This window comes from Pseudomonas sp. Hz4 (genome assembly GCF_054898165.1).
The window spans coordinates 3834547-3890973 of sequence record NZ_CM142719.1; the positions used below are offsets into that span (position 1 = coordinate 3834547).

Genomic DNA, 56427 nt, shown 5'->3' on the forward strand with positions numbered 1-56427 from the left:
CGCTGTGAACATCGTCGACGCCACTCACAAGGCGCGCAATAGCAACTTTACCAAGGCGGAGTCACTGAGCCGGATCGAGCAGGCCCAGAGGGAAATCGACCAGACGTGGCAAGCCTATAAATCGACGCAACTGATTCCGGCAGAAACGCGTCTGATCGCGCAAATCAACCCGCTGATGGAAGCCTCCCGGGGGCCATTGCAAAATTTGCAGGGCATGCTGCGCCAGAACGACGACGCCGGCATCGCACGCTTTGCGACCGATCAGTTGTATCCGCTGATTGATCCTTTATCAGACAAATTTTCCGAGCTGATCGAGGTACAACTGATGGAGGCCAAAAACCAGTTCGACCACAACCAGATCGCCTACAACTCCAACTTGCAGATCAGCCTGCTGATTCTGGTGTTGGCGTTGATTGCGGGCGCAGCCTATACCTTCTTTTTCTCCAGGCTGTTGAGTCGCCAGCTCGGCGCTGAACCCGCGGAACTTGCCGCCATCAGTTCAAACATCGCCCAGGGGAAACTGGCCCGTACGCAGCATGATCAGCAGCAGCCGTCGACGGGTGTTCTGCACTCCGTCCAGGCGATGCGCCACAGTCTGAGCGATATGATTGGCAAGATCAGCCAGGCCTCCGAGCAGATCGAGGGTGCCACGCTGCAATTATCTGCGTCCTCCGAGCAGGGCTTGAGCAGCGCCGCACTGCAAAGCGAGACAGCCTCCTCCATGGCGGCCACGGTAGAAGAGCTTTCCGTGAGCATCACTCACATTGCCGACAATGCTCGACAGGCTCAGAGCACCGCGCAGAAAGCGGGCGAAATCACCGGCGAAGGCATGGCGGTGATGCAAGCCTCCATCCAGGAAATGGGCCAGATTGCCGATCTGGTTGCACAAAGCTCATCAGATATCGATCAACTGGCGATTCAGTCGAACGACATCAGTCTGATTGTCGGTGTGATTCGGGGCATCGCCGAACAGACCAATCTCCTTGCGCTCAATGCCGCCATCGAAGCGGCGCGCGCAGGCGAGCAAGGTCGCGGCTTCGCCGTGGTCGCCGATGAAGTGCGCACCCTGGCCGCCCGCACAGCCCAATCCACCACGGAAATCGTTGCCTTGGTCAATGCCATACAAAACGGCATGGCCAAAGCCAAAGACAGCATGGCCGCTGGCTGTGAGCGCGTGACCCATGGCCAGAAACTGGTCGAAAGCGCGGGCCTTTCCATGGGCAGGATCAAGGGTGCACTGGACGAATCCCTTGCGGCCGTCAGTTTCATTTCGTTGTCGCTGCAGGAACAGCGCGCCGCCAGCGAACAGGTCGCCTGCAACGTCGAAAGAGTGGCGCAAAGTGTGGAAGAAAACGCCACAGCCCAAAGCGGGATCGTGCGAACAACCCAGGAACTCAAGGCGATGTCCGACGGGTTGGGCGTTATTCTGCAGCGGTTCAGTTTGTAAATGACCCTGGGAAACAAAAAAACAGAGGACAACCTCAAGGCGTAATTGCAACCTTCATCACCCCGTCCCGCTGATGCGCAAACAACTCATAGGCGGCTTCGATGTCCTCGAGTTTGAAGCGATGCGTCACCAGCGGCGACAGATCGACGCCACCGCTTTGCACCACCGCCATCAACCGTCGCATGCGTTCTTTACCGCCGGGGCACAGGGTGCTGACGATGCTGAAATCCCCGAGCCCCGCGGCAAAGGCTTCGAGGGGAATGCGCAGATCACTGGAATAAACCCCCAGGCTGGACAAACGACCACCGGGGCGCAATACCCGCAGCGCGGACTCGAAAGTGCCTTGGGTGCCCAGCGCTTCGATGGCCACGTCGACGCCTCGACCGTCGGTCAGGGCCATGATCTGCGCGACCACGTCGCCGTCCTTGAAATTGACCACGTGGGTCGCTCCCAACTGCCGCGCGACGCTCATCCGTTCAGCGACGGTATCGATGCCGATAATGGTGGTGGCGCCCTTGAGGCGCGCGCCGGCCACGGCACACAGGCCGATCGGCCCGAGGGCGAACACCGCGACGGTATCGCCAATCTTGACCTCGCCCCGCTCCGCCCCGGAAAACCCCGTGGACATGATGTCCGGGCACATCAGCACCTGTTCGTCGCTGAGGCCATCGGGGATCGGGCACAGGTTGGCCAACGCATCCGGCACCAGCACGTACTCGGCCTGGCAGCCATCGATAGTGTTGCCGAACTTCCAGCCACCGGCAGCGCGAAAGCCATGGCGGGTGTCCGGGCCATCCTGTGAGCTGCAACCGCACAGGCAGGCGTAACTTTGCCCGCTGGGGGTGATGGCCCCGGCAATCACCCGTTGTCCTTCGACAAAACCACGCACCTGCGAGCCCAGCCGTTCGATGATGCCCACCGGTTCGTGACCGATGGTCAGCCCTTTGGCCACCGGGTATTCACCCCGCAGGATGTGCACGTCGGTGCCGCAGATCGTCGTGGTGGTAATGCGGACCAGCGCATCCAGCGGCCCGACCTCGGGGATCGGCTTGTCATCCAGCACGATGCGGTTTTTCTCAACGAATATCGCGGCTTTCATGGTTGCCATGGGGGCTCTCCTGAGCGTTATCGTGCGCTTGAGTTCAGCACGAACCTCAGCCTGCGCCCGGTTTACGGACGAGAGGTTGATCATGGTCAATACTTAGAGACTGGATGTACGTCGCACGGGCCGCACGTCGGGCGGCTAATCCCACGGGAGGTTCGTCATGTCTGGTCAATCCCGCTTCATGCTGGTTGCATCACCGCTGATGGAACACAGCCCCGCTTTCGACAGGGCCGCTGCGCTGGCCAAGGCCGAAGACGCGGCGCTGCACATCGTCGCCTTCGATTACCTTGAAGGTCTGGCAACCGCCAGTCTGGTCAACGAAAAGGCCCTGGAACAAATGCGCCTGGGCTACGTCGATCGCCATCGCCAATGGCTTGAAGAACAGGCCCGCCCCTTGCGCAAAATCGGTGTGCACGTCACCACCGAAGTGGCCTGGGTCGAACGCCCATTGGAGGAGATCCTGATTCACCTCAAAGAGCAGCCGATGGACGTGCTGATCAAGGCGCTGGAGCACAAATCGCTGCTGTCGCGGCTGATGCTTACCCCGCTCGATGTGCATTTGCTGCGCGAATGCCCGGTGCCGCTGCATTTCGTGAGCCACGCCGTGCACGCCTTGCCGCGAAAGATCGTCGCGGCGGTCGACCCCTTTCATCGCGATGACCAGTACAAAACCTTCAACGACCGAATTCTTCACGAAGCGGTGAAATTGGCGAGCGCCTGTAATGCCGAGCTCGATGTGGTCTACGCCTATGACCTTTCATCCATCAGCGCCGACGAGTTCGGCTTCGACAACGGTTCGGCGTTCTTCTCGTCGAGCAAGGCCAAGACCGTGTTCGATTACCAGGAAGATGCCTTCAACGAACTGGCCGAGCGCAACGGCATCGGGCCGGAGCAGCGGCACATGATCATGGGCAACCCGGCCAAGGTCCTCACCCGCTATGCCGATGCCTTTGATGTTGACGTGATTGTCATGGGCCGGATCGGCCATCGCGGCATGGGCCGACTGATCGGCAGCACGGTGGAGCATCTGCTGTACAAAATGCCGTGCAGTGTTTGGGTGGTGTACACCGAGCGGCTGGATGAGTGATCAACCTGTTCAAGCACATAACCACTGTGGGAGCGACGGTGCGGCGATCCGACCTGGTCGCGAAGGCGGTCTATTCAGTCGACATTGTTGCTGACTGACAGGCCGCCTTCGCGAGCAGGCTCGCTCCCACAGGGTTTTGGTTGGCAGGTCAACGCCGGGTGATGACGACCTCAAGGTATTCACTCGGCACCACCAGCGATTTTTCTCCCGCTCTGTTCAAACGGTTGATCAGTTCAGTCAGGTCGTTTTCCAGCGCCTGGGCGCCTTCAGGAGGCAGCGCCGCGAACGCCTTATGGACCGGGCCGTACCAGGTGCGGAACGTGTCGATGAAATGCGCGGCCGAGCGGTACCGGAAATTGAAGGCCTTGCGCGTCACCTGAACCAGAAAGTCACTGTCGTCAAAATGCGTGTGCAACCAGGCTTCGGTGCCCCACTGCGAAGGCGGTTGTGCCCCCGGCGGTGGCGGTAGGTGGCGTCCGAGGGTCTTGAACATCTGGCCGACGAAACCTTCGGGCGTCCAGTTCGCCAGGCCGATCCGCCCTCCAGGACGACAGACCCGCGCCAGTTCTGCAGCGGCTTTGGGCTGGTCCGGCGTAAACATCACGCCGAAGGTCGACAGCACGGCATCGAAGCTCCCATCCTCGAACGGCAAGGCTTCAGCGTCGGCCACTTGAAACATCACATCGAGGCGTTCTGCCCTGGCCCGGTCTTCGCCGCGTTCCAGCAGCGCGGCCACGTAGTCAGTGGAGGTGACGTGGCAACCACGGCGCGCGGCGGCGAGTGTCGCGTTACCGTTGCCGGCGGCCACGTCGAGCACGCGTTCATCGCAAAGCAGGTCGCAGGCTTCGGCGAGTTGCTCGCCGACGATCTGCAAGGTGGTGCCGATCACGGCATAGTCGCCACTGGCCCAAGAGACCATCTGACGGTTCTTCAAGGCAGTAAGATCAATGGATGTACTCATGAATTCCGCTCCGTTGCGGGTTGGAACGCAGCCCGGCTTATTCGGCCGTGGTCGGATCGATGATGGCCGTGACCTGGGAAATGCAGTTGGCTGGGAAACCGCTCTGCCTGGCATGCTCCCTGATCAACTCTTCGTTCGGCGCGATGTACACGCGATGACAGGGTCGGCAGACCCTGTTTGCCCACTATCGCGCCGGGCAACGCTGGCGTCCTGCCCGATCGTCGGCCAACCCTGTCCGATCGTCCGGAGATTTCACGCTCTGGCGCGCCAGGCTCACAATCAAGCTCACCACCCGCGGCGTGGCGGCGCAGTCAGGAGAAAAAACCAATGGCCCACGGCGCGGAGCCTGTGAGCCATTGATTTGATGCATTACGCAGCGGGCGCTTTAGCCTCTTCCAGCAACTGCTGAATCATCTTCTCCTGGGTTTCATATCGACCTTCACCAAAGTGGGTGAAACGCACCTGACCCTTGGCATCGATCAGGTAGTGAGCGGGCCAGTAATGGTTGTCGAAGTTGCGCCAGATTGCGTAGTTGTTGTCGATGGCCACCGGGTAGGTGATGCCGAGCTTTTTTACCTGATCCTTGACGTTGTCGATGATGCGTTCGTAACCGTATTCAGGGGTGTGCACACCGATCACGACCAGGCCGTCCTTCTCGTATTTCTTCGCCCAGTCCTTCACGTAAGGCAAGGTGTTCTGGCAGTTGATGCAGTCGTAGGTCCAGAAGTCCACCAGCACCACTTTGCCTTTCAGCGAATCGTTGCTCAGCGCCGGCGAGTTAAGCCATTCGACTGCACCGGACAGCGACGGCATGGCGCCTTGGGCGTTGTCCATGGACGAGTCTGCCTTGACCTTGCTGACGAAGTAGTCGACGACTTTCGGTACAGTTTCCAACACACGTTGTTCAATCGTGGTGACGCCTTCGGACGAGGTCCCGGCCAGCAGTGTTTTGTCGGCGCCGGTGGAGATCACCGCCGCAGCCGCCAGCACCGCAACACCGGTGCCGCGACGCAGCCAACCGGTAATCGGGATCGACGATTTCAAGCGATTGACGAGGCCGCGACCGGCGAAGATCAAGGTGCCCAGGGACAATGCGCTGCCCACGCCGTACGCCACCAGTAACAGGCTGGTTTGAGCGTTTGCACCTTGCAGCATGGCGCCCGTGAGGATGACCCCGAGGATCGGCCCGGCACACGGTGCCCAGAGCAGGCCGGTGGCGACACCGATCATGACCGAACTCAACGGGCCGGACATTTGGCGGGTGTCGGGGTCGATGCGATTGCCCAGCGCCACGAAAGGACGGGCCAGCCAGTCACCGACACGGGCGGAAATCAGCGACAGGGCGAACAGCACCATCACGATGAGGGCCACATGACGGCCGGTGTTGCTGGCGTGTGCCACCCACTCGCTGCTGACCACGGCCAGGCTGGAGATCAGGGCAAAGGTCAGCACCATACCGCCGAGGGTGAGCAGGATCGAGGAACGTGTACGTTTAACACCGGCGAACAGGAACGGCACGACCGGGAGGATGCAAGGGCTGAGGACGGTCAATATGCCGCCGAGGAAAGCGATGAGAAACATGGGATCACCTTGAAATTATGGAGGGCGACTCACCACACGTCCCCTGTGGGATCGGTGGTGTTCACAGATCAATGTTCTGGCCTCAAGCCGTCTGGTTATCCATCAACTGCCCCTGCGGCGTCCGGCTGGAACCATCCTGCGCCAGGAAGGCACTACCGCCCTTCTGCGCCACTGGCGTCAGTTGGAAGCAAGTAGCGCTGCCACAGCTTTTTTGTTCAACAGCAGCGTTGGCATGGGCGGCTACGGAGAAGGCAATGGCCGTCAAAAAGCGGCTTACGGTGTTCATGATGTTCTTCCTGTTTCAAATGGGGTTGGCGTTGCGCGGCCGAAGCACTCAGTTGTCTGAGTTGCAACTGTCAGCCACTTTGCGGTAGTCCAGAACCTGGGTTTTGTTATGGGAATCCAGGTAGGTCATCTGGGCATCCACAACCCCACAGGAAGGCGAGGCGTCCTGTTTCAGCGACAGCACTTTCTTGATGTCCAGGTGCGTGCCGTAGGTGTAGGTTTCAGGGGTGACATCGGCTTCAGCGCGGGCCGACAAGGTGCAGATGTTCAGGGCGGCAAACAGGCAAGCGGCGTAGACGGCTTTGGTGTTCATGGTGGTTTCCTCAAGGCTTCAATAGGTCAATCGTTTATTGGGCCGAGGCGGCTTGGCTTGCCTCGATGGAACCTATTAAATGCCCGCGAGGTATCCCGTATGTGTCGGGAACAGGCGCGTGTAAATCGGTACGTATCAAAGCTGCCCCCTGATACACAGCGATACAAACCCCCTGAACATTCGGGTTTTTGCGTCCGCGTGTATCCGTCGACACGCCAGATACACTGCAATACAAAGGGCTGCGGGCGAACGGGCCAAGGCTCGATAGACTGCGCGACATCCCCCATCTACAGAGGTCTGGCCAAATGGAACACGTCGATCACATTCTCATCGTGGACGATGACCGCGAGATCCGAGAGCTGGTAGGCAACTACCTCAAGAAAAACGGCCTGCGCACCACCGTCGTGGCGGATGGACGGCAAATGCGCGCCTTCCTGGAATCCACGCCGGTGGACCTGATCGTGCTCGATATCATGATGCCGGGCGACGATGGCCTGATGCTGTGCCGTGAGTTGCGCGCCGGCAAACACAAGGCCACGCCGGTGCTGATGCTCACCGCGCGCAACGATGAAACCGACCGCATCATCGGCCTGGAAATGGGCGCCGACGATTACCTGGTCAAGCCGTTCGCTGCTCGTGAATTGCTCGCCCGAATCAACGCCGTGCTGCGTCGCACGCGGATGCTGCCGCCCAACCTGGTGGTCACCGAAAGCGGTCGCCTGCTGGCCTTCGGGCGCTGGCGACTGGACACCTCGGCCCGGCACTTGCTCGATGACGACGGCACCCTGGTCGCGCTCAGCGGCGCCGAATATCGGCTGCTGCGGGTGTTCCTCGATCACCCTCAGCGGGTACTCAATCGCGATCAATTGCTGAACTTGACCCAGGGCCGCGACGCTGATTTGTTCGACCGCTCCATCGACTTGCTGGTCAGCCGTTTGCGTCAGCGCTTGTTGGACGATGCCCGCGAACCGGCCTACATCAAAACCGTGCGCAGTGAAGGCTATGTGTTTTCCCTGCCGGTGGAAGTGCTCGGGGCGCCCTCATGAAACGCTCGATTCGTTGGCCTCGCACCCTGGCCTCGCGACTGTCGCTGATCTTCCTGATCGGCTTGATTCTCGCGCAGGCACTGTCCTTCGGCGCGCAGTACTACGAGCGATACGAAAGCACAAAGAACACCATGCTGGGTAATCTGGAAACCGACGTCTCGACCTCCCTCGCCATCCTCGACCGCTTGCCGGCCGAAGAGCGCATGAGTTGGCTGCAACAACTGGATCGACGTAACTACCGCTATTTGTTGAACGAAGGCTCGCCCGGCCTACCCATGAGCGATTCGCCCATAGCGATGACTTCGATCAAAGAGGCCATCGGCAAGGATTACCCGATGACTGTGACCGACATCCCCGGGGCAAATAAACATTTTCAGGTCCACCTGAAACTGGCGGACGGCAGCCCGCTGACCATCGACGTGCGACCCTCGATGGTGCCGTTGTCGCCGTGGTTACCCATCGTATTGCTGGGGCAACTGGCATTGATGATCCTTTGCACCTGGCTGGCCGTAAGAATCGTCATTCGCCCCCTCACCCGCCTGGCTCAGGCCGTAGAAACCCTGGACCCCAACACCCATGCAGTGCACCTGGATGAAAAAGGCCCGACCGAAGTCGCGCATGCCGCCAAGGCGTTCAATTCGATGCAGGCGCGCATCGCCGCTTACCTGAAGGAGCGCATGCAGCTGCTGGCGGCGATTTCCCACGACCTGCAAACCCCGATCACCCGCATGAAACTGCGCGCCGAATTCATGGATGACTCCGCCGAGAAAGACAAACTCTGGAATGATCTTGGCGAGATAGAACACCTGGTGCGCGAAGGCGTGGCCTATGCCCGCAGCGTTCATGGCGCCACCGAGGAAAGTCGTCGCACCCATCTGGATTCGTTCCTCGACAGCCTGGTGTTCGATTATCAGGACATGGGCAAAGACGTGCAGCTCGGAGGCAAAAGCGACACGGTGATCGACACCCGACCGCACGCCCTGCGGCGGGTGCTGGTGAACCTGACGGACAACGCACTGAAATTTGCGGGTGCCGCCGAGGTGTGGGTGGAAGCGAAGGCTGACGGCAGTTTGTCGGTGAAGGTGATGGACCGCGGGCCAGGGATTGCCGAGGAGGAATTGGCTCAGGTGATGGAACCGTTTTATCGCGTGGAGAACTCGCGTAACCGCAGCACCGGCGGGACCGGGTTGGGGTTGGCAATTGCGCAGCAGTTGGCTATCGCGATGGGTGGGTCGTTGACGTTGAGTAATCGTGAGGGGGGTGGGTTGTGTGCGGAGCTTAGATTACCGGCTCAGTAACATGATCGTTCCCACCAGAGCGTGGGAGAGTGTCAGTTTTTTTGTGTGCGGGCCGATAACGGCCTGCCGTCAGGCAGACCTTCATTTCAATAGCTCGGCCTGCTGAATCGATCTCCGTACAAAATCGCAAATTGATTCATGGCGCTCTTCCAATCGTGGGCCGCAGTGCCCCAATTGGCGGTGATATTTTGCAGTGCAAGCCAAATCAATTTCGTCGCAGCTTCGTCAGTTGGAAAGTGGCCTCTTGTCTTGATGATCTTGCGCAACTGAGCATTGATACTCTCGATGGCGTTGGTGGTGTAGATCACTTTTCGTATGGCTGGCGGGAAAACGAAAAATGGGATGACTCGGTCCCAAGCGCGTCTCCAGGCCGCAGCTACCGTTGGATATTGCTTGCCCCAAGGTCCAGCCTCGAACGCCTCTAGAGCTTGCTCGGCAACTTCAGCGTTGAGCGCTTGATAGATCGGCTTCAGCGCTTTGGCCAGCTCACGCCGCTTGTCCCAAGCCGCGTAATCAAGGCTGTTGCGGATCAAGTGGACGATACAAGTCTGTAACGTCGTCTCAGGGAACACCGCACTCAAGGCTTCTGGCATCCCTTTCAAGCCATCAGTTACCGCGATCAAAACGTCTTCGACGCCTCGGGTCTTGAGGTCATTGAAAACCTTCATCCAGAACTTGGCGCCCTCGGTAGTTTCAATCCAGATGCCCAAAATATCTCGGGTACCGTCCGGTAATACGCCCAGGGCCAAGTAGATTGCCTTGTTGCGAACCACCCCCTCGTCACGGATTTTGACCCGCAGCGCATCGAAGAAAATGACCGGATACATGGGTTCAAGTGGGCGTTGCTGCCAAGTACTGACTTCTTCCAGAACAGCGTCGGTGACTGAGCTGATGAAGTCAGGGGAGACGTCTGTCCCGTATTGCTCCGAGAGGAATGCACGAATCTCGCGAACGGTCATGCCGCGGGCATACATGGCAATGATTTTGTCATCGAAGCCTGTAAAACGGCGTTCGTGCTTGGGGATCAGGATCGGAGCAAAGCTGCCATCCCGGTCTCTGGGGATGTCCAGGCGCAACGGGCCGTCATCGGTGAGCACGGTTTTGCCGCTTTTGCCGTTGCGCTGGTTACTCGAATCCTCAGGACGCTCCGCGCCCTGAGGGTAGCCCAGGTGGTGCCCCAACTCCGCACCAAGCACCCGCTCGATCAGCGCTTTTTTGAACGCCATCGAGGCGTCCTGAATGGCTTCTGCACTCATCGGGCCGTTTACGAACTGATCAATCAGCTCTTTTGGAATGGCTGGAAGGTCTCGCGTGGCCTCACGGGCCGGTTTTTTCTTAGTCGGCATACATGCACCTCTTCAACATGATATGCCCGAACACAAAATTTATGACACTCCCCCAGTAAGGGTAAAAGCCGCTCACACGAGGCTTCTATTTTCATATCCAGAATCTCATCCGCCCGAGTCTTCCCCAAATTGATCGCAATCAACGGCTTCCCCTGATCCGCCACCGCCCGGCACAACCGAAACGCCGAATACGCCATCAACGAAGACCCGACCACCAACAATCCCGCCGCCTTTTCGACCGCCGCCATTGCCTTGGCCGCCGTCGCCTGCGCCACGTTCTCGCCAAAAAACACCACGTCCGGCTTCATCCGTTCCCCGGCGCAGTGCGGACAATGCGGCACCTGAAAGCGCGCTTCAAAAGCCGCGTCGAGCAGGGTATCGCCATCCGGTGCCTGCACTGCGTCCACCCCGGCCAGATACGGGTTCTGCACTTCCATCAGTTGCTGGATCGAATCCCGTTCGCTGCGCTTCCCGCAGTCCAGGCACAAGACCCGGTGCAGGCTGCCGTGGAGTTCGATGACATCATGGCTGCCGGCCTGGTCGTGCAGGGTGTCGACGTTTTGAGTGATCAGCCCGCTGATCTGCTGCGAACTTTGCAAACTGGCCAAGGCCTCGTGGGCCGCATTCGGCTGAGCCTGGCGCACCCGTGGCCAACCGAGCATCGCTCGCGCCCAATAGCGCCGCCGGGATTCGGGTGCCGAGAGAAATTCCTGATACATCATCGGCTGCCGGCCACGCCGCACGCCTTGGTTGTCGCGGTAGTCCGGAATGCCCGACGGAGTACTGATGCCGGCACCGGTCAGGACCACAAACGGCCGGTCGGCCATTAACTGCTGGAGGCGGTCGAGTTGTTCGCGAATGGGGCTGCCTGGCATGTTCAACACTCCGGGGACCATCAGTGCTTGCAGGGTAGCATTTGCCGACCACCCTGTAGGAGCACGGCTTGCCGGCGATGGCGATCTTAAGGACGCCATCGCCGGCAAGCCGTGCTCCTACATTTGCGATGACTATTTACGCGCCTCCAGAATCAGGTTGAACGGTGTTTCCGTGGCCCGACGGAACGTCTTGAACCCCGCCTCGGTGAAGACTTTGCGCAGTCGCCCCTCGCCAGCCTGGGCACCGAGACCGAGGCCGACTTCCTGGGACAGCGAGTTCGGGGTGCAGATGAAGGTCGAGGCGGCGTAGAACAACCGACCAACGGGGGTGGTGTTGTCGTCGAGCGAGTCATTGGCGAACGGTTCCACCAGCAACACCGTGCCGTCCGGTTTCAGCGAGTCATAAGCGTGCCGCGCTGCACCCACCGGGTCGCCCATGTCGTGCAGGCAGTCGAAGTAGCAGACCAGGTCATAGTCGTTGCCGGGGTAGCTTTTTGCCGTGCCCTGGAAGAACCGCGCCCGCCCGGACACGCCACCTGCTTCGGCGCGTTGGGTGGCGACCGTGACAGAGGGCGCGTGGTAGTCGAAACCGACGAATCGCGAATCGGGGAACGCCTGGGCCATGATCACGGTTGATGCGCCATGCCCGCAGCCGATATCTGCCACCTTGGCGCCAGCCTTCAGTTTGGCGACCACGCCGTCGAGTGCTGGCAGCCATTCGGCGACCAAGTGCGCTTTGTAACCTGGCCGGAAGAACCGCTCCGTGCCGCTGAACATGCACGGATGGTGATCGCCCCAGGCGAGGGCACCATCGCCGCGCATGGCGTTGACCAGTTTGTCCTTGTCATGGAAAAACGATGCGACCACCCCGATACCCCCCGCCACATAGACCGGTGAGTCTTCGATCGCCAATGCCAGAGCCTGCTCTTCGGGCAGGCGGAACTGGCCGTCGCGGTGTTCCATGTAACCGGAAGCAGCGTGGGCGCTGAGCCATTCGCGCAGCAGGCGGGTGTTGCAGCCGGTTTTGTCGGCGAGGGCTTCAGGGGTGACTGGCTGACTGTCGGCCATGGCCCGGTACAGTCCGAGTTCTTCGCCGAGGATGACATTGGCGAGCATCGCCGCGCCGCCCATGTCGTTCACCAGTTTGCCCATGAAGTCATTGAGTCTGGCCTCGTCCATCACGTGTGCTCCTTCAGCAGGATCACGGTCCAGAAGCCTTGTTTTTCGAGGCGTTCACCTCTGGGCGGTGGTCGTGGGAATGATCAGGACGATAAGCACGTCCTGCGTGCAGTAAGTTTAGTCCGGGGTCCGTGTAACGCTGCTCGGAGCGACGAAAGTCCTGTGGACCACATTTCCCTGACTGCCACCGTGTATCCCACTGTATCCAACCCCCGTCCCGATACAGTTTCCCCAACACCAAGGCACTGCCGAACACAGACTCGATACACCGCTTCGATTAACTGTGATTCCGTTCTGACAATCATTGAGATCGCTTCATGCAAACTCCCACCCTCTCAGCGAAAGCGACCGTCGGGCTCGGCTTGCGTCGCGGTTTAATGAAAGACCTTCAAGCCGCCCGCACTGGCAATTTTGATTTTCTGGAAGTTGCCCCGGAAAACTGGATCGGCATCGGCGGCGCTCATGGCCATGCGTTGCGTGCCCTGGCCGAGCGTTATCCGTTGTCCTGTCATGGCTTGTCCTTGTCATTGGGCGGCCCGGCAGCGCTGGACGTCGGGTTTGTGCAGGAAGTACGGGTTTTCCTCGATCTATACAACGTGCCGCTGTACAGCGAGCATTTGAGCTACTGCAGCGATGACGGCCACCTGTACGACCTGTTGCCGTTGCCCTTTACCGAAGAAGCGGTGCATCACGTCGCCGCGCGAATCCGTCAGGCCCAGGACATTCTCGGCCGGCGCCTGGCGGTGGAAAACGTCTCCTACTACGCCGCGCCACAGCAGGACATGGACGAGCTGACCTTCACCAACGCGGTGCTGCGCGAAGCCGATTGCGACCTGCTACTGGACGTCAATAATGTCTACGTCAACTCGATCAATCACGGTTTCGATCCGCAGGCCTTTTTGGCCGGCATCGATTCGGGCCGGGTGGTTGCCATGCACGTGGCCGGGCATTTCGATGAGTCCGACACGTTGAAAATCGACACCCACGGCGCTTCAGTGAAACCGGTGGTCTGGTCGTTGCTGGCTGAGGCTTACGCTCGATTCGGCGCGCAACCGACATTGCTGGAGCGGGACTTCAACTTTCCGGCATTTTGCGAACTGGTGGCTGAGTTGCAGACCATTCGCCGCCTGCAAGCCGAGGGGGTGAACCGTGGATAAGCCGAACCTGTTTCAGCAGCAAAACACCTTGGGCCTTTACCTGCGCGATCCCGATCATTGTGCGCCACCGGCTGAAATGGACGTGGCACGGGCGCAGGTTTACCGCGACCTGGTGTTCTCCAACCTGTCATCGCTGCTCAGCGGCACCTTTGCAGTGCTGGTGAAGATTCTTGGCGATGATGGCTGGCGTTCGCTGGTGCGGATATTCCTGCGGGACTACCGTGCACACACGCCAAAATTCGGCGAGATCGCCCAGGAATTTGTCGAGTTTCTGGCCTCGGAACCGCAGGCGTTGAGCGATGGGCCGTGGCCGCCGTTCATGGTGGAGCTGGCGCATTACGAATGGGTCGAGATGGCGCTGCAACAATCCGAGGCCGAGCCGTTGCCGCTGAGCGACGCCGGGTCATTGCTGGACCGACCGTTGCAGGTGTCGCCGCTGGCCTGGCCGTTGGCGTATGCCTGGCCGGTGCAGTTGGTGGGGCCGGATTATCGACCGGAGTCGGCACCGGTTCAGCCGACGTTGTTGTTGGTTCGTCGAGCTGAGAACTGGAGCGTGAAGTTCTCCGAGTTGAGTCCGTTGGCGTGGCGGTTGTTGCAGCGGATTGAGGTGTTTCCTCAGCTGGACGGGCGTGCGCAGCTGGAAGGGTTGGCGGTGGAGGCGGGGATGGCTGGGTCGCCGGCGTTTATGGAAAGCGGCTTGGCATTACTGCAGCAGATGCATGAAGAAGGGGTGGTGGGCTTGGCATGCTCGTTCCCACGCTCGGGAGTGTCATAAATTTTGTGTTCGGGCATATCATGTTGAAGAGGTGCATGTATGCCGACTAAGAAAAAACCGGCCCGTGAGGCCACGCGAGACCTTCCAGCCATTCCAAAAGAGCTGATTGATCAGTTCGTAAACGGCCCGATGAGTGCAGAAGCCATTCAGGACGCCTCGATGGCGTTCAAAAAAGCGCTGATCGAGCGGGTGCTTGGTGCGGAGTTGGGGCACCACCTGGGCTACCCTCAGGGCGCGGAGCGTCCTGAGGATTCGAGTAACCAGCGCAACGGCAAAAGCGGCAAAACCGTGCTCACCGATGACGGCCCGTTGCGCCTGGACATCCCCAGAGACCGGGATGGCAGCTTTGCTCCGATCCTGATCCCCAAGCACGAACGCCGTTTTACAGGCTTCGATGACAAAATCATTGCCATGTATGCCCGCGGCATGACCGTTCGCGAGATTCGTGCATTCCTCTCGGAGCAATACGGGACAGACGTCTCCCCTGACTTCATCAGCTCAGTCACCGACGCTGTTCTGGAAGAAGTCAGTACTTGGCAGCAACGCCCACTTGAACCCATGTATCCGGTCATTTTCTTCGATGCGCTGCGGGTCAAAATCCGTGACGAGGGGGTGGTTCGCAACAAGGCAATCTACTTGGCCCTGGGCGTATTACCGGACGGTACCCGAGATATTTTGGGCATCTGGATTGAAACTACCGAGGGCGCCAAGTTCTGGATGAAGGTTTTCAATGACCTCAAGACCCGAGGCGTCGAAGACGTTTTGATCGCGGTAACTGATGGCTTGAAAGGGATGCCAGAAGCCTTGAGTGCGGTGTTCCCTGAGACGACGTTACAGACTTGTATCGTCCACTTGATCCGCAACAGCCTTGATTACGCGGCTTGGGACAAGCGGCGTGAGCTGGCCAAAGCGCTGAAGCCGATCTATCAAGCGCTCAACGCTGAAGTTGCCGAGCAAGCTCTAGAGGCGTTCGAGGCTGGACCTTGGGGCAAGCAATATCCAACGGTAGCTGCGGCCTGGAGACGCGCTTGGGACCGAGTCATCCCATTTTTCGTTTTCCCGCCAGCCATACGAAAAGTGATCTACACCACCAACGCCATCGAGAGTATCAATGCTCAGTTGCGCAAGATCATCAAGACAAGAGGCCACTTTCCAACTGACGAAGCTGCGACGAAATTGATTTGGCTTGCACTGCAAAATATCACCGCCAATTGGGGCACTGCGGCCCACGATTGGAAGAGCGCCATGAATCAATTTGCGATTTTGTACGGAGATCGATTCAGCAGGCCGAGCTATTGAAATGAAGGTCTGCCTGACGGCAGGCCGTTATCGGCCCGCACACAAAAAAACTGACACTCTCCGGCAGGCCGTTATCGGCCCGCACACAAAAAAACTGACACTCTCCTTACTGGCGCAACACCTCTCACTCTGATCGTTCCCACGCGCGTGGGAACGATCAGTGGAGGCGCTGGCCGAGGTTTTCTTCCTTGAGGATATCGAACAACGCCTGAGCCGCCGCCGACAATTCCACCCCAGGCTTCGTCAACACCCCAATCGCCCGCTCCACCACCGGGTCCCGCAAGGTAATACACCGCGCCCCCAGCTCCCGCATCTGCCCGGCGCACAGCGCCGGCACTGCACTCACCCCCAACCCGCTGGCCACCATCCGTCCCACCGTCGCCAATTGATGGCTTTCAAACTCCACTGGCAACTTCATCCCTCGAGCCTGCAAGTGTTCTTCCAGCATCACCCGAACCGTCGACGGACGCTGCAAGGTAATGAACGGTTCCTTGAGCAAGGTCTGCCAATCGATATCGCCCAGTTCGGCGAACGCAGAATCAAGAGGCACCACGGCAACAAAACGGTCCATGTACAACGGCGTGAATTCCAGCGATGAACTCTGAGTCGGCTCAAACGCCACCCCCAGCTCAACCTGTCGATCACGCACCATTTCCAGCACCTGCTCGTTGATCACGTCGTTCACCGTGACATTGACCTTGGGATACCGCGCGCGGAAGGTTTTCAGGATCGGCGGTAGCAGGTTGCCGGCAAACGACGGCATTGCCGCCAGCGTCACGCGACCGCGCTGAAGCGTGAAACGCTGCCGCAGTTCATCCTCGGCATTGTCCCAATCAGCAATCAGGCGCCGAGCCAGTGGCACCAGCGACTCACCTTCAGCCGTCAACGCCACATTGCGTGTAGTGCGGGTGAACAGACGTCCGCCCAGCCCCTCCTCCAGCGCCTTGATGGTCAGGCTCAACGCCGATTGCGACAGGTGCAACCGCTCGCAGGCCACGGCAAAACTCAAACTCTGGGCCACGGCCAGGAACGCGCGGATCTGCTTGACTGTCATGACCGGTGTCTCCAACGTAGTACGAGGAAAGTGATTGGTGAGTTTTATCTATCAATCAACCTTAAAAATCAACTTAACAAATTAATCCACTGAAGAGACACTCAAATTCATTCGGCTAGCCAGCCGCCCACAAAGAATAAAAGAGGTGCATATGGCAGGTTTCGACAAGCGCGTGAGTTCCTATGAGGAAGCTCTGGCAGGTCTTGAAGACGGCATGACCGTGATCGCCGGCGGCTTCGGTCTGTGCGGGATCCCGGAAAACCTCATCGCCGAGATCAAGCGCAAAGGCACCCGTGACCTCACCGTCGTTTCCAACAATTGCGGCGTCGACGGTTTCGGCCTGGGTGTGCTGCTGGAAGACCGGCAGATCCGCAAGGTGGTGGCCTCCTACGTTGGTGAAAACAAAATGTTCGAGGAGCAACTGCTCAGCGGCGCCATCGAAGTGGTCCTGACCCCTCAAGGCACCCTGGCCGAAAAAATGCGCGCTGGCGGTGCCGGCATCCCCGCTTTCTTCACCGCCACCGGCGTCGGCACGCCAGTTGCCGACGGCAAGGAAGTGCGCGAATTCCACGGTCGCAAGTACCTGATGGAAGAATCCATCACCGGTGACTTCGCCATCGTCAAAGGCTGGAAAGCCGACCATTTCGGCAACGTCATCTATCGCCATACCGCCCAGAACTTCAACCCGCTGGCCGCCACTGCCGGCAAGATCACCGTGGTCGAAGTCGAAGAAATCGTCGAACCCGGCGAGCTGGACCCGGCGCAGATCCACACCCCTGGCATCTACGTCGACCGGGTCATTTGCGGCACGTTCGAGAAGCGCATCGAACAGCGCACCGTGCGTAAGTGATCCCCTGCCCCCGGACCTGAAGGAATAACAACAATGGCACTTTCCCGCGAACAAATGGCTCAACGCGTCGCCCGCGAAATGCAGGACGGCTTTTACGTGAACCTGGGCATCGGCATTCCGACCCTGGTCGCCAACTACATCCCAGAAGGCATGGAAGTCATGCTGCAGTCGGAAAACGGCTTGCTCGGCATGGGCCCCTTTCCTACTGAAGAAACCATCGATGCCGACATGATCAACGCCGGCAAACAAACGGTGACCGCGCGTATCGGCGCTTCGATCTTTTCCTCGGCCGAGTCCTTCGCGATGATTCGCGGTGGTCATGTCGACCTGACCGTGCTGGGCGCCTTTGAAGTCGACGTGCAGGGCAACATCGCCTCCTGGATGATCCCCGGCAAGCTGGTCAAGGGCATGGGCGGCGCGATGGACCTGGTAGCCGGTGCAGACAACATCATCGTTATCATGACCCACGCGTCCAAGGACGGTGAGTCCAAGCTCCTGTCCAAATGCAGCCTGCCGCTGACCGGCGCCGGTTGCATCAAGCGCGTGCTGACCGACCTCGCCTACCTGGAAATCCAGGACGGTGCGTTCATTCTCAAGGAACGCGCACCGGGCGTCAGCGTCGAGGAGATTGTCGCCAAGACCGCCGGTAAACTGATCGTGCCGGATCACGTCCCGGAAATGCAGTTCGCTGCTCAGTGAGGAATTATTCCATGCAAGAAGTCGTCATTGTCGCCGCCACCCGTACCGCCATCGGCAGTTTCCAGGGTGCCCTGGCAAGCGTGTCCGCGGTTGATCTCGGTGCTGCGGTGATCCGCCAGCTGCTGGCACAAACCGGTCTGGATGTGGCTGAAGTCGATGAAGTGATCATGGGCCAGGTGTTGACCGCCGGCGCCGGGCAGAACCCTGCGCGCCAGTCCGCGATCAAGGCCGGCCTGCCGTTTACCGTGCCGGCGATGACCCTGAACAAGGTCTGCGGTTCGGGCCTCAAAGCGTTGCATCTGGCCACTCAGGCGATTCGTTGCGGCGACGCCGACGTGATCATTGCCGGCGGCCAGGAAAACATGAGCCTGTCCAATTACGTCATGCCCGGTGCGCGCACCGGTCTGCGCATGGGTCACGCGCAAATCGTCGACACCATGATCAGCGACGGCCTGTGGGATGCGTTCAACGATTACCACATGGGCATCACCGCCGAAAACCTGGCTGACCAGTACAACCTGACCCGCGAACAGCAAGACGCCTTCGCCGCGGCCTCGCAGCAGAAAGCCACGGCCGCCATCGAAGCCGGGCGTTTTGCCGACGAGATCACGCCGATCCTGATTCCTCAGCGTAAAGGCGACCCGGTGGCTTTCCAGGTTGACGAACAACCCCGAGCAGGTACCACCGCTGAAGCGCTGGGCAAACTGAAACCCGCCTTCAAAAAAGACGGCTCGGTGACCGCCGGTAACGCCTCGTCCCTGAATGACGGCGCCGCTGCGGTGATCCTGATGAGCGCCGAAAAAGCCAAGGCCCTCGGCCTGCCAGTGCTGGCGAAAATCGCTGCGTACGCCAATGCGGGCGTCGACCCGGCGATCATGGGCATCGGCCCGGTCAGCGCGACTCGTCGTTGCCTGGACAAGGCCGGTTGGTCCATCGACCAACTGGACCTGATCGAAGCCAACGAAGCTTTCGCTGCGCAATCCCTGGCGGTGGCCAAGGACCTGGAATGGGACCTGAACAAAGTCAACGTCAATGGCGGTGCCATCGCTCTGGGTCACCCGATCGGTGCTTCGGGTTGCCGGGTGCTGGTGACCTTGCTGCATGAAATGATCAAGCGTGACGCCAAGAAAGGCCTCGCCACCCTGTGCATCGGTGGTGGTCAGGGCGTGGCATTGGCGATCGAACGGGCGTAAAGCGTTCAACAGACTGCGCGGTGACCCACGAAGATCCGCGACAGTCTGGAAAAACACCCGGTGCGATTCACGTCGCACCGGGTTCTTTTTTGTCTGGCCGTCAGGCAAATCTCACCAGATTCAGCACCGGCAACGGACCGCCTGGAAACTGCATCAGCCGCGCCCCGACGCTCAATTCCCCCAGATCAATCCCGAAGAAGCCCAGTTGTTCGATCAGCGTTGCCACTTGAGCTTTCGCGTCGGCATCATCGCCAGAGAGAAACAGCACGCGCCGCCCACCCTCCGCCGCCGGGTCGCTCTCCAGAAAACGCGCCTGTAGGTGATTGAACGCCTTCACCACCCGCGCACCCCTTAAGTCTAAACATACAAGCGAGCCTGCTCGCGAAGAGGCTCGGCCAGGCAACACAGCTTCAGGCTCAGGCTACGAACTGTAAGATCAACCCGCTGTTCGCCCCGCTCCGCGTCCTGCTTACTGTGCAGGTCCTTGCCGATCATCCGGGTCTGCACGATGGAGGCATGCAGGTACACGTTATGCGGCATTACGGTGGCCCCGAGAATACCGATGGCCAGGTACAACGGCGCCAAATCACGCTCGGCAGCAGCAACTTTGTATACAAAACGCAGCAATCTATAGAGCAATCAACCGTCCCCAATGCTAACGTTGCCGCCTCACTTAGGTCGGAGGCGCGTGCGTGCTGATGCTCAAACTGCTGGTCATCCCAGGATTTCTCTTGTTGATTTCCCTGGCCGGTAAACGCTGGGGACCGAGTGTCGCCGGTTGGCTGTCGGGATTGCCGGTGGTGGTCGGGCCGATTCTGTTCTTTCTCGCCATCGAACAGGGCCAGGTGTTCGCCGCTCAATCAGCGACGGCAGCACTGTCTGCGATGTTCGCGATGATTGCCTTTTGCGTGACCTACGCTCAGGTTGCACAACGCTCGAGTTGGCCGTGGGCGCTAGTGATATCGCTGTTGGTCTGGGCCACGGCGGCCGTTGTGCTGTCGTTGATTCCGACGTCCCTGGTGTTCTCGGTGATCGCCGCCGCAACTGCCCTGCTGGCGGCGCCGTATCTGTTTCCCTCGGTAAAGCCAATCGTTTCAGGTCCGGTGCCGAAGTCCGACAAACTGCTGTTGCGCATGATTGCCGGCGCCCTGCTCACCCTCGCGGTCACGTTGTTGGCCAGCACCGTCGGCGAACGCTGGAGCGGCCTGCTTGCCGTGTTCCCGGTGCTGGGCAGCGTGATGGCGGTGTTCTCCCAGCAAACCCGCGGTCCGGCGTTTACCGCTGCTTTGCTGCGGGCGACGGCGACCGGGATGTATTCGTTCGCGGCGTTTTGCCTGGTGTTGGCGTTGGCCTTGCCGAGGTTTGGCTGGTGGGGATTCGGGATGGGGGTAGGGGTTTCGTTGGGGATGTTACTGGTGACTAAAAGACTGGTCATGGGTTCAAAAGGCGGCTCGACCGTATCGAAGAACATGCAGAAGGCAGACACATAACAACATTTCCCGAACACTCAAGAAACGCCCGAAGTAACCTTCGGGCGCTATTGCAACGTGCAGAAGTCACCTATGAGCTGTGTGCTTACAAATACACCGGAGGCGACGCCGACGCGTTAGGTGGAGCACCCAGTGTATCGTTGCAAACAACAATCTCGCGTACGTTCTTTGGAAGGCTCGATACCACAATCTTGTATGGATAAGGCCCGTGATTTTCATAGCTGTCGATATCCCCGCTTCCCAACTCCTCCCATTTGTCTCCGTTCTTATAGTAAGCCACCGCCTTACCGTAACTATTAGTTTGGCCCTCAATTATCAAGCTTAATGCTGCATTTATTACATTTTCATTCGCCATTGTTTAATCTCCGGTTTCTGTCGTAAGTGGACAAGTTACGAAGCCAGTATTCTCTGGGTTTTAAATCATGCCTACCTGTCACAAATTACAGTTCAGACGAATGGTGTCCCTGGCAAACACTGCTACGCTTGAGGCACGATGAAACACGTCCTTGCCCATGGAGAGGCGCACGTGACCGACGCAAACCAGATACCCCACACCAATTTAGCCCCCCGCTCTGCCACCGCCGTTGGTGTCATCGCGATATTGCTCTGGTCCTCCCTGGCCTTACTGACCACCCTCACCGAAGGCATTCCACCGTTTGAGCTGCTGACACTGGGTTTCGGCGCGGCGTTCGTGGCGAGCCTGGTGATTCTGGGTCGACGCGGGATCGCCGGGTTCGCCAGTTGGCGCCAGCCCTGGGCCGTATGGGCGACCGGGTTCGTCGGAATTTTCGTTTATCACGCGCTGTACTTTTTCGCACTCAAAGCCGCCCCTGCGGCCGAAGCCAGTCTGATCAACTACCTTTGGCCGCTGTTGCTGGTGCTGCTGTCGGCGTTCTCGGCCGGCGAAAAGCTGCACAAACGGCAATTGCTCGGCGCACTGCTGGGCCTGGCCGGCACGGCTTTCATCATGCAGCAGCGCGCCCCGAATGCTGATGCCGCGATGCCCATCGCCGGTTATCTCGCGGCGTTTGGCTGTGCGCTGATCTGGTCGGTTTACTCGGTAATCAACCGCCGGTTCAGCGAAGTGCCGAGCAGCATCATTGGCGGAATCTGTGGCCTGGTCGCCGTGGCCGGACTGGTCTGCCACCTGGCCTTCGAAACCACGGTACAGCCCGACTTCAGCCAATGGACAGCGATTGTCGTCCTCGGTCTGGGGCCGGTCGGACTGGCGTTTTTTGCCTGGGACCACGCCACCAAACACGGCAGTCTGGCAACGCTGGGTGCGCTTTCCTACCTCGCGCCGCTGATTTCCACGTTGTTGTTGATCACCGTCGGGCGCAGCCATGCCAGCCCGATTCTGATCGTTCCCGCGCTGCTGATTATCGCCGGTGCGGTCATCGCTACGTCGCGATCAACCGCCAAAGTGCCGACAACGCGTTCGATAATTTCGAACGAGTAAAGCAAAAAGCTCGTACGTCAATCTAATGGATTTCGCCCACCATCTGCCTCAGTTCAACACTCCGTGGCGAGCTCCCTCGCCACAGAAACTGTTTCGATATAACGCGCTGGAATGCGTCACAACCTCCGTGGGATGATCGCCCTCAAAGCGCGACCATCTCCTGGAGTTTCTGAATGTCATTGTTGAGTAAAAAAGCCGTTGTCCTGTTGTTGACGGCGGTTGCCAGTCTGGGAGCGCTGAATGCGCAGGCCGCCAAAGCCACCGCCAGCGATACCGCGCCAGCACAGAAAGTCTCGATGCTCGGCGGCAAGTTCAAGTTCACCCTGCCCAAAGGCTTCGTTGCCAACCCGTTGCCCGCCGGCGACGCGGCCACCGGTACCGCCGGGGCAACGGGCACCATGTACACCAATCAGGCCACCAAAACCGTCGTGATCGCGGCTGAAAACACCATCCCCGGCGGCCTCAACGTCAAAGACAACGACGGTCAGTTCCTCGATTCGACGGCGTCCGACTTCGCCATCGAACAAGCCAAGGCGCTGCCGGACTTCACCAAGCTCAGCGAAAAAAGCCTGACCCAGAAAGGCACCGGCCTGGGGCTGCGGCAGATTGACAGCTCCGCCACCCAGGGCGGCGGAAAAACCCTCGACACCACGCTGATGGCGGCGTCCAACACGCGCATGGCGATCGTTCAGGTGATTTCCCGCCTCAGCGACAATGCTGGCCACGAGACGCTGGTCAAACAGATCGTCACTGGCAAGTAACAATCAGGGATTGAGACGCTGCAACCACGTGCTCAAGTCCTGCATCTCGGTGGCACTGATGCTGTGACCGACGCCAGGGTAGGCATGAAACTCAGGCTTGAGTGACAGGCTCTGCAACAGGCTGTCGGCGTCCGTGCCGTCATTGTAGGGAAGACGTTTGTCTGCAGTGCCATGACCGATGAAAATCGCCAGCTTCTGGCGGTTTACATCCGGTTTCAGCTCGGACCTGAGCACCGGCAAAATCCGCCCGCTCAACGCCGCGATCCCACCCACCGCCTCGGGATAACGCAGCGCCACCTCGTAGGACATGATCGCGCCCTGGCTGAAACCCACCAGGAAAACCTTGTTCGGTTCGGTGTGATACTTCTTCGCCGCCTGTGCGACAAAATCCAGCAAGACCTCGCCGCTGGACTTCAGATCATCGGTCTCACCGTTGTAGCCAGCGTTGCCCTTCTCGCGAAACCACTTGTAACTACCCTCTTCCATCACTATCGGTGCGCGTACCGACAGGTAGTTGTATGGCGCGGGCATCTCATCCTTGATGTCGAACAAATCCTCCTCGTTACTGCCGTAACCGTGGAGGAAAATCACCAGGGGCTGATTGCGCGATTCGGGGTTGGCTTGTTCCAGGTACTTGAGCGGCAGATCGGTTTGCAGCGGGGCTTGAGCGTGGACGGCGGCGGACGCCAGGAGTGTCAGCAGAGCGAGAAACTTCAACATAAACCTTCCTTCACTGAGCGCAGGATTCGGGGCAGAGCCTAACATCTCTTTTGGCCTTTGATCGTTCCCACGCTCTGTCTGGGAATGCAGCCCGGGACGCTCCGCGTCCCAGAAGCCGAACGCGGAGCGTCCGTTGAGGCATTCCCACGCAGAGCGTGGGAACGATCAGGGAAGGCATAAAAAAAGTGGCAACCGCGTCAACGGTTGCCACTTGTTTGAACGGCGTGATTACTGGCCGTAAACGTCAAAGTCGAAGTACTTGTCTTGCACTTGCTTGTACTTGCCGTTGGCGCGGATTTCGGTGATGGCGGTGTTGAATTGGTCCGCCAGCTCTTTATCACCCTTGCGCACAGCAATACCGGCACCGCCGCCGAAGTACTTGGCGTCTTCGTAAGTCGGGCCCACGAAAGCGAAGCCTTTACCGGCGTCGGTTTTCAGGAAACCGTCATTCAGGTTGACCGAGTCGGCCAGCATCGCGTCCAGACGACCGGCGACCATGTCCAGGTTGGCTTCCTGCTGGGAGCCGTAGCGGACCAGATTGATACCGGCCGGCACTAGCACTTCAGTGGCGAAGCGGTCGTGGGTACTGGCGCGCAGCACACCGACTTTCTTGCCTTTGAGCTCAGTCAGCGGGTCTTTGACGTCGGTGCCTGCCTTCATCACGAAACGCGCCGGGGTGTGGTAGTACTTGATGGTGAAATCGACGTTCTTTTTGCGATCGTCAGTGATGGTCATGGACGACAGGATCGCGTCGATTTTCTTGACCTTCAGGGCCGGGATCAGGCCGTCGAACTCTTGCTCGACCCAGGTGCACTTCACTTTCATCTGCTCGCACAGCGCGTCGCCGATGTCCACGTCGAAACCGGTGAGTTTGCCGTCAGGGGTTTTCATCGAGAATGGCGGGTAACCGGCTTCGATACCGAGGCGGATCGGCTTGGCGTCTTCGGCCACAGCCGTCAGGGACAACATCGACAGTGCCAGGGCACCGAACATCACTAGCTTCTTCATTTATAACTCCTGTATGCGAAGGCTTTTATTGGCAGCTTTCGGTAGGCTGCGTCCGGTTGGAGAGCACCGAAGTGGCCGGCAGTCTAGAGCGGCTTCAGGAGGGCAAATTGTGTTTAAGCGACAAATTCTTATAGAAAAGTGGCTGGCGGATTCGAGTTCCTTGAAGCGTGCGCCAAGCCGGTGCAAAGACTGTAGGACAAGCCCTTTTTTCAGACAAAACCTACAAGCAAAAACTACAAGAGAGCCCTGATGCCCACGTTGAACCTGATCCAGCACCACCCTGCCGAAGGTCCTGGCGCCATTGCTGTCTGGGCCAAGTCCCGAGGACTAACGCTGAACGTCTTTCGCGCCGACCTCGACCAATTGCCGCCTGTAAGCGCAGCGCCAGTGATTCTGTTAGGTGGGCCTTATGAATCCAACGGCGGGCCGGCCTGGCTGGAAGCCGAACGTCAGTGGCTGGCGGGCAGTCTGGATCAAGGCGCGGCCGTGTTCGCGATTTGTCTGGGGGCGCAGCTGCTGGCGCTGAGCCTGGGCGGGAAGGTGCGGCGGATGGACCGCACCGAAACCGGATGGACGCCCGTGACCTTTGTCGATGGCCCGACGTTGCAGGTGCTGGAATGGCACGAAGATGCGATCGACTTGCCGCCAAACGCGCAGTTGCGGGCCAGCAGTGATCACTGCGCACAGCAGATGTATTGCGTCGGGCCGACGCGGGTGGGTCTGCAGTTTCATCCTGAGTGGAATGCTGAATCAGTGGCGACGCTCAATGCGCATTTTGCCGACGAATCACCGCTGCCCCGGGGTCAACAGGACAGCGCCGCCTACGCAACCGTGTTCGAGTGGTTGCAGGCGACACTGGATGGGTGGTGGGAGGCGCAGGCTACAGCCTGATCAGCACTCGCAGCCGATCACAGCATTCACCGGCCGTTGCACCGCAGTGCTCAACTCAAACCCTTCATCCAGCCACCCGGTCACCCCGCCGATCATTTCCTTGACCGGGTAACCCAGCGCGGCCAGTTTCACTGCGGCCTTGTTGGCGCCGTTACAGTGGGGCCCGGCGCAATAAACCACAAACAAGCTGGTTTCCCGGTAAGCCGCCAGACCTTCAGCGGTCAGCAGTCGCCCCGGAATATTGATCGCTCCCGGCACATGACCACGCTTGAATGCAAGCGGACCTCGCACGTCCACTAAGACAAAATCCACCTCGCCGGCCTGTTGGCTGCCGTGGACGTCGGAACAATCGGTTTCGAACGTCAGACGGTTGCTGAAATGCATCAGGGCGATGGCCGATGGGGCGGCGGGAATCTCGCGGACCAGGCTGGTCATGGGCTGTACTCCAAAGTCGCGGTGGGTGTGAGAAACTTTATCCGCCCGGCGCTTGCGACTACAGTGGCGCACAAGACACTCACCGGGAACTTTCCGCCAAATGCAGCCCACCCCTGGATTGGTCGCGATTCTGGCCTACGACGGCCTCTGTACCTTCGAATTCGGCATCGCCGTGGAGATCTTCGGCCTGGCACGTCCGGAGTTCGACTTCCCTTGGTACGCGCATCGGATCGTCGCCGTCGATCAGGGTCCGATGCGCGCCATGGGTGGCATTCAGGTGCTGGCCGATGGCGGCATGGAACTGCTCGAGGACGCCCGGACCATCATCATTCCCGGCTGGCGTGATCGCAGCGCCCCGGTGCCGGAGGCATTGATCGCGGCCCTGCGCCAGGCCCATGCACGGGGTGCGCGGCTGCTGTCGATCTGCTCGGGGGTATTCGTGCTGGCGGCCACCGGTTTGCTCGACGGTCGCGGCGCCACGACGCACTGGCGTTACACCGCTGAGTTGGCCGAGCGTTATCCGAACATTCTGGTGGACCCGGACGTTCTTTATGTCGATTCAGGCCAGGTGATCACCTCGGCCGGCAGCGCCGCCGGTATCGACGCCTGCCTGCACTTGGTGGCGCGGGACTTCGGTACGCAGGTGGCCAACTCGGTGGCGCGGCGGCTGGTGATGTCGCCGCAACGCACCGGCGGACAGGCGCAGTTCATACCGACACCGGTCAGTCCTACGCCGCGTAGCGATTTGTCCCGCGTCATGCAATGGGCGCGGGAGCGTTTGCATGAACCGCTGGAGGTACGCGAACTGGCGAGTGAAGCGGCCATGAGTGAACGGACATTTCTGCGCCGGTTCACTGAAGCCACTGGCATGCCGCCTAAAGCCTGGTTGCAGCATGAGCGCCTGGGCCGGGCCCGCGAGCTGCTAGAGAGCACGAATCAGAACACCGACCAGATTGCCCAACGCTGTGGGTATCGCTCGGTGGAGAGTTTTCGGGTGGCGTTTCGTAGCGTGGTCGGCGTGCCGCCGTCGGTGTATCGGGAGCGGTTTGGACGGGAGTCAAAGGCGATTTTTTGAGGTGTTCTTTAGGGCCTCATCGCGAGCAAGCTCGCTCCCACATAGACCGACGTCCGTCCAAACTACTCGGTCAACTGTGGGAGCGAGCTTGCTCGCGATGAGGGCAGCCCAGACACCAATTTTCTCAAGGCTTACGCAGTAAATAGGTATCCATAATCCACCCATTGGCCAACCGCGCCGCCTTGCGCACCCGTTCGATCTCATCCGCCACCTCCTTGAGCTTGCCGCTGATCAAAATCTCATCCGGCGTCCCGAGGTAGGCCCCCCAGTAAATTTCCGTCTCCTGATCCACCACTTGATGGTAGGAATCCTCCGCATCCAGCATCACCACCAGGCTGTCGGCATCGCTCACCTGTCCCGCCGCCAGACGCCGGCCGGTGGTGATTTCAATCGAGCGGCCGATGCGGTTCAGTGGCACCTTATGCTGCGCCGCCAGCGCCTGGACACTGGTGATGCCGGGGATCACCTCGAACTCAAAGACGCACCGGTCCGAGGCCAGTATCGCCTGCAAGATCCGAATCGTGCTGTCGTACAACGCCGGATCGCCCCACACCAGAAAACCGGCGCACTGGCCGTCAGTCATTTCCTCGCGGATCAACCGTTCGAAGGTCCGCTGCTTGGCCAGGTTCAAGTCTTCCACGCTGGCCTTGTAGTCCACATCGCCGCGTTCGCGCTCCGGGCAATGGGCTTCGACGAAGCGGTAGTCGTGATCGGTGATGTAGCGCTCGCAGATCTCGCGGCGCAGGTCGATCAGTTTGTCTTTGCTCTGGCCCTTGTCCATCAGGAAAAACACGTCGACGAGGTTCAGCGCTTTCACGGCTTGCATCGTGATGTAGTCGGGGTTGCCGGCACCGATGCCGATGACCAGAAGTTTTTTCATCAACGTGTTCCCTCGGGGTCAGTGCCCAGCAAGCGCAGGCGCCAGCGGCCGTTGAACCGCAACTCGAGGGTCGACAGCGGTTCGACGTCGATCAGGTTGAATGCTGCACCTTGCAGCACGTGCGTCAGGGCGGCGCGAATGACAAATGGATGGGTGATGGCAACGATGTGCCCCGGTGTTGCCTCCAGCGTTTTCAGCCACGCGGCCACTCGCTTACCGAGTTGCGCCACTGACTCGCCACCGTGGGGTGCCGAATTCGGGTCATCGAGCCAGATCTGCAGCGTATCGGCTGCGGATTTTTGCAGATCGTCGATCCGCGCGCCTTTCCAGTGCCCGAAATCGCAATCCATCAGTGCGCAGACAACCTCCACGTCGCTGCCGAACAGCTCGGCGGTTTGCCGGGTTCTCAGTTCAGGTCCACACACCAGTCGTGGCGTCCCTTTGAACTGAGCACAACGAGATCCCCTTGCCGATTGCCAATCCATTTCCAACGGCTCATTCGTAGGAAAACGCGCCAATTTCTGTGCGACAGTTCGAGCGTGGCACATCAGGGTCAAACGGGTTGCCTGCACGAAGGATCACTCGTCGATGGGAACGGAAAACGGCGTCACGCCGCGACAATTGATCAATTGTGCCGCAAGAAGCGCGATCCAGGGCGTTTCGTTTGATCCAGTCATACACGTTCGAAAACTTATTTCACCTGAAAAACCGGCGATATCCGACAACGCTAGGGGCAATGACCTACAAGCTCTGTCGACATCCATGTAGCTCAAGGCCCACGGGCTTTTTGCCCCATTCTGGGCCTATAAAAAACCATGAAAAAATTCACTGGACATGTAGAGTCCGCTACATAAATACTGTTTTAGCAACTTATGAAATGAAACCGACATATCCATCCAGCAGGAGCCCGGATGCCTTCTCTCAGAGACCTGATCACCGATCCCGGCCTGGACCTTACGCCGTCGGAACGCAAAGTCATCCGTGCCTTGCTGGACCAGTACCCGCGTAACGGACTGGGCCCGATGTCACGGTTGGCCGAACATGCCGGTGTCAGCGACCCCACCATCGTGCGGCTGGTGAAAAAACTGGGTTTCAGCGGTTACGCCGATTTCCAGGATGCCCTGCTCAGCGACATGGACCACCGCCTCCGTTCCCCCAGCACCCTGTTGCAGCCTCGTTCTCATCTTCCGAAAGGCGATGCCTGGAGCCATTATCTGGCGGACAGCCATCGAGCGCTGGTGGACACCCATGCCCTGACGCAGCCCGAAGATGTGCGGATTCTGGTGGAATGGCTGCTCGATACCCGCCATCAGGTGCATTGCTTCGGTGGACGCTTCAGCAGTTTTCTCGCCAATTATTTGCTCAACCACTTGCGCCTGTTGCGTCCTGGCTGTTTCGCGCTGGAGGACAACGCGCAACTGCCGGACCGATTGTTCGACGTGCAGCGTCAGGACGTGGTGCTGGTATTCGACTATCGTCGCTACCAATCACAGGCCCTGCGCGTGGCCAATGCGGCGAAAAGTCGATATGCACGCGTGGTGTTGTTCACTGACATCTATGCTTCACCGCTGCGGGAAATGGCCGACCTGATTATCAGTGCGCCGGTGGAATCGGTGTCGGCCTTCGACTCCATGGTCCCAGCACTGGCTCAGGTCGAGGCGCTGATTGCCTGCCTGACCCTGCGCAGTCCGGATCTGGCCGATCGCCTGGAAGGCATCGATGCCCTGCGGACCGACTTCGACACCCACCTGCTGGAGGAAAAATAAGGATGTTCACGCTCCCCCACCACTCGCCTCGGGATTTGCCGTTCGTCACCGATCACACCGCGCTGTTGCTGGTGGACATGCAACGTGCCTGGTTTGAGCCGCAGTTCGACCCGCACCTCAACGGGCCGAACGCCGAGTACTTCCTGACCCGCGCCCGCCTGCAGGTGGTGCCCAATCAACGCCGGCTGCTCAGCGCTTTCCGCAGCGCCAGGCAAAACGTGCTGCACACGATCATCGAAAGCCTCACCGCTGATGGCCGCGACCGCTCGCTGGACCACAAACTCTCGGACATGCACTTGCCCAAGGGCAGCCCGCAAGCGCGGATCATCGACGACCTGACCCCGGCAGAAAACGAAATCGTGCTGCCCAAGACCTCGTCCGGGGTCTTCAACTCCACCAACATCGACTACGTGTTGCGCAACCTCGGGACGCGGCACCTGATCATCGCCGGCATCGTCACCGACCAGTGCGTGGACATGGCCGTGCGTGATGCCGCCGACCGCGGTTATCTGGTGACGCTGGTGGACGATGCCTGCGCAACTTACACAGCCGAGCGGCATCAGGCCTGCCTGAATGCAATCAAGGGTTACTGCTGGATCACCGACACCCAGACCGTACTCGGCCGGTTGCAGGAGATGCAGCCATGAGCGAGCGCCTGTTGCCGCTGCCCATGACCACCCTCGTCACCACCGACCTGATTGGTGTGACTCGCGGGCGGTCCTTTCCCACGGACGAACTCGAGCACTATCAAAGGGCGGGGTGTGGCTGGGTGCCGGCCAACAGTGCCCTGACCCCGCAAGACATCATCGCCTCCACCAACCCGTGGGGCGCTCATGGAGATTTGCGGCTGATGCCCGATCTGGCCAGCCGAGTGACGGTCAATAACGGTCCGGATCCCGACGCCCCGGCGCTGGATTTTATTCACAGCGACATTCGCGAAACCGATGGCCGCCCGTGGGGTGCCTGCCCGCGTACGTTGTTACGCAACGAGGTGGAACGTTATCGAACCGAGTTGGGCTTGCAGGTCAATGCAGCGTTCGAGCATGAATTCAACGTGAACGCCGGCGAAGTTGAACACTTGGCGTTTTCTCTGCAAGCCCAGCGTCAGGGTGCCGAGTTTGGCGGTTGGCTGCTCAGCGCCCTGCGCGTCGGTGGCGTCGAACCGGAAATGTTCCTGCCCGAGTACGGCAAGCATCAATACGAAATCACCTGTCGCCCGACCCTTGGGGTGGCCGCTGCCGACCGCGCGGTGAACGTTCGTGAAATCACCCGCGAGGTCGCCCGGCAAATGGGCCTGGATTTGAGCTTCGCGCCCAAGACCTCGGAGCAGGCGGTGTGCAACGGCGTGCACCTGCACGTCAGCCTGCTGGACCTGGCCGGCCAACCGGTGATGTACGACGCCGGCACCAGCAATGGCTTGTCGACCCTCGGCCAGCACTGGGCCGCTGGCATCCTGCATTACCTGCCAGCGCTGTGTGCGTTTACCGCACCGACGCCGGTGTCCTACGAGCGTTTGCAACCCCATCACTGGAGCGCGTCCTACGCTTGCCTCGGGCAACGCAACCGCGAAGCGGCGCTGCGAATCTGCCCGACGACGAGCCTGAGCGGCAAATCGGTGGCGGCGCAATACAACCTGGAATTTCGCGCCATGGACGCCACGTCCTCTCCGCACCTGGCCATGGCCGCGCTGCTGATTGCCGGTCGGTTGGGCATCGAGCAACGCCTGGCCTTGAACGCCATCACCGATGAAGTCCCCGATTCCCTGAACGATGAACAACGCCAGGCGCGCGGCATCGTCGCCCTGCCCGCTTCCCTTGCCCAGGCCCTGGATTGCCTGCGCAACAGCGAGGCACTGATCGAAGCCCTGCCGAGCGCGTTGCTGGACACCTACTTCGCCCTTAAAACCGAGGAACTGACGCTGACGGAACAGCTGTCGCCCGCCGAACGCTGTGAGCTCTATGCGCGCCTGTACTGAATCTGCTGAACTCGGTCTTTACACCGAGCCCGCGTACACCTTGAGCCGGGAAGACTCCGAGCACCCGTTGATTCTGGTGTGCGAGCACGCCAGCCGTTTTATTCCGGCCGGGTTATATGACCTGGGCCTGAGTCACGAGGCGGCCCGCGAGCACATCGCCTGGGACATTGGCGCTCTGGCCCTGGCCGAAGGCTTGTCCCAGGCATTGGGCGCAACGCTGTTGGCGGCCAATTATTCGCGATTGTTGGTCGACCTCAACCGACCGCGCCACGCCCCGGACAGCATTCCGGCGCAGAGCGAGATTTATCAGGTACCGGGCAACCGGGATCTCGACGATGCCACCCGCGAGTACCGCCGGCAAAGCCTGTTTGAGCCCTTTCATGCTCGATTGCACACCTTGATTGACCAACGTGTCGTTCAAGGGCGGCCGGTACGGGTGGTGGGCATTCACAGTTTCACGCCGGTCTATCACGGCCAGCCACGCAGGCTGGAAATCGGCGTGTTGTATGGGCAAGCCACGACCTATGCCCAGCGTTTGATTGACGGTTTGAGCCAGCACCCTTTGAAGATTGCCGGTAATGAGCCGTACACAATCAACCCGCTGGGCGATATGACCGTGCCGGTCCACGGCGATGCACGAGGCCTGGAGTCGGTGTTGATCGAGGTACGCAACGACCTGCTGCGCACACCTGAAGACGTCAGTCGCTGGACCGAATACCTGGCACCGCTGTTGTAGAGAATCGCTTCAAACTCGCAGCTAGCAGCTGCTTTCATCGCAAGGAGAATGGCTTCATGGAATTAGAAGAATTTGGCTACAAGCAAGAGTTGAAACGCAGCCTGTCGCTGACCGACCTCGTGGTGTACGGGATGATCTTCATGATCCCCATCGCACCGTTTGGTGTTTATGGCTACGTCAACGCCGAGGCGCCTGGGCTGGTACCGCTGGCTTACATCATCGGCATGGTGGCGATGCTCTTCACTGCCCTGAGTTACGGCAGCATGGCTCAAGCTTTTCCGATTGCTGGCTCGGTTTACTCCTACGCCCAGCGGGGCCTGAACCAGCACGTAGGGTTTATCGCCGGTTGGCTGATGCTCCTTGATTACCTGCTGATTCCGCCGCTGCTGTATGTATACGCGGCCATGGCGCTGAATCATTTGTACCCGGACATTCCGAAAGTCGGTTTCATCCTGGCCTTCCTGGTCAGCGCGACCTTCGTCAATCTGCGGGGCATCACCTTCACTGCGCGAATGAACATCGTCTTTCTGCTGGCGCAGCTGGTGGTGCTGGGCATCTTCCTGTTCTACGCCTGGAACGCGTTGCACAGCGGCGGCGGTAACGGTCAGCTGACACTGGCGCCGTTGTACAACCCCGAGACGTTCAACTTCGCCCTGCTGATGCAAGCGGTGTCGATTGCGGTGCTGTCGTTCCTCGGTTTCGATGCGATTTCCACCCTCGCCGAAGAGGTCAAGGGTGACCCGGGCCGCAGCGTCGGCAAGGCAGCACTGATTACGCTGGTGGTCATGGGCGTGATCTTCGTCGTGCAGACCTGGATTGCGACTGATCTGGCGGCCGGCATGGGTTTCAAATCGGCTGACACGGCGTTTTATGAAATCGCTGAAATCGCGTCCGGCAGCTGGCTCGCAACCTTGACCGCCGTGGCGACGGCCCTGGCCTGGGGCGTTGCAGTGGCAATCACCTCTCAAGCGGCGGTGTCTCGTCTGCTGTTCGGCATGGCCCGGGACGGCAAGCTGCCGAAAGTACTGGCCAACGTTCACCCCAAACACAACACGCCGTACGTGAGCATCTATCTGGTGGCCGTGCTGTCGCTGGTGATCTGCTACCTGTTCATCAACTCGGTGGACATCCTCACCTCGCTGGTGAACTTTGGCGCGCTGAGCGGTTTCATGTTGCTGCACCTGACGGTCATCAACTATCACTGGCGTCGACAGAAATCCGGCCAGGTGATCCGTCACCTGATCTGCCCGGTAATCGGCTTCATTATCGTCGCGGCCATCCTGTACAACATGGGCGTCGATGCACAAAAGCTCGGCCTGATCTGGATTGCCCTGGGCCTGGTCTACCTGTTTGTACTCAACAAATTGGGCACCGGTACGGTACTGCCCGACCCAAGCAACGGCTGACAAGAAAAAGAGCGGCGTCTGACAAAAATTCAGGCGACCGCCGATATATCGCGTGGAAACCGACAGTGATAGTCAGGTTCGGTGCTCACCGCCGAGCCCATTGATACAGGAGTGCATCCATGCTGGTCTTACGCCCAGTGGAGTTAACCGACCTGCCCCAGTTGCAGCAACTGGCGCGCGACAGTCTGGTAGGCGTCACGTCCTTGCCGGACGACACCCAATGCCTGCGCGAGAAGATTCTCGACTCCTGCGCCTCATTCGAAAAAGACGTCGAGGGTCAGGGTCCGGAGAATTATTTCTTCGTGCTGGAAGATCTCACCCGAGAGCGTTTGGTGGGCTGCTCGGAGATCCTCGCCACCGCCGGTTTCAGCGAGCCGTTCTACAGCCTGCGCAACCGGCATTTCACCAGCGCCTCGCGGGAGCTGAACATTGAGCATGGAGTGCCGGCGCTGTCGTTGTGTCACGACCTCAGTGGCCATACCTTGCTGCGAGGTTTTCATATTGACGCAGCGTTGGTGCGAACGCGGTTCTCTGAACTGCTGTCCCGGGCGCGGCTATTGTTCATCGCCGCGCACTCGCGGCGCTTTGCCGAAGCCGTCATCACCGAGATCGTCGGCTTCAGCAGCGATGAAGGGCAATCGCCGTTCTGGGATGCAGTGGGCAAGCATTTTTTCGACCTGCCCTACGCCGAGGCCGAGCGGCTTTGCGGTCTGGAGAGCCGAACCTTTCTCGCCGAACTGATGCCGCAATACCCGATCTACGTGCCAATGCTGTCGCAGGCTGCGCAGGACTGCATCGGCCGTATCCACCCCGATGGCCAGGAAGCCTTCGATATCCTCGAGCGCGAAGGGTTCGAGACCAACAGCTACATTGACCTGTTCGACGGTGGTCCGACGCTGTATGCGCGCACCCCCGGTATCCGCTCTATTGCCCAGAGCCAGACCGGCACGGCTCGGTTGAATTCGTCCATCGACGCACGCGGCAGCTTTCTGGTCAGCAACGATTCGCTGAAGGACTATCGAGCCATCGTCGCCGAACTGGATTACCCAACTGGGCAACCTGTGGGGTTGAGCGCCGAGATGTGCGCCGCCCTGAACGTGACCGAAGGCAGCCCGATCCGGGTGATCGCCCTGTGAGCATCACCCGGCCCCGTGCCCAACGACAGCGCCCGAGCAGGCGTGCAGAAGGAGTTGCATCATGATTGTCCGCCCGGTTCACGTCACCGACCTGCCCGCCTTGCTGAATCTGGTGCATCAGGCAGGCCCCGGCTTCACGACGCTTCCGGCCAACGAAGAACGCCTGTCCCACCGGATACGCTGGGCGCAACGAACCTTCGCCGAACAGGTCGAACGCGCCGATGCCGATTACCTCTTCGTGCTCGAAGACGACGATCAGCAACTGGTGGGCGTCAGTGCCCTGGCGGGCGCCGTGGGCCTGCGCGAGCCCTGGTACAACTACCGGGTCGGGCTCACGGTCAGTTCGTCACCGGACCTGGGTATTCAACGGCAGATTCCGACGCTGTTCCTGAACAATGAAATGACCGGCCAATCGGAGATTTGCTCGCTGTTTCTGCGACCCGATCAACGCCAGGGCAGTAACGGTCGATTGCTGTCGTTGGGGCGTTTGTTGTTTGTTGCCGAGTTTCAGCACCTGTTCGGCGACAAACTCATCGCCGAACTGCGTGGCAGCGCCGACGAACATGGCTGCTCACCGTTCTGGGACAGCGTGGGCCGGCACTTCTTCAAGATGGATTTCAGCCACGCCGATCACTTGTCGGGGCTGGGCAGCAAGTCGTTCATTGCTGAACTGATGCCACGCCAACCGCTCTACACCTGCCTGCTCACCGAACAAGCTCAGGCCGTGATCGGCAAGGCGCACCCGAACACCGAACCGGCCCTGAGAATCCTCACCGCCGAAGGTTTTACCCATAAAGGTTACATCGACATCTTTGACGCCGGCCCGGTGATCGAAGCGCCGGTCTCGACTATCCGTACCGTGCGCGACAGCCTACCGCTGGTGCTGGCCATCGGCACGCCCGACGAGCAAGCCCCGGTGTGGCTGATCCACAACCGTCGCCTGGAAAACTGCCGCATCACCGCCGCCCAGGCCAGACAGGTGGGCAACAGCCTGATCGTCGACCGCCTCACCGCCAAACGCCTGCAACTGCAACCCGGCAACTCGGTACGCGCCGTGCCGTTGCTCAATCAACAGCAGCAAGCGGTGGCGGCGTGATCGGTGTTTAAACCCTCCCGCACACTTGTCTGTTGATCACACGTCCTGCAAATTCGTCATCATCCTTCCCTCGCCCGCGTGATAGCCTTTTACTCCTTCGGCGTTGACACTTTTGCTCAAGCCCTTCCATTCCCATTGCAGTGGTGGAACTCATATGTCCAGGCTTTCTCATCAAGATTTACGCCGTAACTTTCGCGAGTTGTTCGCTTCCCACGCCTGCTATCACACGGCGTCGGTCTTCGATCCGATGTCGGCCCGTATTGCCGCTGACCTGGGTTTTGAAGTGGGAATCCTGGGCGGTTCGGTCGCGTCGTTGCAGGTACTGGGCGCACCCGACTTTGCCTTGATCACCCTCAGCGAGTTCGCTGAGCAGGCCACCCGCATCGGCCGCGTTGCCCAATTGCCGGTCATCGCCGACGCCGACCACGGTTACGGCAACGCACTCAACGTCATGCGCACCATCGTCGAACTCGAACGCGCCGGCGTGGCGGCCCTGACCATCGAAGACACGCTGCTGCCGGCCCAGTTCGGCCGCAAGTCCACTGACCTGATCGGGGTGGCGGAAGGCGTCGGCAAGATTCGTGCGGCGCTGGAAGCCCGGGTCGACTCGGAGATGGCGATCATTGCCCGCACCAACGCGGGGATTTTGCCGATCCAGGAAATCATCAGCCGCACAAAGCACTACCAACAGGCTGGTGCGGACGGGATTTGCATGGTGGGTGTGCAGGACTTTGACCAACTGGAACAGATCGCCGAGCACCTGAGCGTGCCGCTGATGCTGGTCACCTACGGCAACCCGTTGCTGCGCGACGATAAACGTCTGGCTGAACTGGGTGTGCGGGTCACTATCGATGGTCACGGCGCCTACTTCGCCGCGATCAAGGCCACTTACGACAGCCTGCGGGAACAACGGCAGATTTTTACTCAGACGTCGGACCTGAGCGCTACCGAGTTGACCCACACCTATACGCAGCCTGAGGAATACATCCGTTGGGCTGAAGAGTTTATGAGTGTTAAGGAGTAATGATGGCGAAAGTGTTTTGCCTGTGCCGAGGGAGCTTGCACCCTCGACACAGAACTCACTCGCCTGTGAAGAGCACCGGGGTTTCGGCGTCGTAGGTGTCGATGGGGAGGTAACGAGGTATAACTTGGTCGAACATGGAAATATCTCCTGATAAATAAGGATTCCTGGGATTCGACCGGCCAAAATCGTCGCGGGATTGACCGCGAGCCGGGATCATAAAGGGCCAACTTGCAGCACCGCAACGAGCAGTTCTGTGGGAAACGTCTTGGAAAGTTGTGCGCCACAAGTTGATCGTTCCCACGCTCTGCGTGGGAATGCAGCCCGGGACGCTCTGCGTCCCTGCCGAAGCGGACGCGGAGCGTCCGGGGAGGCATTCCCACGCGGGAGCGTGGGAACGATCAGCGGTGAGATTAGTGCTTGGCCAACTTCGGCCAATCTCCCCGTAAATCCCCTGAGCCATGGCCATCAACCGATCCGATTCCGGCGTTTGCGGCATCGGCGGCAATCCGCGTTGAAGTGTGGTGGTGACTTCCGTCGCGGGAATCAGCTTGTCTTTCGAAACCCGCGCCAGGTCCTCCTCGATCCGGTCAAATTCCACGCGGGAGCGTGGGAACGATCACATTTCACACCGAATCGAGTAATTCGTGATGAAGACTGCCATCGCCGCAGCAGATGACGCGGTTACGACCGGTGGCTTTGGCTTCGTAGAGCGCCTGGTCGGCGTCGTTGAGCCACAGGGTCGCGTCGGTGTGGGCCGGGTTGAAGGCGGCCAGGCCAATGCTCAGGCTGACTGTCAGCGTCGGGCTCTGCTCGTAGCCTAAGGTGGCGAAGCGATCACGCAGCGCATCCATGACGGCCGCAGCGCTCGTGAGCGGAAGGTCCGGGAGGATCACGCAGAACTCGTCGCCACCGTAGCGCCCGGCAACATCAGCCGTGCGCAGGTTCTGCTTGAGCATTTTGCTCAACTGACGCAGGACGATGTCCCCGGCAACGTGGCCGTACGTGTCGTTGATGGTTTTGAAATGGTCGATGTCGATCAGCGCAATCGCCCCGCCCTGCTGTTGACGTTTGCAACGCTGGAATTCGACTTCCAATTGATCCTTCCAGGCGCCGTGGTTCAGCAGGCCGGTGAGGCTGTCGGTGCGGCTCAGGGCCAGCAACTCACGCTTTTGGCGGCCGAGGGTGTGGGCCTGGCGGAAGCAGAGCCAGCCCAATGCCAGCGGATACAAACACATCAAGGGTAGACAGGCATACAGCTGCATTTGGCTGGTTTGCGGGATGAATGCGGGGATGAAAATCAGCAGTCCGACACCTATCCCGAGAATCTGCGCCACGGTTCCCGCCAACAGAAAACGCAAACCGCCAATGGCCACATTGTTCATCGCCATCATGGCCAGGGTCGTCGCGCTGGGCAACGGATTGAACTGCATGGCTGCGACCCAAAAGCCGCCGAGAAAGGCGTCCACCAGCAGGTTGCGGTGTTCGGCGTGATAAGGCACTTGCGCGCGGCGCGCCCATTGATAAGCCAGGTGCGGCCAGAGTACGGCGTTGAGCAGCATCGCCACCCAGACCCACGGTGCCGGGTTGAGTGGATACATCGCCGCGCTCACGAGCAACAGCCCCAAAGCTAATCCCAAGATTCGCGATGTATAAAGCCTCCTGGCCAGTGAAAGTCCTTTTCCTCCCGTTTTTCCCATAGGAGCCTCTGCGCCACAGAACGGAACCTGAAAACACAAGGGTTTCAAGTGTGGTGAGAGTCTATCAGGGTAACGTCAAATAGCCATCACCGGCTGGCGGTCTGAATACCCAGGCATAGCTATGAGGCGAGCGCCCAATGTTTGGCTATACATGAAAGGAGGGTTCAATCAATAACGATAAAAAGGAGGCCCATGCAGACCTTTCAAGTGTTGATCATCGGCAGCGGTTTTGGCGGCCAGTGCGCGGCGATCAATTTGCTCAAGGCCGGCATCAGCGATTTCCGCCTGCTGGAACGGCGGGACTTTTTCGGCGGCACCTGGTGCCAAAACACCTACCCCGGTGCGGCGGTCGACGTGCCCTCGCCACTCTATTCCCTGTCCTTCGCGCCCTACCGCTGGACGCAAATGTTCGCCGAACAGGCCGAACTGCACCACTACACCCAGTACGTGGTGGAGCACTTCGGCCTGCGAGACAAGGTGGAACTGCAGGCCAATGTCGAGCGCATCGAATGGGACGACGACGGCAAACGCTGGGCGGTGCACACCGCCAGCAAAGGCACGTTCCTTGCGCAGTTCCTGATCAACGCCACTGGGCCGCTGAGCCAACCGGTAGTCCCATACTTCGAGGGTCAGGAGCGGTTTCAGGGCAAGACTTTTCATACCAATGACTGGGATCACGCCTACGATTACCGGCAAAAACGCGTGGCCATCGTTGGCAGCGGCGCCAGCGCGGCCCAGGTGATTCCGACGATTGCCCCGGACGTCGAGCATCTGCATGTGTTCCAGCGCACGCCCCACTGGGTATTGCCTCGGGCCGACCGCGCCTTCGGGCCTTTCCAGCGTTGGTTGCTGGGGCTCAAACCCGCCTACAAGCTGTTGCGCTGGATGATCTACTGGCAGTTCGAAACCCGGGTGATTGCCTTCAAATACTCACGGCCGGCCATCCGATTGGTCCAGCAACACGCACTGCGCGTTCTCAAACGGCAAGTGCCCGATCCGGAACTGAGGCGAAAACTGACGCCGGATTACGCAATCGGCTGCAAACGGATAATCGTCTCGAGCACCCTGTACCCGGCACTCGGTCGCAGTAATGTGACGCTACACAGCCGCGAGCAAGGCATCGTTTCCATTGACGAAACCGGCATCGTCACCCAGGACGGCCAACACATCGACCTGGACCTGATCGTCTGGTCCACCGGTTACGACGCCACCGATGGGGTGATTTCCTACCCGGTCACCGGAAAAAACGGCAAACAACTCAGCGATTTCTGGGCGCAGTACCCGCGGGCCTATCTCGGCACCAGCCTGCCGGACTTCCCCAATCTGTTTATCGTCACCGGCCCCAACACGGGCATCGGCCACACCTCGGCGCTGTTCATCATCGAATCACAGATGAATTACATTCTTGATTGCATCCGCACGTTAAAAGAACACGGTTTGCGCAGCATCGAAGTACGCCCCGAAGCAGAACGTACCTACACTGAAATGATCCACCGGGAGATGGAACGCACCGTATGGAAGTCCGGGGGCTGCCACAGTTGGTATCAAAGCAAGAGCGGCCATGTGATTGCGATGTTTCCGGGGTTCAGTTTCAGCTATCACCGGTTGACCCGGGCGCTGAAACCCGCCGATCACATTCTGTCCTGATCACGTAAAAGGAAGATGCCTGATGCTCGTGTTGGTTGTCGCAATCGCAGTTTTCGTGGCCTGGAGCTGGTTGAGTTACCCGGCCATCGGTCATTGGCTCTATGACTTGAGCATGTCAGTAGAGGCGAAGCTGTATCGACTGCACAAAATTGATGTGCCGATCGCCGAAATGACCGTTTCGACCTGGCAAGGCGGGCCGTACGAAGCGTCCAGCAGTGTGCTGATGCTCCACGGTTTCAGCGCCGACAAGAACATCTGGCTGCGTTTTGCCCGGCACTTTGTCGGCAGCTATCGGGTGATCATCCCCGACATCGCCGGCCATGGCGAAACCGGCTTCAAGGCGGGCGGCGGCTACGACATTCCATTGCAGGCCAAGCGGATGATCCAGTTGCTTGATGTCTGCGGCGTCGAGAAAGTCCATGTGATCGGCAACTCGATGGGCGGTTACATGGCGGCGTGGCTCGCGGCCACGTATCCCGACCGCATTGTTTCGGTGGCCTTGATTGACCCGGCGGGTGTCACCGCCCCGGAAGTCAGCGACCTGGAGCGGCATTTGGCCAAGGGCCACAACCCGTTCCTTATTCATTCACGGGAAGAATTCCAGCGCTTCTATGCCATGACCATGGCCGAACCTCCGTGGGTACCCAAGGTGGTGCTGGACGCCATCGCTCAGCGCTATGAACAGCAATGTGAGGAGCTGGAAGAAATCTTCAGGGAATTGCGCGCCAGCCCGCCGATGGAGCCGAAACTGCCCGACATCAAGTGCCAGGCGCTGTTGTTGTGGGGGCACAAGGACCGCTTGATCGATGTCAGCAGCGTGGCGATCTGGAGCAAAGGCATCGCCGATCTGCGAGTGGAAGTCTGGGACCACACCGGCCATATGCCGATGGTGGAACAACCCACGAACACGGCGCGGTTGTACCGGGAGTTTTTGGCATCGCTGCGCTCGGAAAGCCCCCAGGATCAGCGGCTGCACTGAACCAGCAGTCCTTTGCAGAATGAAGTTCGTAAGATTCTTCGTTTGTCGGCGCCGCGCAAGGCTGCGATCTTTTCTCGCATCCTTTACGTCACCGCACCAGGAATTTTTCATGAGCCATCCGAACTTCATCAGCCCTGACCTTATCCGCCAACGCTTCTCCAAAGCGATGTCCGACATGTACCGCGAAGAAGTGCCGCTGTACGGCACGCTGATGGAATTGGTGGAACAGACCAACCGCCATGTGCTGGACAGCAATCCGCAGATCGCCCGACAGTTGGACAGCACCGGCGAAATCCAGCGCCTGGACCTGGAGCGGCATGGCGCGATTCGTGTCGGCACCGCCCATGAGCTGGCGACCCTCGCCCGTTTGTTTGCGGTGATGGGCATGCAGCCAGTGGGTTATTACGACTTGACCCCGGCCGGCGTGCCGGTGCATTCCACGGCTTTTCGCGCGGTGCACGAGGCGGCGTTGCAGGTCAGCCCGTTCCGGGTCTTCACCTCCCTGCTGCGCCTGGAACTGATCGACGACCTGGAACTGCGAGCGTTCTCCCAATCGGTGCTGGATAAGCGTTCGATCTTCACGCCCACCGCGCTGACCCTCATCGATCGCGCCGAAACCCAGGGCGGCCTCACCGAACAAGAGGCCCGGAACTTCGTCGAGCAGGCGCTGGAAACGTTTCGCTGGCACCACAGCGCCACCGTCACCGCCGAGCAGTACCGCAAACTTATCGCCCAGCATCGCCTGATCGCCGACGTGGTGGCGTTCACAGGCCCGCATATCAACCACCTGACGCCACGCACCCTGGACATCGACATCGTCCAGGCGCAAATGCCCGTCCGCGGCATCACCCCCAAAGCAGTGATCGAAGGCCCGCCCCGCCGTCAGTGCCCGATTCTGCTGCGCCAGACCAGTTTCAAAGCCCTGGACGAACCTGTTTCCTTCACCGATCAAACCGAGACTCGCGGCAGCCACAGCGCCCGTTTCGGCGAAATCGAGCAACGCGGCGCCGCACTCACCCCCAAGGGCCGGACGCTTTACGACCGCTTGCTCAATGCGGCCCGGGACGAACTCAAGGACTTCCCCAATGAGGGCAATGCCGCACGTTACAACGCGCTGATGGCACAGCACTTCAGCGAATTTCCTGACACCTACGAAGGCATGCGCCAACAGAAACTGGCGTACTTTCGCTACTTCGTCACGGAAAAAGGTTTGGGGGCCGAAGAGCTGAAATCGTTGTCGCTGGAAGATCTGCTCAGCGGTGGGTACTTGCAGGTTGAACCGTTGGTGTACGAAGATTTCCTGCCGGTTAGCGCAGCGGGAATTTTTCAGTCGAACCTGGGGGATGCGGCGCAAACCCACTATGGCGTGCATTCGAACCGGCAGGTGTTCGAGAAGGCGCTGGGGCGATCGACGATTGATGAGCTGGCGTTGTATGCCGAGACCCAGCGGCGCTCGATCGAGGAATGTTTTGCCGCGTTGGACGATTAAACGTTAGCGCCTCAAAAAGATCGCCCGAAGCCTCGGACAGCGTACGGACGATCTTTTGATCTTATTTCAGCTTCGCCAACAACGCCTCGGCGGCGGCCTCAGATGACGCCGGATTCTGACCGGTGATCAGCAAACCATCTGTGAGCACATAGCTCGCCCAGTCAGCACCTTTGGAATAGACACCCCCCTTCTCCTTAAGCATGTCCTCCACCAAAAACGGCACGACGTCCGTCAGTTGCACAGCCTCTTCCTCAGAGTTGGTGAAGCCCGTCACGCGCTTGCCTTTGACCAGCGGCTGGCCGTCCGCGCCCTTGACGTCACGCAACACACCCGGTGCGTGGCAGACGGCCGCGACCGGCTTGCCCGACTTGTAAAACGCCTCGATCAGCGCGATCGAAATTTTGTCTTCGGTCAAATCCCACAGTGGGCCATGGCCGCCCGGGTAGAAAATCGCATCGTAATCTTCAGCTCTCGCGCTGCTCAGCAAAGCGGTAGACGCCAATGCGGACTTGGCGGCGGAGTCTTTCCGAAAGCGCTCGGTGGCCGCGGTTTGCGCGTCCGGCTCGTCGCTTTTTGGGTCCAGCGGCGGTTGGCCGCCCATGGGCGAGGCCAGGGTCAGCTGAGCACCGGCATCTTTGAAGGCGAAATACGGCGCGGCGAATTCTTCCAGCCAGAAGCCGGTTTTCTTACCCGTATTACCTAATTGATCGTGGGACGTTAAAACCATCAGGATTTTCATCTCGTTCTCCTTGAGTTCGCAGATGTTCATTCATCTCGACGCTGAGTTTGACCTCCAGGCGGCACTGTTCGTTGCACCTGTCACCCTAGCGGGTCTGCTAAAGGTTTTCGGCCAATAAGACGATGGGTCGCCCGGATGATGGCTAACCGCCTTGATGCGCAAGAAGTTGCGCACTCAACGCTGCGAAAGCCCTTCCCAGGTCGCTGATCGCCCGACCAGTCAGGCGTTCCAGCCAAGTGCGCAAGAAGTTGCGCAGTACTGCGCAACTTCTTGCGCACATTCACGGGCGATCTCTGCCAAACATTCTCAGCGAACGCTGAAAAACATTTCAACCACTTGATTTATATAGCGTTCACCGTTTCTGGCACGGACCTTGATAACAGTCAGGCACCCACCGGGCGATACCGCCTCCCGGGCACCCTCACTATCTAGCAAGGAGAGCATCCATGGCTACACCAGCGTATATGTCCGTCACTGGCGAGAAACAAGGTCTGATCACTGCCGGCGCGTTCACTGCCGACTCGGTTGGCAACACCTACCAGGAAGGTCACGAAGACCAGGTCATGGTTCAGGCGTTCAGCCACGACGTGATCATCCCGCGTGACCCGCAGTCCGGCCAACCGACCGGTCAGCGCGTACACAAGCCAGTCGTGATCACCAAGGTATACGACAAGGCTTCGCCACTGCTGCAGGCGGCTCTGACCTCCGGCGAGCGCATGAGCGAAATCGTTATCCAGTGGTACCGCACCTCGGCGCAAGGTACCCAAGAGCACTACTACACCACCAAACTGGAAGACGCGATCATCGTCGCCATCAACAACAAAATGCACAACTGCCAGGATCCGTCGAACTCGCACTTCACTCACCTGGAAGAAGTGCAATTCACCTACCGCAAAATCACCTGGACCCACGAAGTATCCGGTACTTCGGGTTCCGATGACTGGCGTCAGCCAGTCGCATAATCGCGGCTGACCGCTTCACGCATCGGCCAGCTCTGCTGGTCGATGTTGTTTACGCCTTTCCAGAATTTTGCGTCTGCTGATCCTTTGATCGGGTATTGGTTTACGCCGCAGCACAGCACGAGGAACAAGGGATGTTCGCGCCGGCCAATCAGACTCACTTTGCCCTGACTATCGAAGGTCTGGATAACGATCTCCAGGTGCTTGCCCTGCAAGGTCGGGAAGCCATCAGCCAGCCTTTTGTGTTTGAGGTGGAGCTGGTCAGTGAACAGCCGTCCCTGGACCTCGAGACCCTGCTGCACAAACCGGCCTTTTTGCAGCTCTCGCCTGATGGCAGCGGCATCCACGGCCAGATCTATCGCGCCGCCCAGGGTGATTCCGGCAAACGCCTGACCCGCTACGCGGTGACCCTGCGCCCGCAGCTGTCCTACCTGGCGCACCGCATCAACCAACGCATCTTCCAGAACCTCAGCGTGCCGAAAATCGTCGGCATGGTCCTCGAAGAGCACGGCATCCAAAGCAACGCCTACGAATTCAAAATCGGGGCGATTTATCCGGAGCGCATTTACTGCGTTCAGTACGATGAATCGGACCTGCAGTTCATCCAGCGCCTGTGCGAGGAAGAAGGTATCCACTACCACTTCCAGCACAGCGCCACCGCCCACAAACTGGTGTTCGGCGATGACCAGACGGTGTTCCCGAAACTCGCGCCCGTGGCCTACCAGCAAGACTCCGGCATGGTCGCCAACGACCCAGTGATCAAGCGCTTCGACCTGCGCCTGGAAACCCGCACCAGCCGCACCACCCGCCGCGACTACGACTTCGAAAAACCACACCTGACGCTGGAAAGCGAAAACCGCGGCGACGCCCTGCCCGACCTCGAAGACTACGACTACCCCGGCCGTTTCATTGACCGCGAACGCGGCAAGCACCTGGCCAAACGCGCTCTCGAGCGTCATCGCAGCGACTTCCAGCTGGTCGAAGGCAAAAGCGATCAGCCGTTGCTGGTCAGCGGCCATTTCCTGGCCCTGACCCAACACCCTAAGCCTAAATGGAACGACCTGTGGCTGCTGACCGAAATCCTCCACGAAGGCAAACAGCCGCAAGTGCTGGAAGAGTCGGTCACTAGCAGCACAACGAACCAGAAAGACGATTTCCACCAGGGCTACCGCAACCGCTTCCAGGCCACCCCGTGGGACGTGCCGAACCGCCCGCCGCTGAACCACCCCAAACCACGGATCCTCGGCAGCCAGAGCGCCGTCGTCACCGGGCCCAAGGGTGAAGAGATCCACTGCGACCAGTACGGCCGCGTCAAAGTGCAATTCCACTGGGACCGCGAAGGCCAGGCCGACGACAAGACCAGCTGCTGGCTGCGCGTCTCCTCCGCCTGGGCCGGCGCCCACTACGGTGGCATCGCCATCCCGCGAATCGGCATGGAAGTGCTCGTCACTTTCCTCGAAGGCGACCCCGACCAGCCGCTGATCAGCGGATGCCTTTATCACAAGGAAAACGTCGTCCCGTACGCCCTGCCGGCGAACAAGACCCGCAGCACCTTCAAAACCCTGAGTTCTCCGGGCGGCGGCGGTTTCAACGAACTGCGCATCGAAGACAAGAAAGGCCAGGAACAGATCTTCCTCCACGCCCAGCGCGACTGGGACGAAAACGTCGAACACGACCAAAAAATCCGCGTCGGCAACGAACGCCACGACACCGTCGAGCAAAACAGTTATAGCGAATTCAAGGCCGAAGAACACCACACCGTCTACGCCGACCGCAGAGTCGAAACCCGCGCCAACGACCACCTGACCGTGGGCGTCAACCAGCACATCAAGGTCGGCACCGGCCAGTTCATCGAAGCCGGCCAGGAAATCCACCTGAGCAGCGGCATGAAAGTCGTGATCGAAGCCGGCAGCGAACTCACCCTCAAGGGCGGCGGCAGCTTCATCAAAATCGACGGCAGCGGCGTCACCCTGAGCGGCCCGGTGATCAACATGAACTCCGGCGGCAGCCCCGGCAACGGCACTGGCGCAGCACCACTGATGCCCGGCGCACTGAAACAGGCCGACGCCGACAAGGCCGGCGCGGTCCTGACCCCGGCGCAGATCAATACACTGAAACGCAACGCGCCATTCTGTGAAGAGTGCGAGAAATGCAAGGCAGGTGCTTGTGCGATCTGATCTTTTGACCCCGCAGGATTGGCTGGCGGAACGGCCGTTGCAGGCTGATGAACGTCTCTATTTGATTGTCAGTGCGGCCAGCGATGCCGCGCCACTGAAGGCCTTCTACCAGCAGGAGATGGCGCCTGAACTGATCCCGATCTGGAGCGGCACGCCGTACGCCGATTGGCAACCAGTGATGCCCTACCTCGCCGAGCTGAAACCCAGCTCCGGTTTCCTTCAGTGGATTGCTGAAACCGACGCTCAGGATTGGGGCTGGCTGGCGGTGTCCACCAGCACCCCGGACGTGGTGTTCAAGCACCTTCGCAGTTTGACTCAGGTGTTCATGCCTGACGGAACCGAGGTGTTTTTTCGGTTCTGGGATGGGCGACACATCTTCCCGATTCTTGAAGGATTGGGTGCTGGCGCGGGAGAAGTGTTGCCGGTGTTTGACCGCTACCTGATCAATGGCCAGAAACTGGAAGTGGGACCCAGGGGAGTGCCACCGGCCAAGGCCTGGCCGTGGTGGGAGGTGCCGCTGAAGTTAGTCGACACGCTGGCGGAAAAAGACCACACCACCGTCGTCGACAACCTGATGCAGTGGCTGGGAGAGGATTGCCCGGAACTGTTCTTCGCTTTCCCCGAAAGTAATCTGCGCCACAAGGTCGAGCGCTTCGTGCGTCAACAATCCAATACAGAAGATATGGCAGAGCGTCTCGCTGCTGAGCTGACAAAGGAAGTCACGTCATGATTGATCCCATCGGTAAATTGGTCCTTCAAGTCCTGGACGCCAAGACGCCTGACGTGAGTGTCATTCTCAAGGATTTCAATAATTGCCTGAGCGACTACAAGACCTGGGCCGACAGCTTCTGGACTGGCTGGGCAATGGATGTCGACCAGAAGTTCAAGGTGGGCAACGAAGTCAGCGTCACTGAACGCAAGACCAAGACGGGACCGGTTGAAACCTACGCCACTTGCCCGTTGCTGGGAGATTTCACGCTGATCCATATGTTTGAAAGCGCGCGGTATGTGCCCATTGGCAATACGCCGGTCAAGCTCGAACCTGTCAAAAAAACGAGGTTCGGATACGACGTCGTCGGTCCTGTGATTCCTGCGACCATCGGTCCGAGCGGTATTGAAGTCATCAAAGGCTGCAAGCCGGGTCAGATGTACCGCATTACTTTTTTCCCGAACATTTCTAAAAGCAACGTCAAGTCGCTGTATGCCTCGTACCAGGGTGTTATCGGCAATCTTGACGGCTGGTTGAAAAGCGAGTGGACGGGCAAGTTCCAGCCGCAATGGGCGAGCTACACGACAGCTGAACGGGCGGGGCGCTCGGTTATTTTGGTGAAGTCAGCGCTTGATAGCCTCAAGAAAGCGCTTTTAGGTCTATGGGATGACATCAAAAGCCTGTTCGAGCTATTAGCCGATCCCCTCAAATATGCTAAAAAACTTGCCCAGTACCTGAATGAAGACGAGGTAAAGAAACTCTATTCAGCGTCGAAAGAGGCCATCGCTACCGGGCTGCTGATTCTCAGCGATGAGCCGTTGATGTTCATCTATCTCTCGGCGATTGTCGCGTGGGTCGGCATGTTGCCGCCGCAAGTCTGTGTGGAAGTGATTACCGCCATCAGCAGTGCCTTCCTGATCAACGTTGTGCTGGGGATCTGTCTTACTGGCGGCGTCGGGCTAGCGGTTCGTGTCGGCACTCAAACCCTGGCCAAAGTCAAATCCGGCACAGCGGTCAAAATGCTGGAAGAGCTCGCCGAAAAACTCTTGGCGGTGAGTAAGGGACATGCTTTGAAGGCTCACGGTGAAACCGTGAAACCTCTTGTCGCCAGTGCGCAAGGCGTACCGATGAATACCGCCAAAAAGGCCGCGTTGAAAATCGAACAAGCGACTGCGGCAACCGCCAAAGGTCCGGTACCGATCACCAGTGACACGCCCATTCTGCTGGAAAAAAACGCCTCCGTATTTGCCCGTAAAAAATCCGAAAAACACTACGTTCTCGAGCCAAAGGAGAAGGTCAGCGATGCTCCGGCTCAGTCCAAAACACCTGACGATAAAAGCGCCACCTGCGCCAAGAAAACCTGCACCAACCATTGCCCGGTTTCCATGGTTACCGGTGAAGAGCTACTGACGTTGACCGATGGTCAGCTCGAAGGGCTACTACCTTTCGAGTGGACTCGCCTTTACCGCACCAGCGCTGCGGAAATTGATTGCGGCCTCGGTTACGGCTGGAGCCATGCACTTGCCCAGCGGGTAGACATCAAGGACGACGAGGTGGTCTGGACCGACCACGAAAACCGTATCACCACGTTCCCATTACCGAGTGTGCAGCGTCCGGCGATCACCAACAGCCTGTCGGAAGCAGCGATTTTTCTTGGTGACGATCCGTCCGAACTGATCCTCACCCAAGCCGGCGAACGCACCCAGTTCTACCACTTCCGCTACAACAGCAAAAGCGCAACGCTGATCGCCATCAGCGACAACTACGGCAATCGCCTCCACATCACCCGTGACATTCACGGGCGAATCAAACGCGTCGATAACGGTGCCGGTCGTGCCCTTCTCGTGCGATACGACCGCATGCACATCGTCGCCATCGACTACCAGCAGTTCATCCCGGCTGACAATCTGGAAGACGCCTGGAGCACCATCCAGACCCTGGTCACCTACAGTTACGACGCCCAACACCGCCTGATCGAAGCCAAAAACGCCGCCGGCGAAGCCGAGCGTTATGCCTACAACGACCAGAACGTCATTCTTGAGCGGCAACTCGCCGGCGGCGCCAGTTTCTACTGGGAATGGGAAAAAGAAGGTAAATCGGCGCGATGCATCCATCACTGGGCTAGCTTCTCGCAGATGGACGCGCATTACGCCTGGGATGACAAAGGCAGCGTCACGGTTACCAATGCTGACGGCAGCGAAGAGGTCTACACCCACGACGATAAGGCGCGACTAGTCGCCAAAGTTGATCCGGACGGTGCGGAACATCTCAAGGCCTACGACGACAAGGGCCGCCTGATCGCTGAGAAAGATCCACTAGGCGCTATCACCGAATACCAATACAACGAAGCAGGCCGACTGGTTGCTGTCATTCCACCGGAAGACACCCCGATCTCCTACGAGTATTACCACGGCTACGTCCGTGTGGTGAATCGTGGCCCGGCGAAATGGATATATTGGCGGAACGACCAAGGCGATATCACTGAACAAATCGACCCGGAGGGCAATTCAACCCTCTACAACTATGACCGCCAGGGCCGTCTTCTAGAAATCCGTCATCCGGATGGCAGTCGTCATCAACTGGGCTGGAACAATCTCGGTCAACTGCTCGAAGAACAGTCGCCCGATGGTGGCCGGCGCAAGTACCGCTACGACGCGTTGGGCCGGCAGATCACCCGTCAGGACGAAAGCGGCGCAATCACCCAATACCAATGGGATGCTGCCAACCGGCTCGCGCAAATCACCCTGCCCGGTGGCGCTACGCGCGCGTTCACTTACAACCCATACGGCCGAGTCACTGCCGAACGCGATGAACTGGGTCGCGTCACCCGCTACGAATATGCCGATAACCTGCATCTTGTCAGCCGTCGCATCAACCCGGATGGCAGCCAGCTGCGCTATCGCTACGACAATTCTCGCCTGTTGCTCAGCGAGATCGAAAATGAACGTGGCGAGCACTACCACCTCGATTACTACCCTAACGGCCTCATCCAGCAGGAAACCGGCTTCGACGGTCGACGGACCGCCTACGAGTACGACCTTAACGGTCAGTTACTAAAGAAAACCGAGTTCGGTGATGACGGCAGTGAGCTGATTACCGAATACCAGCGCGACGCCGCTGGCCGCTTGCTGGTGAAAACCCTGGCCGATGGCGAGGAAATTCACTACAGCTACGACGCCCTCGGGCGCCTGGTGAACGTTGATGACGGCCACTGGCCGCTAGCCTACGAATACGATCTGCAAGACCGCCTGATCACCGAGCACCAAGGTTGGGGAACCCTGCGTTACGAGTACGACCAGCTCGGCCAAGTGAGCCACTGTCGCTTACCCGACGGTAGCAAACTCGACTATCGCCACCAACGAGGCGGACAACTGAGCAGCATCGACCTCAACGGTTCACGCCTGACCACCCACCAGTTCAGCGCCGGTCGTGAACAGCAGCGCCAACAAGGTCTGTTGCTTAGTCAATATCAGTACGACGAACAAGGCCGCCTGCAAGCTCACAGCGTTAGCCAGCAAGATCGAAACCTGTTCCAGCGTCGCTACGCTTACGATGCCAACGGTAACCTCGCTGGCATCAATGACAGCCAAAAAGGCAATCGCAGCTACCTTTACGACCCGCTCGACCGCTTGATCAACGTTCGCGGCATCACCCCGGAAAGCTTTGCCCACGACCCAGCGGGCAACCTTCTCGGCCAAGGCGACCAACTAACCGCGAACCTGGCCAATGTCAAAGACAACCGTCTGTTGATGCAGGGCGACCGACACTACGACTACGACGCCTACGGCAATCAGATTCGCGAACGCCGAGGCACCGGGCAAAAGCTTGTCACCGAATACCGTTACGACTGCCAACATCGCCTCATCGGTGTCAGCCTCCCCGGTGGCAACATCGCAAGCTACAAATATGACGCCTTCGGCCGCCGTATCGCCAAAACCGTCGATTGCCACACCACGGAATTCCTGTGGCAAGGCGAACGCCTCATCGCCGAAAGCGCCCACAACCGTTATCGCAGCTACATCTACGAACCGGGCTCCTTCCGCCCCTTGGCGATGCTCGACGGCGAAGGCCCACTCAAAGCCGAGCCGTTCTACTACCAACTCGACCACCTTGGCACTCCGCAGGAACTCACCGACTACAGCGGCGAGATCATGTGGTCGGCGAAATACCGTGCCTACGGCAACCTAGCCAGCCTTGATGTGACGGAAATTGATAACCCGCTGCGCTTCCAGGGCCAGTACTTCGATGCTGAGACGGGCTTACATTACAATCGGAATCGCTACTACAATCCTGGCACTGGGCGGTATCTGACGCCAGATCCGATCAAGCTTGCAGGCGGGTTGAACAACTACCAGTACGTGCCTAACCCTACGGGGTGGGTGGATCCATTGGGGTTGGATAACTGTCCGGGAGCGGATGGGTGTAAGCCTCCATCAAGACTTGAGTCTCCTGAAACTGGCGCTAAGGTAAATGAAGGTGCACCGGATGCCCCGGGGCCTGAAAGCGGTAAGAATCCAAAGTTCTTTAAAAAAGAGACAACATGGAAAGCCCGAGGCAAAGGAACTGGTAATGAATATAAGGTCTTCCAGCAAGACATTGACTGGGACATGGAAGTAGGAGGAAAGTCAAATTATCAACGAGCTAAGGAAGGTGGGTCTCCGTTTGTGATGAAAGACGGTGTGCCGGAGCAATTGCAACTTCACCACTCTAGACAAAATGGTAAAGGCCCCCTCTTCGAACTGAGCCGAAAGACTCACCTTCAGACGAAGAAAGACAAGGGAGGCAAAGCAATTCACCCTTATGGAAGAAATAAAAACCCTGACGCACCTGTAGACAGAGAGCTATTTGACAAAGAGGTTCCTCAATATTGGAGGGATCGTGCAGCCGAGGTAAAAAAATGATACCCAAAGACTTAGTTAGCCTGATAGAAAAGCAGCCAGACAGCATACATAGAACCGACAAGGACTTGGCTATAAGCGCCCTTGAAAAACTAGGAGTCTCTCCAGACAGCGAGTTCGGTAGTATTTATATAAATTACCTACCTGCTAATTTTAAGAGCTCTGTATCTGATGAGTACATTTGTGACGTATCCGAGCCTACAGAGCAGATCTTGATGGGTACCGAGTTCATTCACGACATGTGGGAGCTACCAGAAAATTACATAGGCTTCACCTCCTTGCAAGGTGAGGGAGGTTACTTGCTGGACAAAAATAGTGGTGGCGTTTGGGACTTCGACTTAGCTCAGCAAGAAGACTTCGTATCTGGCCTGATTCCTCCAAAATGGAGTGGATTTTTTGAGTTTATCAGGTGGTACCTTTCGCCAGCAGAATAAAGAAAATAGGACAGGTGTATTTTATATACACTCACGAAAATAACCCCGTTCCCTTTTTGCTTGCTGAATGGGAATGCATCTAGACAAGGTTCGGAAATTGCCCCGTCGAAACGATAGGCTCCCATAAACTTGCACGCTCCCACCGTCTCCAAGAAAAGGGGGAGCAGATTTATTAACTGTGCGGGAGCCGTATATGAAATTCGACTGAAATTCTTTCGGGATTGATCCAGCATCCTCAGTTGATTGCCATACGATTTCCCAAGTACAAAAACTACTTGGAGTAGCTTTCCAAAATTCATTTTTGGATCTAGTCAAATACTCTGATGAAGCCATGCCGGAAATATCTTAGAAACAAAGGGGACAGATTTGAATGGCACTTACTTAGCTGCTAACCACTTGAGCTGAATGTAGTGGTCAACTAATCCCGGACACGACGTTAAGTTTTTCTTCGGCCCGAGCTGGCGCCAGCCCACCGTTGAATTGATGGGGCCGAATCCAGTTGTACCGATGCATCAAGAAATGGCTGATATCGCGTTGGGCTTCTTGAGCAGCTCTGTAACCCGTGGTCGGTATCCATTCAGTTTTCAAGCTGCGGAACACGCGTTCCATCGGCGCGTTGTCCCAGCAATTCCCCCGACGACTCATGCTCTGACGCATGCGATAACGCCACAGTCGCTGGCGAAATAAACGACTCGCATACTGCGACCCTTGATCCGAGTGAAACAGCAGGCCCTGAGGCCTTCCCCGTTGTTCGTAAGCCATATCCAGCGCCTTGATAACCAGCTCGGCATCCGGCTTTTCCGATAGCGCCCAGCCCACCACCCGGCGCGCGCAAAGATCCATCACGACAGCCAGATAGTGCCATTTCCCCTGAGCCCAAATGTAGGTGATGTCGCCGCACCACACCTGGTTGGGTGCCGAGACATCGAACTCCCGATTCAAGATGTTCGGGATATCCAACCGTTCAACCGTCGCTCGTTTATAGGCATGAGAACCTGGCCGTTTGCTGACGAGGTCAAGCTCACGCATCAAGCTGCGCACTTTGAACCGACCGAGTTGCTCACCATCGTCACGCATCAACGAGAGGATGCTACGGCTGCCGGCAGCACTGCGACTTTGTGAAAACAACTCGCTCACCCGGCTGCGCAACCGAAGTCGTTCGACATCCGGCGTTCGGCGCTTTAGGCGGTGGGCGTAGTAACTTGAGCGGTTGATTTCAAACACTTGGCACAGCCAATCAACCGGCTCGTGGACACTCAGCTGATTGATCAGCGCGTACGCTCGTGATCTTCCGACATCAAGAGCGCGGTAGCCTTTTTTAATATCGATTTTTCCCGTTCAAGACGGGCGATCCGGGCTTCCAGCTCCTGGATTTTCTGCTGCTCCGGTGTCAGCGCTTTGCTCTGCGGGGTAACGCCTTTGCGCTCCTGCTGAACCTGGTCGACCCAACGGCGTAGTGCCGACTCGCCGACGCCGAGTGAACGGCTGGCTTCGATGTAGCTGTAGTTTTGCTTGAGCACGAGTTCGGCAGCCTCGCGTTTGAATTCAGCAGAAAAGGAACGGCGTTGTTTGGTCATCTGACACCTCGATCTGGCGAGCATTCTCGCCTAAATGGGTGTCCGGTTTCATTAGACCACTACAAAGCAACCCAATGCCTGATCTGGCTTTCTGATACCCACCCAGCTCCACAGCCCCGCAAAGTCCGCAGTTACTACGTGATCGAGGAAAAGGATCGTGTACCGCAGCAGCCCCATAGCCCTGATTGGCCCAAGTTGATCGGCTACTGCTACGACGATGCGTACTTCTTGTTTTTTGAAGGCAAGGGACATGGACTGGGTGGGACAGCAGTGCCGGCTTGCGAAGCGAAAAGACCTGAGTGGTTGGCGATATTCGCGGCATTAGACGTGGAGTGGTTTCTGGGCTTTATAGAAACGGCGGGATTCACTTCCGAAGAGGTATTTGTCCTGACGTTAAGCGCGAAAATTGGCTCGCTCAGCGTCGTCGATATTAAATGAGGACTGTACGTAAATAATCATCCAGTCAAAGCCTATGTCACCCAGGCTGATGGCGGTTACGTCCGATTAAAGCTACTTGATACGGAGTTGAAAAGTACGTTGCTCGACCTCGGTTTTTCCCAAGAAACTAACGTTGACGAGTACAAAATTTCAAGTTCGGATGATGACATCAAGGCCGATATTTTTGCCAAACTGCGAACCTTGGATATTTGCTTTGCTCATGGACGTGAGTGGTGCCCTGCTGAAGTTTTTAAACACCTCAGAGATATCGGGCTGCTGAGCGGTGGATTCAGAGTGATCATCTGGACCGATCCCGGCCGTTACGTGGTGAGGGACGAAAAATAATTATTGAAGTTGCCTCAACGGCTGACAATCAAGCAAACATTGAAGGCTCAGCAGTTTTTGCCGGCGCTACGTTCATAATTGCGTCGGTATCAGGCATTGCTACCCACCCTTCGTCAGGAAAGGGATCGAAGCTGTGGTTCGACCGCTCAACCACGACCAACGGTGAGTGAATCGCCATCCAGTGAATCAGGTTGCTCAGTTGGCAGATCCCGCCACCGATGCCGCTGCGGGCTTCACCAAATGACACCTCCATGCCTTCGACATAGCCGCGTTTGCGGGTGGGTCGACCCACGAGGCGGCAAAATGAAAAATACTCGCCAGGGCCGATGACGACGACGTCGATCGAAGCAACGGCCAGTTTCAGGTTGACGATTTTGTTGTGGTGCAGGGCAAGATCGGAGTTGCCGAGTTTGCGGATCAGTTTGGAGGTGTGCTTGAGGTAACGAAATGGCAAGCGGAGACGGTGTTCAGCGAAACAGAGAGCACCGGGTGGTAGAGGGAGAGTTTCATCCGTGTCAGAACGGCGGCAGCCGTTTTCTTCCTTGATCTGCAAAATGCCGCGCATCTTAGCGTATTGCTGCAAGTGCGTATCGCACGTCGAGAAGGTGTTCGCCCAGTGTAATGGCCTGGCAATCCATGCACTGGTAAAGAGCCCTGACACTGGGCGAACGGGAAGTATATTAATTGAAGTTTTCGAATATGTCCGCGTATATGAACATGAAATTTATCGAAACAACATTGATTAAATGTCGGCCCAAATACTATTTTAATAAACGACTTAAACTAACCGACCCACCGTTAAAATTGATTATTCTTGTACAAAAACTTGTACAAGAACAATCAATTTATATAGAGCCAATACTCAACTTTCGTGCTGACGGGTCACTTTTAATATATCGGTGTAGATCACCACAACGCTCTGCCCTACTTT

50 protein-coding genes and 6 pseudogenes (1 of these 56 only partly in view) are annotated in these 56427 nt (G+C 58.7%); 34 read left to right on the plus strand and 22 right to left on the minus strand.

Features of this window, described 5'->3' with window-relative positions; genetic code table 11:
* Together ACYZTR_RS17450 and ACYZTR_RS17455 are read left to right on the plus strand one after the other, a co-directional pair.
* A pseudogene (locus tag ACYZTR_RS17450) lies at positions 1 to 346 on the plus strand (Tar ligand binding domain-containing protein) (its annotated part extends 179 nt beyond the left edge of the window); the annotation flags it as partial.
* 492 nt (positions 347 to 838) lie between these two features.
* Positions 839 to 1447 carry a methyl-accepting chemotaxis protein gene (locus ACYZTR_RS17455; protein WP_461979782.1) on the plus strand — a complete coding sequence of 203 codons (609 nt, stop codon included), beginning with the start codon at positions 839 to 841 and terminating at the stop codon, positions 1445 to 1447.
* A 34-nt stretch (positions 1448 to 1481) separates the two neighbouring features.
* On the opposite strand, the gene ACYZTR_RS17460 is transcribed toward ACYZTR_RS17455, so the two are convergent.
* On the minus strand, positions 1482 to 2555 hold the full coding sequence (locus ACYZTR_RS17460; protein WP_461972836.1) for an NAD(P)-dependent alcohol dehydrogenase: 1074 nt from the start codon (positions 2553 to 2555) through the stop codon (positions 1482 to 1484).
* A gap of 157 nt (positions 2556 to 2712) precedes the next feature.
* On the opposite strand from ACYZTR_RS17460, the gene ACYZTR_RS17465 reads away from it, so the two are divergent.
* On the plus strand, positions 2713 to 3639 hold the full coding sequence (locus ACYZTR_RS17465) for a universal stress protein (RefSeq protein WP_461972838.1): 927 nt from the start codon (positions 2713 to 2715) through the stop codon (positions 3637 to 3639).
* Between the two features lie 148 nt (positions 3640 to 3787).
* Here the strand turns inward: ACYZTR_RS17465 and ACYZTR_RS17470 are convergent, their stop codons facing one another.
* From ACYZTR_RS17470 to ACYZTR_RS17490, 5 genes and pseudogenes are all read right to left on the minus strand, one after another.
* Positions 3788 to 4600: a class I SAM-dependent methyltransferase gene (locus ACYZTR_RS17470; RefSeq protein WP_461972840.1), complete on the minus strand. Its 813-nt coding sequence runs from the start codon at positions 4598 to 4600 to the stop codon at positions 3788 to 3790.
* 37 nt (positions 4601 to 4637) lie between these two features.
* Positions 4638 to 4751 (minus strand): annotated as a pseudogene (locus ACYZTR_RS17475) (nickel-binding protein); the annotation flags it as partial.
* 218 nt (positions 4752 to 4969) lie between these two features.
* The gene (locus tag ACYZTR_RS17480) at positions 4970 to 6181 is read right to left on the minus strand and encodes a cytochrome c biogenesis protein DipZ (RefSeq protein WP_461972841.1); all 1212 of its coding nucleotides are present in this window, start codon (positions 6179 to 6181) and stop codon (positions 4970 to 4972) included.
* 82 nt (positions 6182 to 6263) lie between these two features.
* The gene (locus tag ACYZTR_RS17485; protein ID WP_461972843.1) at positions 6264 to 6467 is read right to left on the minus strand and encodes a hypothetical protein; all 204 of its coding nucleotides are present in this window, start codon (positions 6465 to 6467) and stop codon (positions 6264 to 6266) included.
* A 48-nt stretch (positions 6468 to 6515) separates the two neighbouring features.
* Positions 6516 to 6779: a DUF2790 domain-containing protein gene (locus ACYZTR_RS17490; protein ID WP_461972845.1), complete on the minus strand. Its 264-nt coding sequence runs from the start codon at positions 6777 to 6779 to the stop codon at positions 6516 to 6518.
* Positions 6780 to 7084: 305 nt separating this feature from the next.
* Between ACYZTR_RS17490 and ACYZTR_RS17495 the strand changes: the two genes are divergently transcribed.
* Positions 7085 to 7825, plus strand: coding sequence for a response regulator (locus tag ACYZTR_RS17495; RefSeq protein WP_461972847.1), 741 nt, complete (start codon positions 7085 to 7087; stop codon positions 7823 to 7825).
* On the plus strand, positions 7822 to 9123 hold the full coding sequence (locus ACYZTR_RS17500; protein ID WP_461972849.1) for a sensor histidine kinase: 1302 nt from the start codon (positions 7822 to 7824) through the stop codon (positions 9121 to 9123). The genes ACYZTR_RS17495 and ACYZTR_RS17500 overlap by 4 nt, the downstream gene beginning before the upstream one ends.
* Before the next feature lie 86 nt (positions 9124 to 9209).
* On the opposite strand, the gene ACYZTR_RS17505 is transcribed toward ACYZTR_RS17500, so the two are convergent.
* From ACYZTR_RS17505 to ACYZTR_RS17515, 3 genes are all read right to left on the minus strand, one after another.
* Complete coding sequence (locus ACYZTR_RS17505) at positions 9210 to 10469, minus strand: IS256 family transposase (RefSeq protein ID WP_461972851.1); 1260 nt, start codon at positions 10467 to 10469, stop codon at positions 9210 to 9212.
* A complete protein-coding gene (locus ACYZTR_RS17510; RefSeq protein WP_461972853.1) occupies positions 10403 to 11344 on the minus strand; it encodes an NAD-dependent protein deacetylase in 942 nt (313 codons plus the stop codon). The genes ACYZTR_RS17505 and ACYZTR_RS17510 overlap by 67 nt, the downstream gene beginning before the upstream one ends.
* Positions 11345 to 11476: 132 nt before the next feature.
* Positions 11477 to 12523 (minus strand): class I SAM-dependent methyltransferase, encoded by a 1047-nt coding sequence (locus ACYZTR_RS17515; RefSeq protein WP_461972855.1) that lies wholly within the window; start codon positions 12521 to 12523, stop codon positions 11477 to 11479.
* 317 nt (positions 12524 to 12840) lie between these two features.
* Between ACYZTR_RS17515 and ACYZTR_RS17520 the strand changes: the two genes are divergently transcribed.
* From ACYZTR_RS17520 to ACYZTR_RS17530, 3 genes are read left to right on the plus strand one after another with little or no spacing between them, the layout of a single operon-like run.
* Positions 12841 to 13680 (plus strand): HvfB family MNIO-type RiPP peptide maturase, encoded by an 840-nt coding sequence (locus ACYZTR_RS17520; protein ID WP_461972857.1) that lies wholly within the window; start codon positions 12841 to 12843, stop codon positions 13678 to 13680.
* Positions 13673 to 14455: an HvfC family RiPP maturation protein gene (locus ACYZTR_RS17525; protein ID WP_461972859.1), complete on the plus strand. Its 783-nt coding sequence runs from the start codon at positions 13673 to 13675 to the stop codon at positions 14453 to 14455. Before ACYZTR_RS17520 ends, ACYZTR_RS17525 begins: the two co-directional genes overlap by 8 nt.
* 39 nt (positions 14456 to 14494) lie before the next feature.
* Positions 14495 to 15754: an IS256 family transposase gene (locus ACYZTR_RS17530; RefSeq protein WP_461972851.1), complete on the plus strand. Its 1260-nt coding sequence runs from the start codon at positions 14495 to 14497 to the stop codon at positions 15752 to 15754.
* A 157-nt stretch (positions 15755 to 15911) separates the two neighbouring features.
* Here ACYZTR_RS17530 and ACYZTR_RS17535 read toward each other — a convergent pair whose 3' ends face one another.
* Positions 15912 to 16808: a LysR family transcriptional regulator gene (locus tag ACYZTR_RS17535; protein ID WP_461972861.1), complete on the minus strand. Its 897-nt coding sequence runs from the start codon at positions 16806 to 16808 to the stop codon at positions 15912 to 15914.
* Positions 16809 to 16959: 151 nt separating this feature from the next.
* On the opposite strand from ACYZTR_RS17535, the gene ACYZTR_RS17540 reads away from it, so the two are divergent.
* The 3 genes from ACYZTR_RS17540 to ACYZTR_RS17550 are packed head-to-tail and all read left to right on the plus strand — an operon-like array spanning position 16960 to position 19550.
* The gene (locus ACYZTR_RS17540; protein WP_074875602.1) at positions 16960 to 17658 is read left to right on the plus strand and encodes a CoA transferase subunit A; all 699 of its coding nucleotides are present in this window, start codon (positions 16960 to 16962) and stop codon (positions 17656 to 17658) included.
* Positions 17659 to 17691: 33 nt separating this feature from the next.
* Complete coding sequence (locus ACYZTR_RS17545) at positions 17692 to 18357, plus strand: CoA transferase subunit B (RefSeq protein WP_461972863.1); 666 nt, start codon at positions 17692 to 17694, stop codon at positions 18355 to 18357.
* 11 nt (positions 18358 to 18368) lie between these two features.
* Positions 18369 to 19550 carry an acetyl-CoA C-acetyltransferase gene (locus ACYZTR_RS17550; RefSeq protein WP_461972865.1) on the plus strand — a complete coding sequence of 394 codons (1182 nt, stop codon included), beginning with the start codon at positions 18369 to 18371 and terminating at the stop codon, positions 19548 to 19550.
* Between the two features lie 100 nt (positions 19551 to 19650).
* On the opposite strand, the pseudogene ACYZTR_RS17555 reads toward ACYZTR_RS17550, so the two are convergent.
* Positions 19651 to 19899 (minus strand): annotated as a pseudogene (locus ACYZTR_RS17555) (NADPH-dependent F420 reductase); the annotation flags it as partial.
* A 56-nt stretch (positions 19900 to 19955) separates the two neighbouring features.
* Positions 19956 to 20150 (minus strand): annotated as a pseudogene (locus tag ACYZTR_RS17560) (divalent metal cation transporter); the annotation flags it as partial.
* 92 nt (positions 20151 to 20242) lie between these two features.
* On the opposite strand from ACYZTR_RS17560, the gene ACYZTR_RS17565 reads away from it, so the two are divergent.
* From ACYZTR_RS17565 to ACYZTR_RS17575, 3 genes are all read left to right on the plus strand, one after another.
* Positions 20243 to 21040, plus strand: coding sequence for a hypothetical protein (locus ACYZTR_RS17565; protein WP_461972867.1), 798 nt, complete (start codon positions 20243 to 20245; stop codon positions 21038 to 21040).
* Between the two features lie 526 nt (positions 21041 to 21566).
* A complete protein-coding gene (gene yddG / locus ACYZTR_RS17570; protein WP_461972869.1) occupies positions 21567 to 22499 on the plus strand; it encodes an aromatic amino acid exporter YddG in 933 nt (310 codons plus the stop codon).
* 173 nt (positions 22500 to 22672) lie between these two features.
* The gene (locus tag ACYZTR_RS17575; protein WP_461972871.1) at positions 22673 to 23260 is read left to right on the plus strand and encodes a DcrB/PsbP domain-containing protein; all 588 of its coding nucleotides are present in this window, start codon (positions 22673 to 22675) and stop codon (positions 23258 to 23260) included.
* Between the two features lie 3 nt (positions 23261 to 23263).
* On the opposite strand, the gene ACYZTR_RS17580 is transcribed toward ACYZTR_RS17575, so the two are convergent.
* Together ACYZTR_RS17580 and ACYZTR_RS17585 are read right to left on the minus strand one after the other, a co-directional pair.
* A complete protein-coding gene (locus tag ACYZTR_RS17580) occupies positions 23264 to 23980 on the minus strand; it encodes an alpha/beta hydrolase (RefSeq protein ID WP_461972872.1) in 717 nt (238 codons plus the stop codon).
* A 228-nt stretch (positions 23981 to 24208) separates the two neighbouring features.
* Entirely contained in the window at positions 24209 to 24988 is a 780-nt protein-coding gene (locus ACYZTR_RS17585; protein WP_461972874.1) for an ABC transporter substrate-binding protein, read from the minus strand.
* Positions 24989 to 25237: 249 nt separating this feature from the next.
* On the opposite strand from ACYZTR_RS17585, the gene ACYZTR_RS17590 reads away from it, so the two are divergent.
* Complete coding sequence (locus ACYZTR_RS17590) at positions 25238 to 25879, plus strand: type 1 glutamine amidotransferase (RefSeq protein ID WP_461972876.1); 642 nt, start codon at positions 25238 to 25240, stop codon at positions 25877 to 25879.
* Here ACYZTR_RS17590 and ACYZTR_RS17595 read toward each other — a convergent pair whose 3' ends face one another.
* Positions 25880 to 26314, minus strand: coding sequence for a rhodanese-like domain-containing protein (locus ACYZTR_RS17595; protein ID WP_461972877.1), 435 nt, complete (start codon positions 26312 to 26314; stop codon positions 25880 to 25882).
* 100 nt (positions 26315 to 26414) lie between these two features.
* On the opposite strand from ACYZTR_RS17595, the gene ftrA reads away from it, so the two are divergent.
* Positions 26415 to 27389 carry a transcriptional regulator FtrA gene (gene ftrA, locus ACYZTR_RS17600; protein ID WP_461972879.1) on the plus strand — a complete coding sequence of 325 codons (975 nt, stop codon included), beginning with the start codon at positions 26415 to 26417 and terminating at the stop codon, positions 27387 to 27389.
* Between the two features lie 124 nt (positions 27390 to 27513).
* Here the strand turns inward: ftrA and cobF are convergent, their stop codons facing one another.
* Positions 27514 to 28269, minus strand: coding sequence for a precorrin-6A synthase (deacetylating) (gene cobF / locus ACYZTR_RS17605; protein ID WP_461972881.1), 756 nt, complete (start codon positions 28267 to 28269; stop codon positions 27514 to 27516).
* A complete protein-coding gene (locus ACYZTR_RS17610) occupies positions 28269 to 28841 on the minus strand; it encodes a histidine phosphatase family protein (RefSeq protein WP_461972883.1) in 573 nt (190 codons plus the stop codon). The genes cobF and ACYZTR_RS17610 overlap by 1 nt, the downstream gene beginning before the upstream one ends.
* A 339-nt stretch (positions 28842 to 29180) precedes the next feature.
* Between ACYZTR_RS17610 and ACYZTR_RS17615 the strand changes: the two genes are divergently transcribed.
* From ACYZTR_RS17615 to ACYZTR_RS17650, 8 genes are all read left to right on the plus strand, one after another.
* Complete coding sequence (locus ACYZTR_RS17615; protein ID WP_449645546.1) at positions 29181 to 30035, plus strand: MurR/RpiR family transcriptional regulator; 855 nt, start codon at positions 29181 to 29183, stop codon at positions 30033 to 30035.
* 2 nt (positions 30036 to 30037) lie between these two features.
* The gene (locus tag ACYZTR_RS17620) at positions 30038 to 30682 is read left to right on the plus strand and encodes a cysteine hydrolase family protein (protein ID WP_461972885.1); all 645 of its coding nucleotides are present in this window, start codon (positions 30038 to 30040) and stop codon (positions 30680 to 30682) included.
* On the plus strand, positions 30679 to 32010 hold the full coding sequence (locus tag ACYZTR_RS17625) for a type I glutamate--ammonia ligase (RefSeq protein ID WP_461972887.1): 1332 nt from the start codon (positions 30679 to 30681) through the stop codon (positions 32008 to 32010). Before ACYZTR_RS17620 ends, ACYZTR_RS17625 begins: the two co-directional genes overlap by 4 nt.
* On the plus strand, positions 31994 to 32746 hold the full coding sequence (locus ACYZTR_RS17630; protein WP_461972889.1) for an N-formylglutamate amidohydrolase: 753 nt from the start codon (positions 31994 to 31996) through the stop codon (positions 32744 to 32746). Before ACYZTR_RS17625 ends, ACYZTR_RS17630 begins: the two co-directional genes overlap by 17 nt.
* 56 nt (positions 32747 to 32802) lie before the next feature.
* Entirely contained in the window at positions 32803 to 34152 is a 1350-nt protein-coding gene (locus ACYZTR_RS17635) for an APC family permease (RefSeq protein ID WP_461972891.1), read from the plus strand.
* 119 nt (positions 34153 to 34271) lie between these two features.
* A complete protein-coding gene (locus ACYZTR_RS17640; protein WP_461972893.1) occupies positions 34272 to 35288 on the plus strand; it encodes an arginine N-succinyltransferase in 1017 nt (338 codons plus the stop codon).
* A 61-nt stretch (positions 35289 to 35349) separates the two neighbouring features.
* A complete protein-coding gene (gene astA / locus ACYZTR_RS17645) occupies positions 35350 to 36384 on the plus strand; it encodes an arginine N-succinyltransferase (RefSeq protein ID WP_461972895.1) in 1035 nt (344 codons plus the stop codon).
* Between the two features lie 154 nt (positions 36385 to 36538).
* Entirely contained in the window at positions 36539 to 37408 is an 870-nt protein-coding gene (locus ACYZTR_RS17650) for an isocitrate lyase/PEP mutase family protein (RefSeq protein WP_461972897.1), read from the plus strand.
* Positions 37409 to 37727: 319 nt separating this feature from the next.
* On the opposite strand, the pseudogene ACYZTR_RS17655 reads toward ACYZTR_RS17650, so the two are convergent.
* Positions 37728 to 38003, minus strand: a pseudogene (locus tag ACYZTR_RS17655) (hypothetical protein); the annotation flags it as partial.
* 28 nt (positions 38004 to 38031) lie between these two features.
* The gene (locus ACYZTR_RS17660; protein ID WP_461972899.1) at positions 38032 to 39105 is read right to left on the minus strand and encodes a diguanylate cyclase; all 1074 of its coding nucleotides are present in this window, start codon (positions 39103 to 39105) and stop codon (positions 38032 to 38034) included.
* 192 nt (positions 39106 to 39297) lie between these two features.
* Between ACYZTR_RS17660 and ACYZTR_RS17665 the strand changes: the two genes are divergently transcribed.
* From ACYZTR_RS17665 to hglS, 3 genes are all read left to right on the plus strand, one after another.
* Positions 39298 to 40752 (plus strand): flavin-containing monooxygenase, encoded by a 1455-nt coding sequence (locus ACYZTR_RS17665; RefSeq protein ID WP_461972901.1) that lies wholly within the window; start codon positions 39298 to 39300, stop codon positions 40750 to 40752.
* A 22-nt stretch (positions 40753 to 40774) separates the two neighbouring features.
* Positions 40775 to 41731, plus strand: coding sequence for an alpha/beta fold hydrolase (locus ACYZTR_RS17670; protein ID WP_461972903.1), 957 nt, complete (start codon positions 40775 to 40777; stop codon positions 41729 to 41731).
* Between the two features lie 109 nt (positions 41732 to 41840).
* Positions 41841 to 43220: a 2-oxoadipate dioxygenase/decarboxylase HglS gene (hglS, locus tag ACYZTR_RS17675; protein WP_461972905.1), complete on the plus strand. Its 1380-nt coding sequence runs from the start codon at positions 41841 to 41843 to the stop codon at positions 43218 to 43220.
* Between the two features lie 61 nt (positions 43221 to 43281).
* Here hglS and ACYZTR_RS17680 read toward each other — a convergent pair whose 3' ends face one another.
* Positions 43282 to 43959: a type 1 glutamine amidotransferase domain-containing protein gene (locus ACYZTR_RS17680; RefSeq protein ID WP_461972906.1), complete on the minus strand. Its 678-nt coding sequence runs from the start codon at positions 43957 to 43959 to the stop codon at positions 43282 to 43284.
* A 446-nt stretch (positions 43960 to 44405) separates the two neighbouring features.
* Here ACYZTR_RS17680 and ACYZTR_RS17685 point away from each other — a divergent pair, with 446 nt between their 5' ends.
* From ACYZTR_RS17685 to ACYZTR_RS17705, 5 genes are all read left to right on the plus strand, one after another.
* On the plus strand, positions 44406 to 44921 hold the full coding sequence (locus ACYZTR_RS17685; protein ID WP_054051032.1) for an Hcp family type VI secretion system effector: 516 nt from the start codon (positions 44406 to 44408) through the stop codon (positions 44919 to 44921).
* A gap of 131 nt (positions 44922 to 45052) precedes the next feature.
* Positions 45053 to 47095: a type VI secretion system Vgr family protein gene (locus ACYZTR_RS17690; RefSeq protein WP_461972908.1), complete on the plus strand. Its 2043-nt coding sequence runs from the start codon at positions 45053 to 45055 to the stop codon at positions 47093 to 47095.
* Positions 47085 to 47825: a DUF4123 domain-containing protein gene (locus ACYZTR_RS17695; protein ID WP_461972910.1), complete on the plus strand. Its 741-nt coding sequence runs from the start codon at positions 47085 to 47087 to the stop codon at positions 47823 to 47825. Before ACYZTR_RS17690 ends, ACYZTR_RS17695 begins: the two co-directional genes overlap by 11 nt.
* The gene (locus ACYZTR_RS17700; protein WP_461972912.1) at positions 47822 to 52705 is read left to right on the plus strand and encodes an RHS repeat-associated core domain-containing protein; all 4884 of its coding nucleotides are present in this window, start codon (positions 47822 to 47824) and stop codon (positions 52703 to 52705) included. The genes ACYZTR_RS17695 and ACYZTR_RS17700 overlap by 4 nt, the downstream gene beginning before the upstream one ends.
* On the plus strand, positions 52702 to 53136 hold the full coding sequence (locus ACYZTR_RS17705; RefSeq protein ID WP_461972914.1) for an SMI1/KNR4 family protein: 435 nt from the start codon (positions 52702 to 52704) through the stop codon (positions 53134 to 53136). The genes ACYZTR_RS17700 and ACYZTR_RS17705 overlap by 4 nt, the downstream gene beginning before the upstream one ends.
* Positions 53137 to 53550: 414 nt before the next feature.
* On the opposite strand, the gene ACYZTR_RS17710 is transcribed toward ACYZTR_RS17705, so the two are convergent.
* Positions 53551 to 54713, minus strand: a protein-coding gene (locus ACYZTR_RS17710) for an IS3 family transposase (protein ID WP_461972916.1) whose coding sequence is annotated in 2 segments (ribosomal slippage) — positions 53551 to 54458 and positions 54458 to 54713 — 1164 coding nt in all. Because the reading frame shifts where the segments join, the coding sequence is not laid out codon by codon here.
* Here ACYZTR_RS17710 and ACYZTR_RS17715 point away from each other — a divergent pair.
* Together ACYZTR_RS17715 and ACYZTR_RS17720 are read left to right on the plus strand one after the other, a co-directional pair.
* Entirely contained in the window at positions 54702 to 55151 is a 450-nt protein-coding gene (locus ACYZTR_RS17715) for a hypothetical protein (RefSeq protein ID WP_461972918.1), read from the plus strand. The genes ACYZTR_RS17710 and ACYZTR_RS17715 overlap by 12 nt on opposite strands.
* Positions 55152 to 55238: 87 nt before the next feature.
* Entirely contained in the window at positions 55239 to 55496 is a 258-nt protein-coding gene (locus ACYZTR_RS17720) for a hypothetical protein (protein ID WP_449645910.1), read from the plus strand.
* A gap of 106 nt (positions 55497 to 55602) precedes the next feature.
* On the opposite strand, the pseudogene ACYZTR_RS17725 reads toward ACYZTR_RS17720, so the two are convergent.
* Positions 55603 to 55953 (minus strand): annotated as a pseudogene (locus tag ACYZTR_RS17725) (VanW family protein); the annotation flags it as partial.
* Between the last annotated feature and the right edge of the window lie 474 nt (positions 55954 to 56427).

Bases quoted from the DNA above. Each gene is read 5' to 3' on its own strand.
- ACYZTR_RS17485 (WP_461972843.1), bottom strand. From the start codon at position 6,467: ATGAACACCGTAAGCCGCTTTTTGACGGCCATTGCCTTCTCCGTAGCC.
- ACYZTR_RS17635 (WP_461972891.1), top strand. From the start codon at position 32,803: ATGGAATTAGAAGAATTTGGCTACAAGCAAGAGTTGAAACGCAGCCTG.
- ACYZTR_RS17625 (WP_461972887.1), top strand. From the start codon at position 30,679: ATGAGCGAGCGCCTGTTGCCGCTGCCCATGACCACCCTCGTCACCACC.
- ACYZTR_RS17470 (WP_461972840.1), bottom strand. From the start codon at position 4,600: ATGAGTACATCCATTGATCTTACTGCCTTGAAGAACCGTCAGATGGTC.
- ACYZTR_RS17620 (WP_461972885.1), top strand. From the start codon at position 30,038: ATGTTCACGCTCCCCCACCACTCGCCTCGGGATTTGCCGTTCGTCACC.
- ACYZTR_RS17500 (WP_461972849.1), top strand. From the start codon at position 7,822: ATGAAACGCTCGATTCGTTGGCCTCGCACCCTGGCCTCGCGACTGTCG.
- ACYZTR_RS17680 (WP_461972906.1), bottom strand. From the start codon at position 43,959: ATGAAAATCCTGATGGTTTTAACGTCCCACGATCAATTAGGTAATACG.
- ACYZTR_RS17705 (WP_461972914.1), top strand. From the start codon at position 52,702: ATGATACCCAAAGACTTAGTTAGCCTGATAGAAAAGCAGCCAGACAGC.
- ACYZTR_RS17490 (WP_461972845.1), bottom strand. From the start codon at position 6,779: ATGAACACCAAAGCCGTCTACGCCGCTTGCCTGTTTGCCGCCCTGAAC.
- ACYZTR_RS17630 (WP_461972889.1), top strand. From the start codon at position 31,994: ATGCGCGCCTGTACTGAATCTGCTGAACTCGGTCTTTACACCGAGCCC.
- ACYZTR_RS17575 (WP_461972871.1), top strand. From the start codon at position 22,673: ATGTCATTGTTGAGTAAAAAAGCCGTTGTCCTGTTGTTGACGGCGGTT.
- ACYZTR_RS17640 (WP_461972893.1), top strand. From the start codon at position 34,272: ATGCTGGTCTTACGCCCAGTGGAGTTAACCGACCTGCCCCAGTTGCAG.
- ACYZTR_RS17520 (WP_461972857.1), top strand. From the start codon at position 12,841: ATGCAAACTCCCACCCTCTCAGCGAAAGCGACCGTCGGGCTCGGCTTG.
- ACYZTR_RS17465 (WP_461972838.1), top strand. From the start codon at position 2,713: ATGTCTGGTCAATCCCGCTTCATGCTGGTTGCATCACCGCTGATGGAA.
- ACYZTR_RS17455 (WP_461979782.1), top strand. From the start codon at position 839: ATGCAAGCCTCCATCCAGGAAATGGGCCAGATTGCCGATCTGGTTGCA.
- ACYZTR_RS17480 (WP_461972841.1), bottom strand. From the start codon at position 6,181: ATGTTTCTCATCGCTTTCCTCGGCGGCATATTGACCGTCCTCAGCCCT.
- ACYZTR_RS17495 (WP_461972847.1), top strand. From the start codon at position 7,085: ATGGAACACGTCGATCACATTCTCATCGTGGACGATGACCGCGAGATC.
- hglS (WP_461972905.1), top strand. From the start codon at position 41,841: ATGAGCCATCCGAACTTCATCAGCCCTGACCTTATCCGCCAACGCTTC.
- ACYZTR_RS17670 (WP_461972903.1), top strand. From the start codon at position 40,775: ATGCTCGTGTTGGTTGTCGCAATCGCAGTTTTCGTGGCCTGGAGCTGG.
- cobF (WP_461972881.1), bottom strand. From the start codon at position 28,269: ATGAAAAAACTTCTGGTCATCGGCATCGGTGCCGGCAACCCCGACTAC.
- astA (WP_461972895.1), top strand. From the start codon at position 35,350: ATGATTGTCCGCCCGGTTCACGTCACCGACCTGCCCGCCTTGCTGAAT.
- ACYZTR_RS17650 (WP_461972897.1), top strand. From the start codon at position 36,539: ATGTCCAGGCTTTCTCATCAAGATTTACGCCGTAACTTTCGCGAGTTG.
- ACYZTR_RS17545 (WP_461972863.1), top strand. From the start codon at position 17,692: ATGGCACTTTCCCGCGAACAAATGGCTCAACGCGTCGCCCGCGAAATG.
- ACYZTR_RS17510 (WP_461972853.1), bottom strand. From the start codon at position 11,344: ATGCCAGGCAGCCCCATTCGCGAACAACTCGACCGCCTCCAGCAGTTA.
- ACYZTR_RS17665 (WP_461972901.1), top strand. From the start codon at position 39,298: ATGCAGACCTTTCAAGTGTTGATCATCGGCAGCGGTTTTGGCGGCCAG.
- ACYZTR_RS17615 (WP_449645546.1), top strand. From the start codon at position 29,181: ATGCCTTCTCTCAGAGACCTGATCACCGATCCCGGCCTGGACCTTACG.
- ACYZTR_RS17595 (WP_461972877.1), bottom strand. From the start codon at position 26,314: ATGACCAGCCTGGTCCGCGAGATTCCCGCCGCCCCATCGGCCATCGCC.
- ACYZTR_RS17530 (WP_461972851.1), top strand. From the start codon at position 14,495: ATGCCGACTAAGAAAAAACCGGCCCGTGAGGCCACGCGAGACCTTCCA.
- ACYZTR_RS17515 (WP_461972855.1), bottom strand. From the start codon at position 12,523: ATGGACGAGGCCAGACTCAATGACTTCATGGGCAAACTGGTGAACGAC.
- ACYZTR_RS17580 (WP_461972872.1), bottom strand. From the start codon at position 23,980: ATGTTGAAGTTTCTCGCTCTGCTGACACTCCTGGCGTCCGCCGCCGTC.
- ftrA (WP_461972879.1), top strand. From the start codon at position 26,415: ATGCAGCCCACCCCTGGATTGGTCGCGATTCTGGCCTACGACGGCCTC.
- ACYZTR_RS17540 (WP_074875602.1), top strand. From the start codon at position 16,960: ATGGCAGGTTTCGACAAGCGCGTGAGTTCCTATGAGGAAGCTCTGGCA.
- ACYZTR_RS17460 (WP_461972836.1), bottom strand. From the start codon at position 2,555: ATGGCAACCATGAAAGCCGCGATATTCGTTGAGAAAAACCGCATCGTG.
- ACYZTR_RS17590 (WP_461972876.1), top strand. From the start codon at position 25,238: ATGCCCACGTTGAACCTGATCCAGCACCACCCTGCCGAAGGTCCTGGC.
- ACYZTR_RS17700 (WP_461972912.1), top strand. From the start codon at position 47,822: ATGATTGATCCCATCGGTAAATTGGTCCTTCAAGTCCTGGACGCCAAG.
- ACYZTR_RS17685 (WP_054051032.1), top strand. From the start codon at position 44,406: ATGGCTACACCAGCGTATATGTCCGTCACTGGCGAGAAACAAGGTCTG.
- ACYZTR_RS17585 (WP_461972874.1), bottom strand. From the start codon at position 24,988: ATGAAGAAGCTAGTGATGTTCGGTGCCCTGGCACTGTCGATGTTGTCC.
- ACYZTR_RS17660 (WP_461972899.1), bottom strand. From the start codon at position 39,105: ATGGGAAAAACGGGAGGAAAAGGACTTTCACTGGCCAGGAGGCTTTAT.
- ACYZTR_RS17690 (WP_461972908.1), top strand. From the start codon at position 45,053: ATGTTCGCGCCGGCCAATCAGACTCACTTTGCCCTGACTATCGAAGGT.
- ACYZTR_RS17550 (WP_461972865.1), top strand. From the start codon at position 18,369: ATGCAAGAAGTCGTCATTGTCGCCGCCACCCGTACCGCCATCGGCAGT.
- ACYZTR_RS17505 (WP_461972851.1), bottom strand. From the start codon at position 10,469: ATGCCGACTAAGAAAAAACCGGCCCGTGAGGCCACGCGAGACCTTCCA.
- ACYZTR_RS17535 (WP_461972861.1), bottom strand. From the start codon at position 16,808: ATGACAGTCAAGCAGATCCGCGCGTTCCTGGCCGTGGCCCAGAGTTTG.